The organism is Embleya sp. NPDC059237, assembly GCF_042754105.1.
Classification (GTDB): domain Bacteria; phylum Actinomycetota; class Actinomycetes; order Streptomycetales; family Streptomycetaceae; genus Embleya.
In genome coordinates, this window is record NZ_JBHZAE010000011.1 from 171,495 (window position 1) to 227,682 (window position 56,188).

The 56,188-nt window shown below is 70.7% G+C and carries 49 protein-coding genes and 3 pseudogenes (1 of these 52 running past the window's edge); 26 read left to right on the forward strand and 26 right to left on the reverse strand.

Features of this window, described 5'->3' with window-relative positions; translation table 11 throughout:
- Window positions 1–1,330: 1,330 nt before the first annotated feature.
- Window positions 1,331–2,062 carry a hypothetical protein gene (locus ACFXKZ_RS31340; protein ID WP_380004706.1) on the reverse strand — a complete coding sequence of 244 codons (732 nt, stop codon included), beginning with the start codon at window positions 2,060–2,062 and terminating at the stop codon, window positions 1,331–1,333.
- 145 nt (window positions 2,063–2,207) lie between these two features.
- On the opposite strand from ACFXKZ_RS31340, the gene ACFXKZ_RS31345 reads away from it, so the two are divergent.
- From ACFXKZ_RS31345 to ACFXKZ_RS31365, 5 genes are all read left to right on the forward strand, one after another.
- Window positions 2,208–2,405 (forward strand): hypothetical protein, encoded by a 198-nt coding sequence (locus tag ACFXKZ_RS31345; RefSeq protein ID WP_380004709.1) that lies wholly within the window; start codon window positions 2,208–2,210, stop codon window positions 2,403–2,405.
- Window positions 2,406–3,315: 910 nt separating this feature from the next.
- Entirely contained in the window at window positions 3,316–3,924 is a 609-nt protein-coding gene (locus tag ACFXKZ_RS31350; RefSeq protein ID WP_380004711.1) for a MauE/DoxX family redox-associated membrane protein, read from the forward strand.
- A gap of 14 nt (window positions 3,925–3,938) precedes the next feature.
- A complete protein-coding gene (locus ACFXKZ_RS31355) occupies window positions 3,939–4,481 on the forward strand; it encodes a TlpA family protein disulfide reductase (RefSeq protein ID WP_380004713.1) in 543 nt (180 codons plus the stop codon).
- Window positions 4,478–6,391: an ABC transporter ATP-binding protein gene (locus tag ACFXKZ_RS31360; protein WP_380004715.1), complete on the forward strand. Its 1,914-nt coding sequence runs from the start codon at window positions 4,478–4,480 to the stop codon at window positions 6,389–6,391. Before ACFXKZ_RS31355 ends, ACFXKZ_RS31360 begins: the two co-directional genes overlap by 4 nt.
- On the forward strand, window positions 6,391–6,987 hold the full coding sequence (locus ACFXKZ_RS31365; RefSeq protein ID WP_380005014.1) for a S26 family signal peptidase: 597 nt from the start codon (window positions 6,391–6,393) through the stop codon (window positions 6,985–6,987). The genes ACFXKZ_RS31360 and ACFXKZ_RS31365 overlap by 1 nt, the downstream gene beginning before the upstream one ends.
- Before the next feature lie 618 nt (window positions 6,988–7,605).
- On the opposite strand, the gene ACFXKZ_RS31370 is transcribed toward ACFXKZ_RS31365, so the two are convergent.
- Both ACFXKZ_RS31370 and ACFXKZ_RS31375 read right to left on the reverse strand, forming a co-directional pair.
- Entirely contained in the window at window positions 7,606–8,091 is a 486-nt protein-coding gene (locus tag ACFXKZ_RS31370) for a carboxymuconolactone decarboxylase family protein (RefSeq protein ID WP_380004717.1), read from the reverse strand.
- Between the two features lie 81 nt (window positions 8,092–8,172).
- Window positions 8,173–8,655 carry a carboxymuconolactone decarboxylase family protein gene (locus ACFXKZ_RS31375; RefSeq protein WP_380004719.1) on the reverse strand — a complete coding sequence of 161 codons (483 nt, stop codon included), beginning with the start codon at window positions 8,653–8,655 and terminating at the stop codon, window positions 8,173–8,175.
- A gap of 169 nt (window positions 8,656–8,824) precedes the next feature.
- Here ACFXKZ_RS31375 and ACFXKZ_RS31380 point away from each other — a divergent pair, with 169 nt between their 5' ends.
- Window positions 8,825–9,763, forward strand: a complete 939-nt coding sequence (locus tag ACFXKZ_RS31380; RefSeq protein ID WP_380004721.1) for an RNA polymerase sigma-70 factor — start codon at window positions 8,825–8,827, stop codon at window positions 9,761–9,763.
- Between the two features lie 252 nt (window positions 9,764–10,015).
- Here ACFXKZ_RS31380 and ACFXKZ_RS31385 read toward each other — a convergent pair whose 3' ends face one another.
- The 3 genes from ACFXKZ_RS31385 to ACFXKZ_RS31395 all read right to left on the reverse strand — a co-directional run bounded on the left by ACFXKZ_RS31385 (window position 10,016) and on the right by ACFXKZ_RS31395 (window position 11,804).
- Window positions 10,016–10,372 (reverse strand): hypothetical protein, encoded by a 357-nt coding sequence (locus tag ACFXKZ_RS31385; RefSeq protein WP_380004723.1) that lies wholly within the window; start codon window positions 10,370–10,372, stop codon window positions 10,016–10,018.
- Window positions 10,369–10,491, reverse strand: coding sequence for a hypothetical protein (locus ACFXKZ_RS31390; protein ID WP_380004725.1), 123 nt, complete (start codon window positions 10,489–10,491; stop codon window positions 10,369–10,371). Before ACFXKZ_RS31390 ends, ACFXKZ_RS31385 begins: the two co-directional genes overlap by 4 nt.
- A 128-nt stretch (window positions 10,492–10,619) precedes the next feature.
- Window positions 10,620–11,804: a restriction endonuclease gene (locus ACFXKZ_RS31395; RefSeq protein ID WP_380004727.1), complete on the reverse strand. Its 1,185-nt coding sequence runs from the start codon at window positions 11,802–11,804 to the stop codon at window positions 10,620–10,622.
- 767 nt (window positions 11,805–12,571) lie between these two features.
- On the opposite strand from ACFXKZ_RS31395, the gene ACFXKZ_RS31400 reads away from it, so the two are divergent.
- Together ACFXKZ_RS31400 and ACFXKZ_RS31405 are read left to right on the forward strand one after the other, a co-directional pair.
- The gene (locus tag ACFXKZ_RS31400) at window positions 12,572–13,069 is read left to right on the forward strand and encodes a hypothetical protein (RefSeq protein WP_380004730.1); all 498 of its coding nucleotides are present in this window, start codon (window positions 12,572–12,574) and stop codon (window positions 13,067–13,069) included.
- Between the two features lie 253 nt (window positions 13,070–13,322).
- Entirely contained in the window at window positions 13,323–13,451 is a 129-nt protein-coding gene (locus tag ACFXKZ_RS31405; RefSeq protein WP_380004732.1) for a hypothetical protein, read from the forward strand.
- Window positions 13,452–13,743: 292 nt separating this feature from the next.
- On the opposite strand, the gene ACFXKZ_RS31410 is transcribed toward ACFXKZ_RS31405, so the two are convergent.
- Window positions 13,744–14,346 carry a GPP34 family phosphoprotein gene (locus ACFXKZ_RS31410; protein ID WP_380004734.1) on the reverse strand — a complete coding sequence of 201 codons (603 nt, stop codon included), beginning with the start codon at window positions 14,344–14,346 and terminating at the stop codon, window positions 13,744–13,746.
- A 937-nt stretch (window positions 14,347–15,283) separates the two neighbouring features.
- Between ACFXKZ_RS31410 and ACFXKZ_RS31415 the strand changes: the two genes are divergently transcribed.
- Genes ACFXKZ_RS31415 through ACFXKZ_RS31425 form a run of 3 tightly spaced genes read left to right on the forward strand, consistent with a single transcriptional unit; the run spans window position 15,284 to window position 18,040 of the window.
- Complete coding sequence (locus tag ACFXKZ_RS31415) at window positions 15,284–16,375, forward strand: MBL fold metallo-hydrolase (protein ID WP_380004736.1); 1,092 nt, start codon at window positions 15,284–15,286, stop codon at window positions 16,373–16,375.
- Window positions 16,376–16,424: 49 nt separating this feature from the next.
- Window positions 16,425–17,222, forward strand: a complete 798-nt coding sequence (locus ACFXKZ_RS31420; protein ID WP_380004738.1) for an alpha/beta hydrolase — start codon at window positions 16,425–16,427, stop codon at window positions 17,220–17,222.
- A gap of 29 nt (window positions 17,223–17,251) precedes the next feature.
- Window positions 17,252–18,040 carry an SDR family NAD(P)-dependent oxidoreductase gene (locus ACFXKZ_RS31425; protein WP_380004741.1) on the forward strand — a complete coding sequence of 263 codons (789 nt, stop codon included), beginning with the start codon at window positions 17,252–17,254 and terminating at the stop codon, window positions 18,038–18,040.
- Window positions 18,041–18,197: 157 nt separating this feature from the next.
- Here ACFXKZ_RS31425 and ACFXKZ_RS31430 read toward each other — a convergent pair whose 3' ends face one another.
- On the reverse strand, window positions 18,198–20,297 hold the full coding sequence (locus ACFXKZ_RS31430; protein ID WP_380005016.1) for a LuxR C-terminal-related transcriptional regulator: 2,100 nt from the start codon (window positions 20,295–20,297) through the stop codon (window positions 18,198–18,200).
- Between the two features lie 134 nt (window positions 20,298–20,431).
- Complete coding sequence (locus ACFXKZ_RS31435; protein ID WP_380004743.1) at window positions 20,432–22,612, reverse strand: hypothetical protein; 2,181 nt, start codon at window positions 22,610–22,612, stop codon at window positions 20,432–20,434.
- A 519-nt stretch (window positions 22,613–23,131) separates the two neighbouring features.
- Between ACFXKZ_RS31435 and ACFXKZ_RS31440 the strand changes: the two genes are divergently transcribed.
- The gene (locus ACFXKZ_RS31440; RefSeq protein WP_380004746.1) at window positions 23,132–24,352 is read left to right on the forward strand and encodes a hypothetical protein; all 1,221 of its coding nucleotides are present in this window, start codon (window positions 23,132–23,134) and stop codon (window positions 24,350–24,352) included.
- A 476-nt stretch (window positions 24,353–24,828) separates the two neighbouring features.
- Here the strand turns inward: ACFXKZ_RS31440 and ACFXKZ_RS31445 are convergent, their stop codons facing one another.
- Window positions 24,829–25,923 (reverse strand): hypothetical protein, encoded by a 1,095-nt coding sequence (locus tag ACFXKZ_RS31445; protein ID WP_380004748.1) that lies wholly within the window; start codon window positions 25,921–25,923, stop codon window positions 24,829–24,831.
- A gap of 335 nt (window positions 25,924–26,258) precedes the next feature.
- On the opposite strand from ACFXKZ_RS31445, the gene ACFXKZ_RS31450 reads away from it, so the two are divergent.
- The 3 genes from ACFXKZ_RS31450 to ACFXKZ_RS31460 all read left to right on the forward strand — a co-directional run bounded on the left by ACFXKZ_RS31450 (window position 26,259) and on the right by ACFXKZ_RS31460 (window position 30,182).
- A complete protein-coding gene (locus ACFXKZ_RS31450) occupies window positions 26,259–27,866 on the forward strand; it encodes a serine/threonine-protein kinase (RefSeq protein ID WP_380004750.1) in 1,608 nt (535 codons plus the stop codon).
- 433 nt (window positions 27,867–28,299) lie between these two features.
- Window positions 28,300–29,301, forward strand: a complete 1,002-nt coding sequence (locus ACFXKZ_RS31455) for an AraC family transcriptional regulator (protein ID WP_380004752.1) — start codon at window positions 28,300–28,302, stop codon at window positions 29,299–29,301.
- Window positions 29,302–29,768: 467 nt separating this feature from the next.
- Window positions 29,769–30,182, forward strand: a complete 414-nt coding sequence (locus ACFXKZ_RS31460) for a hypothetical protein (protein ID WP_380004755.1) — start codon at window positions 29,769–29,771, stop codon at window positions 30,180–30,182.
- Window positions 30,183–30,721: 539 nt separating this feature from the next.
- Here the strand turns inward: ACFXKZ_RS31460 and ACFXKZ_RS31465 are convergent.
- Together ACFXKZ_RS31465 and ACFXKZ_RS31470 are read right to left on the reverse strand one after the other, a co-directional pair.
- Window positions 30,722–31,559: pseudogene (locus tag ACFXKZ_RS31465) on the reverse strand (OB-fold nucleic acid binding domain-containing protein); the annotation flags it as partial.
- Window positions 31,544–32,503: an alkaline phosphatase family protein gene (locus tag ACFXKZ_RS31470; protein WP_380004757.1), complete on the reverse strand. Its 960-nt coding sequence runs from the start codon at window positions 32,501–32,503 to the stop codon at window positions 31,544–31,546. The gene ACFXKZ_RS31470 and the pseudogene ACFXKZ_RS31465, both read right to left, overlap by 16 nt.
- Window positions 32,504–32,685: 182 nt before the next feature.
- On the opposite strand from ACFXKZ_RS31470, the gene ACFXKZ_RS31475 reads away from it, so the two are divergent.
- Window positions 32,686–32,889 (forward strand): hypothetical protein, encoded by a 204-nt coding sequence (locus ACFXKZ_RS31475; RefSeq protein ID WP_380004759.1) that lies wholly within the window; start codon window positions 32,686–32,688, stop codon window positions 32,887–32,889.
- Window positions 32,890–32,976: 87 nt separating this feature from the next.
- Window positions 32,977–33,819: a hypothetical protein gene (locus ACFXKZ_RS31480; RefSeq protein ID WP_380004761.1), complete on the forward strand. Its 843-nt coding sequence runs from the start codon at window positions 32,977–32,979 to the stop codon at window positions 33,817–33,819.
- Between the two features lie 60 nt (window positions 33,820–33,879).
- On the opposite strand, the gene ACFXKZ_RS31485 is transcribed toward ACFXKZ_RS31480, so the two are convergent.
- On the reverse strand, window positions 33,880–34,206 hold the full coding sequence (locus tag ACFXKZ_RS31485; protein WP_380004763.1) for a hypothetical protein: 327 nt from the start codon (window positions 34,204–34,206) through the stop codon (window positions 33,880–33,882).
- Window positions 34,207–34,748: 542 nt separating this feature from the next.
- Here ACFXKZ_RS31485 and ACFXKZ_RS31490 point away from each other — a divergent pair.
- The 3 genes from ACFXKZ_RS31490 (at window position 34,749) to ACFXKZ_RS31500 (ending at window position 37,690) form a co-directional block, all read left to right on the forward strand.
- The gene (locus ACFXKZ_RS31490) at window positions 34,749–36,197 is read left to right on the forward strand and encodes a HEAT repeat domain-containing protein (RefSeq protein WP_380004765.1); all 1,449 of its coding nucleotides are present in this window, start codon (window positions 34,749–34,751) and stop codon (window positions 36,195–36,197) included.
- A 61-nt stretch (window positions 36,198–36,258) separates the two neighbouring features.
- On the forward strand, window positions 36,259–36,981 hold the full coding sequence (locus tag ACFXKZ_RS31495; RefSeq protein ID WP_380004767.1) for a GNAT family N-acetyltransferase: 723 nt from the start codon (window positions 36,259–36,261) through the stop codon (window positions 36,979–36,981).
- A gap of 508 nt (window positions 36,982–37,489) precedes the next feature.
- Complete coding sequence (locus ACFXKZ_RS31500; RefSeq protein ID WP_380004769.1) at window positions 37,490–37,690, forward strand: hypothetical protein; 201 nt, start codon at window positions 37,490–37,492, stop codon at window positions 37,688–37,690.
- 156 nt (window positions 37,691–37,846) lie between these two features.
- Here ACFXKZ_RS31500 and ACFXKZ_RS31505 read toward each other — a convergent pair whose 3' ends face one another.
- Complete coding sequence (locus tag ACFXKZ_RS31505; RefSeq protein WP_380004771.1) at window positions 37,847–38,029, reverse strand: hypothetical protein; 183 nt, start codon at window positions 38,027–38,029, stop codon at window positions 37,847–37,849.
- Window positions 38,030–39,081: 1,052 nt separating this feature from the next.
- Here ACFXKZ_RS31505 and ACFXKZ_RS31510 point away from each other — a divergent pair.
- Window positions 39,082–39,348: a hypothetical protein gene (locus tag ACFXKZ_RS31510; protein ID WP_380004773.1), complete on the forward strand. Its 267-nt coding sequence runs from the start codon at window positions 39,082–39,084 to the stop codon at window positions 39,346–39,348.
- Between the two features lie 231 nt (window positions 39,349–39,579).
- Here the strand turns inward: ACFXKZ_RS31510 and ACFXKZ_RS31515 are convergent, their stop codons facing one another.
- On the reverse strand, window positions 39,580–40,023 hold the full coding sequence (locus tag ACFXKZ_RS31515; protein ID WP_380004775.1) for a nuclear transport factor 2 family protein: 444 nt from the start codon (window positions 40,021–40,023) through the stop codon (window positions 39,580–39,582).
- Window positions 40,020–40,208 (reverse strand): NUDIX domain-containing protein, encoded by a 189-nt coding sequence (locus tag ACFXKZ_RS31520; RefSeq protein ID WP_380005018.1) that lies wholly within the window; start codon window positions 40,206–40,208, stop codon window positions 40,020–40,022. Before ACFXKZ_RS31520 ends, ACFXKZ_RS31515 begins: the two co-directional genes overlap by 4 nt.
- A 1,233-nt stretch (window positions 40,209–41,441) precedes the next feature.
- Here ACFXKZ_RS31520 and ACFXKZ_RS31525 point away from each other — a divergent pair.
- The 3 genes from ACFXKZ_RS31525 to ACFXKZ_RS31535 all read left to right on the forward strand — a co-directional run bounded on the left by ACFXKZ_RS31525 (window position 41,442) and on the right by ACFXKZ_RS31535 (window position 44,546).
- Complete coding sequence (locus ACFXKZ_RS31525; protein WP_380004777.1) at window positions 41,442–42,407, forward strand: alpha/beta hydrolase; 966 nt, start codon at window positions 41,442–41,444, stop codon at window positions 42,405–42,407.
- Between the two features lie 620 nt (window positions 42,408–43,027).
- Entirely contained in the window at window positions 43,028–43,546 is a 519-nt protein-coding gene (locus ACFXKZ_RS31530) for a TetR-like C-terminal domain-containing protein (protein WP_380005020.1), read from the forward strand.
- 601 nt (window positions 43,547–44,147) lie between these two features.
- Window positions 44,148–44,546: a nuclear transport factor 2 family protein gene (locus ACFXKZ_RS31535; protein WP_380004779.1), complete on the forward strand. Its 399-nt coding sequence runs from the start codon at window positions 44,148–44,150 to the stop codon at window positions 44,544–44,546.
- 705 nt (window positions 44,547–45,251) lie between these two features.
- Here the strand turns inward: ACFXKZ_RS31535 and ACFXKZ_RS31540 are convergent.
- From ACFXKZ_RS31540 to ACFXKZ_RS31560, 5 genes and pseudogenes are all read right to left on the reverse strand, one after another.
- Entirely contained in the window at window positions 45,252–45,653 is a 402-nt protein-coding gene (locus ACFXKZ_RS31540; protein ID WP_380004781.1) for an ATP-binding protein, read from the reverse strand.
- Window positions 45,654–46,072: 419 nt separating this feature from the next.
- On the reverse strand, window positions 46,073–47,716 hold the full coding sequence (locus tag ACFXKZ_RS31545; protein ID WP_380005022.1) for a GMC oxidoreductase: 1,644 nt from the start codon (window positions 47,714–47,716) through the stop codon (window positions 46,073–46,075).
- A 162-nt stretch (window positions 47,717–47,878) separates the two neighbouring features.
- Window positions 47,879–48,114, reverse strand: a pseudogene (locus ACFXKZ_RS31550) (hypothetical protein); the annotation flags it as partial.
- Between the two features lie 443 nt (window positions 48,115–48,557).
- A complete protein-coding gene (locus tag ACFXKZ_RS31555; protein WP_380004783.1) occupies window positions 48,558–49,268 on the reverse strand; it encodes a response regulator in 711 nt (236 codons plus the stop codon).
- On the reverse strand, window positions 49,265–50,539 hold the full coding sequence (locus tag ACFXKZ_RS31560) for a sensor histidine kinase (RefSeq protein ID WP_380004785.1): 1,275 nt from the start codon (window positions 50,537–50,539) through the stop codon (window positions 49,265–49,267). Before ACFXKZ_RS31560 ends, ACFXKZ_RS31555 begins: the two co-directional genes overlap by 4 nt.
- Window positions 50,540–50,671: 132 nt before the next feature.
- Here ACFXKZ_RS31560 and ACFXKZ_RS31565 point away from each other — a divergent pair, with 132 nt between their 5' ends.
- Together ACFXKZ_RS31565 and ACFXKZ_RS31570 are read left to right on the forward strand one after the other, a co-directional pair.
- Window positions 50,672–51,238, forward strand: coding sequence for a class I SAM-dependent methyltransferase (locus tag ACFXKZ_RS31565; RefSeq protein WP_380004787.1), 567 nt, complete (start codon window positions 50,672–50,674; stop codon window positions 51,236–51,238).
- Between the two features lie 150 nt (window positions 51,239–51,388).
- A pseudogene (locus ACFXKZ_RS31570) lies at window positions 51,389–51,523 on the forward strand (IS481 family transposase); the annotation flags it as partial.
- A gap of 266 nt (window positions 51,524–51,789) precedes the next feature.
- Here the strand turns inward: ACFXKZ_RS31570 and ACFXKZ_RS31575 are convergent.
- The 5 genes from ACFXKZ_RS31575 to hisC form a co-directional block, all read right to left on the reverse strand.
- On the reverse strand, window positions 51,790–52,212 hold the full coding sequence (locus ACFXKZ_RS31575) for a 4a-hydroxytetrahydrobiopterin dehydratase (RefSeq protein ID WP_380004789.1): 423 nt from the start codon (window positions 52,210–52,212) through the stop codon (window positions 51,790–51,792).
- Window positions 52,169–53,056 carry a phenylalanine 4-monooxygenase gene (locus ACFXKZ_RS31580; RefSeq protein WP_380004791.1) on the reverse strand — a complete coding sequence of 296 codons (888 nt, stop codon included), beginning with the start codon at window positions 53,054–53,056 and terminating at the stop codon, window positions 52,169–52,171. Before ACFXKZ_RS31580 ends, ACFXKZ_RS31575 begins: the two co-directional genes overlap by 44 nt.
- A 328-nt stretch (window positions 53,057–53,384) precedes the next feature.
- Window positions 53,385–53,579: a hypothetical protein gene (locus ACFXKZ_RS31585; RefSeq protein WP_380004794.1), complete on the reverse strand. Its 195-nt coding sequence runs from the start codon at window positions 53,577–53,579 to the stop codon at window positions 53,385–53,387.
- 71 nt (window positions 53,580–53,650) lie between these two features.
- A complete protein-coding gene (locus ACFXKZ_RS31590; RefSeq protein WP_380004796.1) occupies window positions 53,651–54,919 on the reverse strand; it encodes a helix-turn-helix domain-containing protein in 1,269 nt (422 codons plus the stop codon).
- 360 nt (window positions 54,920–55,279) lie between these two features.
- Window positions 55,280–56,188, reverse strand: partial view of a histidinol-phosphate transaminase gene (hisC, locus tag ACFXKZ_RS31595; RefSeq protein WP_380004798.1) — the 3' portion only. The gene runs 192 nt beyond the window's last position; 909 of the gene's 1,101 nt are visible here — the last part of the coding sequence; its start codon lies beyond the right edge, outside the window — the gene reads right to left on this strand; the stop codon is at window positions 55,280–55,282.

The following is a 56,188-nucleotide window of genomic DNA, read 5'->3' on the forward strand; positions in this document are numbered from 1 at the left end:
ACGCCTCGCCGGCGCGCAACGGTCCTCGCCGGCCGGGCGGACACAACAGACACGGGACACGCGGGACCCGGACGACGGCGAGACAACGGGCACGCCGCCGGATCAGGACACGAGAGGCCGACGCCGGGCCCGCCGAGACACACCCGGCACCCGCACCCACACGAGACCGACGTGCGCGGTGGAGCGTCCGCCAGGAGACGCAGGTAGTCCAAATCGGTTGCGACACAGCCGAGTTCGGGAGCAGCGATACGGTCGAGTCCAAGAGCAGCGACACGTGGAGCGCCCTCGAACACAAGCACACCCGAACCCGCGAAGGCATCCAGGCGGGGCACCCGATGCCAGGTCGACATCCATAAAACCGGCGCAGGAGTCGGATGAGGGTGCACTGGGCGCCCGCGCCGCACAACACCCACGACGACCGGGTGGCGGGCGCGTCGACCAGCAGGCGCAGGTGGTCCGGCTCGGGAACGGCAATGCGCCGAACATCAACGACGCCCAGCTCCTTGAGCGCGTCGAGGAGCACGCTGTTGGCGGCGTCCGTCCGGTTCACCAGGGACGGAGCGGACAGGCCGAAAACCGTGAGCAGCACAGCCCGCAGTCGGGGCGGCGCGGGTTCGACCGCCACCTGCGCTCGATGGACCGGGACACGCCTGGGCAGCAGACGCAACGCCTGGTCGACGGCGACCGACTTGCCGCGCCGGTGTCGCCGCACACGCACACGACCCCGCCGGCGACAACGGTGTGGGCGAGGGCTTCGACCACCGCGCCGAATCGGCGCGTCGACACCAGGTGCTCGGCGGGCGCGTACAACCGCACACCATCACCCGGAGGTGTCGACCGCGTGATCGGATCGGTTTCCCGGTCGGCTTCGGCGGCCGGAACCGGCGGCGTGGGCCGGCCCTGTTCGTCCACCGTCCCCGGCAGGGCCGGGTCGGCCAACGCGCGGTCGTAGCCGTCCACGGCCGACCCGTGGATCGGACGCGCGATCCGAAGCACACGTGGCGAGCGAAGGTCACGACGTACCGCGTGATACAGCGTCGCCCGCGACACCACCGGGGCCACCGGAACATCGTCGTTCTCGTCGTTGTTCTCGGTGTCCTGACCAGCGGCCGCAACACCGCCGTATCCGAGGAACCGGCAGCAGGACGTGCCGAAACCGAAGAACTATTCCTCCGCGCGGTCCATCAACCGCTCCACGACCTCGTCCACCATCGCGTCCGTGTCCGCGGGCGGGTTGCTGGTCTGTGGGTTCTCGATCTCGGTCATGACTGTCCGTTCCGGGAGGCCGGAATCCGGGAAGGTACCCCGGCCAACCATTCACATCACGGACTTACACGAACTTCAGACATATCCCGCGGGTGAGGAAGCACTGGGTGTCGGTGGTGTTGGTGTCGCGCCTGGTGCTGACCGAGGTGACGTCGCCGGACGGTTTGTAGGTGTACGTGGTGGCGTCGACGCTGGTGGTGGTCGCGGTCTGCTTGTCCCAGTTCGTGGACAGCAGGCGGCCCGTGGCGGGGTCGTACATGCTGGTGAACGCGGCCTGGCGAGGGCTGTCGCCGAGCGTGGCGCGGATATTGCGGCCGAAGGCGTCGTAGTCCGCCCAGTTCATGTAACCGGCCGCACCACCGAGCCCGGTCGGCTGGCCACCCACGTTGTAGGCGTGAGTGAGTGTTTCCGCGGGCAGGCCGCCGTGGGCGGGCAGTACTCCGGTGAGAGGCAGGCCCAGGACCGGTTCGTACGTGGTGGCGGTCTCGTAGGAGCTCCAGCCGGTGGAGCCGGTGACGTTCACCGTGGTGGGCAGGGCTCCGGCGGGGGGGGTGTAGGTGGTCGTGGTGACCTTGTTCTCGGCGTCGGTGGCCTTGGTGACGCGGCCGTAGGCGTCGAACTCCGACTTGGCGGTGGTGACCCGGTTCGGAGTGCCGTCGGCCTTGTAGTCGATGACGGCGTCGGTGGAGGTGGCGTCGCCGATCGTGCCGATCTCGCCCTGGGGCTTGTCGTCGTACCGGGTGCGGGCCCAGGCGTAGACGGTGTCCTTGGTGGCGGTGGTGTCGCAGTCGCCCACGAGTGATTGGACTTCGACGGGTTTGCCGATGATCCAGGCCGCGGTGTTGTGGGCGTAGGTGGTTTTGACGCAGTACTCGGGCAGACCGTCGGCCCTGTCCGAGACGGTCTCCGGGAGACCGTGACTGGGTTCGAAGGTGGTGGTCTTGGAGGTTTGGCGCCAGGTGGTGTTGTCGGCGAGGAGGCTGCGGGTGCGGGTCTTCTCGGTGGCGGTGCGGCGGGCTTGGAGTGGGGGCAGGCCGCGGGCGCGGGTGTGGGTGGCGGTGACGGGCGAGGAGAACGGGGTGTTGAGGGTGGTGGTGGCGATGGTGCCGCCGTCTCCGGTGAACGTCTGGGATTCGTAGGCGAGTCCGGCGTGTTCGTTGGCGTCGACGATGGGGGGTGTCGGTGGAGTCGGTGAGGGTGACGGCGCGTATGGTGCCGTCCTTCTTCATGTCGCCGTCCATGCCGCGCAGTTCCGGTCCGCGTACGGGGTCTCTCCCCACGACTTCCGTCGACGGGCGACGCTGCACGAATCGACAACCGACGTGCACGCGGGGACAACGACGGCCGCGTAGCCGGCCGGCACTGTCGTGTACGGGGGCGGCTCACGGTGAGCGACCGGGAACCCGAACCCCGCCGTCCTCCGGTCGTGGCCGCGTCGCCTTGCGTGCAGGGCGGTCGTGTACAGCCGCCGGGGGGACGGTCCATCCCAGCGATCATCCAGACGATCACCAAGGAGTACGACATGCGCACAAGGCTCGAAAGGCTGGGCGGCAGGATGTTGGACCGCGTGGTGCCGCGAGTGGATGCGTCCGCCGCCGCGGCCGCCTGCACGTGTTATGAGTGCGTACAAGGCGGCAGCACCTCCGGTTGCGCGGGAACCGGGCACCGGTGGTACCGGAAGCAGCCGTGTGGTGGCGGTACCTGGACCTTCGACCGATGCGCGAACTGCTCCCCGGGTTCCGGCTACTGCATCTGACGGGTGTTCGTCCCGTCGCGATACCGCCGTGGGGGGGGGGGGGGGGGGCCCCGGGGGGGGGGGCCCGCCCCCCCCGGGGGGGGGGGGGGGGGGGGGGGGGGGGGCCCGGGGGGGGGGGGGGGCGCGGGGGGGGGGGGGTCCGGGGCCATGCGACGCTGGCGCGACCGGCCCCCGGGGTCCCGGCTACTGCTTCGGCGGGGGGGTGGGCCGGGCGCCCACCCGCGGGGGGGGGGGCGTTGCCCCGCCCCACGGCTTCGTCCCGATACCCCGTGTGTCCGTCCGGAGGCGGTTCGATGGTCTACCTGGTGGTGGGAGCTCGTGCACTGCTGGGGGTGGTGTTCCTGGTGTCGCTCGCCGGCAAAATCAGCGGACGCGCTGCGTTCGTCGCCTTCGTCGCCTCCGTCCGGTCCCTGGGAGTGCTGTCCGCCCGCCTCGCCGACCCGGTGGCCCGAACGGTGGTCGCCGGCGAAGCGGCCGTGTGTGTTCTGTTGGTCCTCCCTTCGCGCAACGCCTCGACCGGCGGCTTCCTGGTCGCCGGTGCCTTACTGGCGGCCTTCACCGCGGGCATCGCGGCGGCGCTGCGCCGGGGAAACACCGCCCCTTGCCGTTGCTTCGGCGCCGGCACCTCGCCACTGGGCACCGCGCACATCGTGCGCAACGTCGTGCTCTGCGCCGTCGCGGGCGCCGCGGTGCCCGCCGTACCGGCCGTACCGGCAGGCCGGCCCGGCGGCGTGGCGGTCGCCGTGTTCGCCGGGCTGTGCGCCGGGGTCGTGGTCACCCGACTCGACCATCTTCTCGACCTCTTCCGTCCGTTGCCCGCCTCCGCACGGGCCGCCGCGACCGCGCGCCGCGGGTCGCCGGCCCGACCGGGACGCGCGGTCGATCCGCGCGATCACTCATGAGCCAAGGAGCCGTCATGTCCGTCCTGATCGCCGTGGTGACCCTCGTCGGCGCCCTGTGCGCGCTGAACCTGGTCTTCACCCTCGGAGTCGTCAAACGCCTGCGCGAACACACGGAAATCCTCGCTACCGTGCAGGGAGACCCGGTCCGCCTCGAAGTGGGCGCGGAGGTCGGAGAGTTCGACACCTCGACCACAGCCGGGAAGCCGTTGATCCGCGACCTGCTGCCGGGGCCGATCCTGTTCGGGTTCTTCTCCCCGACCTGCGAGCCCTGTCGGGACAAACTCCCTCGCTTCGTCGAGTACGCGCGCCGCGAACCCGGCGGTCGCTCCTCGGTGATCGCGACCGTGGTCGGCGACGCGGAGGCGGCGGCGAGGTTCGCGGCCGAACTGGGTCCGGTGGCCCAGGTGGTCGTCGAGGACTCCGGCGGCGCGTTGGGCACCGCGCTCGGGATCCGGGCCTTCCCGAGCGTGCTGCGGGCCGAACGCGACGCCGCCGGGCGGCTCGTCGTCGTGGACGACGACGTTGAGCTCGTCCGGCTGACCAGCCTGACCGGGTGACCGGGACCCCGTTCCGCTCTCCCGAACCGGGACGGGCGGGCAAGCCCGTCACGAGGAAGCCGAGGGCCTCCCGCCTGGCGGGTGCCGCGCGCCTGCCTCGCCACGCGGCGGCGGCGCTCGCGCTGGCGGCCCGGGCGGCGCCGGCCGTCTTCGCCGGCCATGTGCTGCTGACGCTCGCGATGGGCGCGCTCCCGGTGGCGGCGGCCTGGCTGACCAAGCTCGCCTTGGACGGTCTGACCGACGGCGCCACCTCGAAGGCCGCGCTCGTCGGCCTGTCGGCCGGACTCGCGGGCGTCGGGGTGACGATCGCGGTGACCACGCACACGAACCAATACCTGCGCGCGCAACTGGAGCGCGCGGTGGGCCAGGCGACGCAGGATCGGTTGTTCACCGCGGTCAACGCGTTCGTGGGCCTGGGCCGGTTCGAGAGCCCCGCCTTCCTCGACCGGCTGCGGTTGGCGCAGCAGGCGAGCGCCGTCGGCCCCGGCCAGGTACTCAGCGGAATGCTGGGACTGGCCCAGGCCGCACTCACCGTCACCGGGTTCCTGGGTTCCCTATTCGTGCTCAGTGCGACCATGACCGGGTTGGTGCTGGTGGCCGGGGTACCTGCGCTGGTCGCCGAACTGATCCTGTCCCGCCGGCGGGCCCGCCTGCAATGGGACCTCGGGCCCACGGAACGACGGGAGATCTTCTACAGCCAACTGTTGTCGACCGTCGAAGCCGCCAAGGAGGTGCGGCTGTTCGGCATCGGTACCCTCCTGCGGGGTCGGATGCTCGCCGACCGCCGCACCGCCGACGCGGCCCGGGCGAAGCTGGAGCGACGGGACACGGTTGTCCAGTCGGGGTTGGCGTTGCTCGCCGCGGTGGTGTCCGGCGGCGGGGTGATGTGGGCCGTCGTTGCGGCGCAGTCCGGTCGGCTCTCGGTGGGCGACATCGCGATCTTCATCGCGGCGGTGTCGGGTGTCCAGGCCGCACTGGCCACCGTCGCGGGCTGTGTCGCGGGTTCGCACGAGGCGCTGATGTTGTTCGAGCACTACCTGGACGTGGTCCACTGCGAGCCGGACCTCCCGGTCGCCACGCCCGCTGTCGCACTCCCCGAACTGCGCGAAGGCATCGAGTTCCGGGACGTGTGGTTCCGCTACTCGGACGAACACCCGTGGGTGCTGCGTGGGGTCAGCTTCCGGCTGCGGCACGGAACGGAACTGGCGCTCGTGGGCCTGAACGGTTCGGGCAAGTCCTCCCTGGTCAAGCTGCTGTGCCGGTTCTACGACCCGACCCGCGGTGCGATCCTCTGGGACGGCGTCGACCTGCGCGACGTCGACCCGGTCCGGCTGCGCGACCGGATCGGGGCGGCGTTCCAGGACTACATGGCGTACGACATGACCGCGGCCGAGAACGTCGGACTGGGCGATGTGGCCGGCTTCGACGACGTCGATCGTATCCGCAGGGCGGCGCGGCGCGCAGGCATCCACGACCGACTGTCGACGCTGCCCGGGGGATACGACACGCTTCTGTCCCGCCGATTCGCCGGTACGTCCACGGACGGCGACCCGGCCGCCGGCGTCGTGCTCTCCGGCGGCCAGTGGCAACGGCTGGCGCTGGCCCGCGCGTTCATGCGCGACGAGCGGGACCTGATGATCCTCGACGAGCCGGCCTCCGGGCTCGACGCCGAGGCCGAGGCGGAGATCCACGAGGCACTGCGCACCCACCGGCGCGGCCGGACCAGCCTGCTGATCTCGCACCGGCTCGGTTCGGTCCGGGATGCCGCGACGATCGTGGTGCTGGCGGCGGGACGGGTCGTCGAACGCGGCGACCACGCGACCCTGTTGGCGGCGGACGGCGAGTACGCGCGCCTGTTCGCGCTTCAGGCGTCCGGCTACGCGCCGATCGAAGAGGCGGGCCGGCGGTGATGCGCCTTCGGTATCGGCTCGCGGCGTGCGGCGGCGTGCTCGGGCTGGCGGCCGTGGCCGCGGTGCGGTACGCGGTGGTCCGGGTCACCGTGCGCGGCGACAGCATGGCGCCGGTGTACCGGGACGGCGCCCGCGTACTCGTCCACCGCGGCGGACGGGTCGCGGTGGGGCGGGTGGTGGTGCTGGAGCGCCCCGTGCCGGGCGTGCTCTGGCCGCTGCCTCCGGTGACCCGTACCGCGTCCGCCCGCACGGTGGGGGCGCGGCGGTGGATCATCAAGCGCGTGGCGGCGGTCCCGGGTGACCCGGCCCCGTTCGACCGCGTCCCCATGCTGGATCACACGCCGGGCTGTCGAGTTCCGGCCGGCCGGCTCGTGCTTCTCGGTGACAACCCACTGAACAGCTACGACTCCCGCCAGGCGGGCTACTTCCCGATGGAACGTGTGCTGGGCACGGTGGTCGCGCAGCGATCGCTCACGGCCCTGCGGACCGGGTGGCGAGGCGGACGAGGAGGGCCGACCGATGCGGCGGACGGAGGGGCGCCGTCCGCCGGAGGGTCGGACGGCCACGGCGCGGACGAGCCGGTCGACATCCCCTGAGAACGACCGGGCCGCCCTGCCCACTTCGCGGATCCCAGGGCAGCCCTCAAGTCCCTCGGGAGGGTCTTCATCGCTCGCCGGGTAGGTCGGACGTCCGAGGGCCCCGGGCCGAATCGGGTCGGGGCTCACGCATGCAACACGCCGACTGTGCCGAAGTTGAGGTCGCTTTGTTCACGAACGTGAATGTCGGTGAGCTTTTGAAGGAACACTCCTCGGTGAGATTTCCCTGATCGGGCAGGGTGGCGGTCAGCCTTCGGGCCGGCCGAGGGTCGCACACCGGCCGCGCCGCCGACGGCGCGATGTACCGGGTGAAATCCGGCGAGGCCGCCTTTCCGTACCCGGCACGGAGGCCGACGCGGCTACGGCCTCCGTCGACGGTCGCCGCCCGGGCGAGCAGGCATGCCCTGGTGGCCGTTTCGCACCCGCGTAGCCCCGGCCCACCGACGCCGGGGACGACGGCTCGACGTCGGATTCCTCGAGTCCTGGCCGGTCGAGCGACGTTTCGAGCCGGCGCCCCGCATCCGGCGGTGGACGGAGGGCCTGCGCTTGTTCGGGCCACGGCCCGCCCAGCGCCGGCGGCAGCGACGTGCGGGCGCCGGGCGGCAGTGGACGCGCCGGTCAGTTGGCCATGTCGGCGAACTGACCGGGCCGGTAGGAACCTCCGGGGTTGCGGATGATCACGTTGAGCCGGTTGTTGGCGTTGATCATGGCGATCAGGGAGACGAGTGCGGCGATCTGGTCGTCGGTGTAGTGCTCGCGTACGCGGCTCCAGGTCTCGTCCGACACGCCGGGGTGGGCGTCGGCGATCCGGGTGCCCTGCTCGGTCAGTTCCAGCGCCGCGCGTTCGGCGTCGGTGAAGACCGTGGACTCGCGCCAGACGGCAACCAGGTTGACGCGGACCGCGGTCTCGCCGGCGACCGCGGCGTCCTTGGTGTGGTAGTCGACGCAGAAGCCGCAGCCGTTGATCTGGCTGGCGCGCAGCATCACCAGATCCTGGGTGGTCCGGGGAAGCGGCGAGTCGACGATCGCCAGGGCGACGTTGTAGATCCGCTTGGCGATCTTGGCGCCGAGGTCGTTGGCCATCAGGTCGAATCGGGGTTCCATCGTCGTGTCCTCACTTGTGGGTTCGGGTCTCGCGCGGGGCCTGCGCGCGAGGTATTGCGGATCGGGGACGCCGACCGTCGGCTAACCGAGGCCGACAGGCTCGTAGTCTCCGCCGGGCCGGCGGACGATGACCGACATGCGGTTGGTCGCGTTCATGAGGGCGACGAGCATCACCAGATCGGCCGATTGATCGTCGTCGTAGTGCTCGCGTACTCGGTTCCAGACCTCGTCGTCGACGCCGCCGGCCGCGTCGGCGATCCGGGTGCCCTGCTCGGTGAGTTCCAGCGCCGCGCGTTCGGCGTCGGTGAAGACCGTGGACTCGCGCCAGGCGGCGACCAGGTTGACGCGGAGCGCGCTCTCTCCGGCGACCGCGGCGTTCTTGGTCCACACGTCGGTCGCGTAGGCGTCACCGTTGATCTGGCTGGCGCGCAGCAGCACCAGCGTCCGGGTCGGGGCGGGCAGACTCGAATCCTGCAGGATCGTCCTGCTCGCCGCACCGAAGTGGGCGGCGGCCCTGGCCGCGGTCGCGGTCGGGTTCCCGAACAGATTCAGTCGAGCGGTCATGGTGTGCTCCTTGCACGTCGTCGGGCGAAGTCGTACAGGAGATGCCGGCCACCCGCGCCGCGTGACGCCGCGGCGATGTGGCGTACGTCACCGAGATCGGATGTCACGCCGAGGGCACGACCGGCATCTCGTGCGTGGCACCACGAAGAGGAACGGACAGGAGCCGGTGATGAGCGAGCGCAGTGACCGCACCGAAGAGACCACCCGGCCGGGCGCCGAAGGGGACGGCGTGGATCGCGCCACCGAGATTTTCGTCGCCCACCGCAACCTCCTTTTCACGGTGGCCTACGAGATGCTCGGCTCGGCTGCCGATGCCGAGGACGTCCTGCAGGAGACCTGGATGCGGTGGGTGGACGTCGACCCGGGGATCGTGCGGGAACCCCGCGCGTATCTGGTCCGGATCGCCACCCGCCAGGCGCTGGGCCGGCTGCGTTCGCTGCGCCGGCGCAGGGAGACCTACGTCGGCCCCTGGCTGCCGGAGCCGCTGCTGACCGCTCCCGACGTCGCCGAGGACATCGAACTGGCCGAGGGCGTCTCGATGGCGATGCTGCTGGTGCTGGAGACGCTGACGCCGACCGAGCGCGCGGTGTTCGTGCTGCGGGAGGTGTTCGACCTGGACTACGACGAGATCGCCGAGGCTGTCGGCAAGAACCGGGTCACCGTCCGGCAGATCGCCCACCGGGCACGGAACCACGTCGCCGCGCGCCGACCGCGCGCGGCCGTTTCCCCGGCCGAGAACCGCGTGGCCCTGCTCGCCTTCCAACAGGCCGTCGAAACGGGAAATCTGCAGAGTTTGCTCGACCTGCTCGCCCCCGACGTCGTCTTCCTGAGCGACGGCGGCGGGGTCGTTCCGGCCGCGCTGTCACCCGTCGTGGGTATCGACCCGGTCTCCGAGCTGCTCACGGTGGGGCTGGGAAGGATCGCAGGCTCCGCGTCGGCGCAGTCGGTCCAGGTCAACGGCCACCCGGCGCTGATCATCCGGACCGGCGAGGCGATGGACGGTGTCGTGACCGTGCGGACCGAGGACGGCCTGATCACCGGCCTGTACTTCGTGCGAAACCCCGAAAAGCTGTCGCGCGTCGGGCGGGAGACCACCCTGCGCCGCTGAACACAGTCGTGCTCGCCGGACTCGGCGGACTCGGCGGACTCGGCGGACAGAGCCCGGTGGCGACGAACATGCCGTTCGCGACCAGGGCCGTGCCGCCCTGGGGTGATATTCCCTCGTAGGTCTCGCCGCGGAGGTGGAGCGCTTCGGCGGCACGGACGAGTTCGGCGGCCTTGGCCTCGACCTGGACGACCAGGACCGGTGGGGCGTCGGCGGACACGTACGCCTCGTCGGGTTCGTATTCCCAGGCCCAGGTCACGCGGTGGCCTCGCGGGCCTCGGTGAGGACGGCGAGGAGTTCCGCGCGGGCGGACTGCCAGGCGGGGTCGTGGCGTTCGAGGGTTTGCAGGGTTTGCTCGGCCGTGTGGCGGCGGGTGAGGAGGTCGGGGCGGCGTTCGATCTCGACCTCGCCGGCCCACACCGTCAGCCAACCTTGGATCGGGCCCAAGTGCGCGGTTTGGGCGGCGAGTTGGAAGGCTTCGTTCTTCTGGCGTTCCATCTCGGGCAGGCGGTGCGGGGCGACGCGTGCGAGGGCCACGCGCAGGGCGTCGGGAGTGCGCTCGGGGCGGGGCAGGAGTTCGCCGTTCGGCAGCGGTGTGGTGGGCTCGCTCATGCCGCGTCGCCCTCTCGGTGGGCGGGGGGTACGTGGCCGGTCGCGGTCAACGCGGTGGTGAGATGTCCGTCGACGTAGCCGCCGAGGAGCAGTTCGCACAGGACCGGCATGGACTTCACGCCCGCCGCCGCGCGCCGGTGGTCGGCACGCGACTACACCCGGTGGGACAGCGGGCCCGTAAACGCGAGGCCGGCGTCGAGCGGGGGTGCACGGAGTGTGGGCCGGGTTCTCCGTTTCGTCGTGGCCGTCAGCCCAGCGTTCGGGTCAACCAGGCACGCACCTTCTCGCGTGTGGTGTGACCGTGGGCACGCAGGAGAAAGTCGATGTCCTTCCCGCAGATCAGGACCATCGGGTACCCGTTTTCGCGAATCCGGCTGTGGATCGGGGGTTCGAAGAACGATGTGGTGACGAAGACACCGAACGACCGCCGGTCGCGCACGGTCACGAGCAGACGGAGCACGTCGCTCTCTCGAACCGGATCGTCGGCCGCGAGGCATCGGGCCTCGAGGCCGAACTCGAGGGCTATGGGGTCGTCGACGGGGCCGAGGAGATAGCGACCGGTCCAGTCGCCGGTCGTGGCGGGTTCCCCGATGGGCGGCACGAGACAGTGCGTCGCGGGTGCGGTCATGCGCCAGAGCGCGGCGGCGCAGCGTTCGAAGGCCGAGGGGTCGCCGGCGCAGAACGCAACGATCTCCTCGACCAGGTCGCGCTCCGGCGCATCCGGGCGCTGCTCGTCGGGCGTGCGCACCTTCGCCACGGATCGCGGAGCGTAGGTGTTCGTCTCGACCCATAGGCGCCAGGCCGTCGGGGCGGCGGGGCCGTGGAAGTCACCGGTGACGAACTCCCGGATCCATCGGCGTTCGACCACGGGCACGTCAAGGATCGTGAATGTCGCCGCGTAGTTCAGGAACGTTCCCGATGAGGCGGCCTGCTTGACGGTCTTCAGTGCTCGCGGAGCGGGCTCGGCGACTGTGCCCGGGACGAGAAGGCCGCGAAAGCGGACGTCCAGCCGGGTTTCCGCTTTCTCGAACAGAAGGATGGGGGGCACGCGTTCACGACCCTGTCGGCCGCCGGCGGCGTCGCGAAACACGTCGCCAAGGAAAACGTTGCCCTTGTGCGGCGTGTCGTGCAGGTCTCGTCCCGGTCGGTTGTTGTCCCCGTGATAGACCGCCGTGCCACGAAAGGTGTCGACGGCGTCGGGCCACTCCGGTCGGCTCCGGTTGGCGTAAAGCACGGCAAACAGGGTGCTACCCCGCAGGACCCCTCGGGTGGCGGGATGGACCCCTCGCCGGAACCCCCCGCGGTTCTGTGTCGGCAGGATCTTGTGGATCGGGTCGTCGCCGAACCCGGTGCCGGGGCCGCCTTCGTATACGGCGTCAACGGTCAGGTCGGTGCTCGACAGATCGGCGTACGGGACCGAGAGGCTGGGCATGACCGGCATCGTAGCCGCGACTCCCTTGTCCGCATCAAGCGGTTTCCCGTCGGCCGAACACGAGCGAACAAGGCGACGCCGGCCACGACTTCGGTGCATCCGCACCGGTGGACCGGGCGAGAACCGTCGCTGTATGAGGCACGGCTGTGGGTCGAACGGCCCACCCCGGTCCCGCCGTGCGTGAACGCGCACGACGGACCAGACGCAAGCAGGCCCGCAAGGGCCGTTCGAGACCGGGTACGACGCGGGAGAAGACGAAGGCACGCGCGCGAAGCGATCGCGCCGCCGGCGGTGACCCCAAGGTCGGAGAACGAACAGGACTTCGCGACGGCACCGCTCCCGAGGCCACCCGGGCCCGGCACACCGCAGCGCAGTCGGGAAGAACGTCCGGCCTATCACTCCGCGTTCGCGGGCGTCCGCACCCCGGCCAGCGACGCCCTCGCCACGAACGTGCGCACGCTGATGGTCCCGGGCCGCCACCAACGGACCACAGCCCGGCCGTCCCTGATCGTCGGCGGGCCCGCCGCGGCAGGGAAGACCACCGCCCTGCACCCGCGTCGGACGCACCTGTCACCTCTCCCCCACCCGCCGTGTCCCGGTGCTGCCCGGGCAGGCCCACACCAATCGGGCCGGCCCCGGTGAGCCCAGGTGTCGGTCCGGGATGTTCGTGTCCGGTCGATGCGAATCCGCTGTTGAATCCGGCGCGGATGCGCATCTCGGGTCGGGCGTTGTTTCGGGTGAATCTCCGCAGCGCCAGGATGAGGGTCATGATGAACGACGAGGTGGCTGTGATCGCGCTCCTGCGTCGACTCGACGACGCGGATCACCTGACGGGCCCGCGAGAGTACGACGAGGGGAGGATCTCGGTCATGCTCGACCGGCTGGTGTCCCGGTTGGAGGGCGAGTTCGCGACCCGTTGCCCGGCGGAGCGCTACGGACGGAACACCGTCGAGTACGCCTGTGTCGTCGTCCCGGGCGAGGCGACGGTGTGTGGTGAGCGGATCGTCGTGTCCGTGAGCAACTTCGGCTCGCTTGCCATGGTGGCGGCGGAGAACCCCGGCGCGTATCCGGGGACGGACGACGCGCGCGAGGAAGGCGCGCTGGACGTCGGGGACCTCTCCACCGTGGAACGCGCCCTGAGCGACATCGGGTATGTGGTGGTGTCGGAAAAACTGCTGCACACCCGCTACGACGGACCCGCGCCGTTGCGGACGGACGAGCGGTGGCCGGCCACCTGGTGGGATCGCTACTTCGGTCATCCATAGACCCGAAAGTTCCGGGCGGTGGTACGGGGACACCGCAGGCCGACCCACCCCCTCCGTGACAGGCTCGCCGAACACCGCCCACCGAAACCGCAGGGCCGCGCCTCGGATCCATCGGTCTGTCGGCCTCCCTGGGTGTCGGAGTCCGTCGGGCTGCGGTGTTCGCCGGGCGCCCACGGTCTTCTCGCGTGGGCGGCCCCAACACTCGCGCCGACATCGCCGAGGGCACGGCCGCCCAGGGACGAGGACTCGGTCGGTGGTGTCCCAGGATTTCAGGATCGTCGCGACGCTCGCCGCGGTGGAGGAGGCGCGGGTCAACTCGTCGGCGAGCGCGATGACACCGGCCTGGGTGAGGTCGGCCGACGCCCCGCACGCCGAGAGGTAACCGTGGGCCACCCGTGACGGCCACCCCCAGGTTCGAGTGCTCCAGCCGGCGCACGCGGCCCGGACTGTGCGCGAGCGCCGCGACCCTGGCGTAGGGGCCGTGGTAGACGTCCCGTCCGGCGATCACCGCCCGATGCCGCTCCACCGCCGCGACCGGCAGGGCGTAGTCGTCCGGGGCAGGATCGTCGCGTCCGGCGCGGCGGGCCGACCTCGAGGATGCACGCCGGACGACGCTCACGCTCACCTACGCGACGCCTCTGACGCGCGAACCGATCGGCTGACCGGTTGTCGGCTCAGAAGCCCCGCCAGATGTTGTCGAACGCCGCCTGCTCGATGCCGCGGCGCTGGCGCACCGCCTCCAGCTCCACGGTCGCGTCGTCGACCGCGGCGAGTACGGTCACCACCGCGGGGTCGGCTGACTGTCCGTTTCCGGGGGCCTCGTGGCGGATCCCGGCAGCGGCGCCGAGGGTGGCGAGGACGGGCTCGTCCGCCGCCCAGCGCGCGGCGGCCGCGCTGCGTTCCGGGGAGTCGGCCAGTTCCGGCGCCCCGCCATGCCCGAAGAGCATCCGTTTCCCCTCCGGAGCCAGCAGCCCTTCGTCGGTGATGGCCGCCGCGTACGTGGCGGCCAGGTCGCGTCCGCGGCGCCACAGCCACTCCTCAACCGATTCGTACGGCGCCTCGCGTACCAGTGCCTCGTCGGCCTGGTCGAGGAGCGGGTCGGACAAGATGCTCCTCGGCCCGGGCCTGATGCGGTCCTCGTCCAGCTTGATCGCCTCGGCGGCCAGGAGGTCGATCAGCTCGGCCCCGGCCAGCGCGAGCGACAACCCGCCACGCTCGACAGGGCGGCTGGGCTGCACGTCCAATGCCGTGATCAGCAGGTCCCTGGCGGTCGACATGGCGCACTCCCCATCCGGGCTCGGGGCCCGAGGCGAACCCCTCATTTTGTCCTGCCACGAGCCTAGGGTCCCGCCTGCCCTGCCACACCTCGGCGCATGGCGCCCGGCCTGGAGATGGAGGTAGACGGCCGAGCCGGTGGCTGCGGCGCCCGCGCCGGTGAGGATTGCCTGGGGATGCCGACACCGGATCGGTGGGCGAGCAGGCCGGCGGCGACGTCGATCTCGCCGTCGGAGGCCACGACGGTGGGGGCCTCGCCGGGCCTCAGCCAGAAATCCTCAACTCGTCGTCCACGTCGTGTATCAACACCTGCACGCTTCTCGGAAACGCCACGCCAACGACTCGAGATGCCGCGACAATCCGGTCCGGTTGCCCACACGCGGGAACTCCGCCGCCCACCCGCAGGCACCCCCGACTCGAACGACCCCGGGGCCGGAGCCCCGGATCGCGCTCCCGGGAGGCGGGAGCCTTTCGATCGGGCACGGACCTGCCCCTGGCGACCAAGACCATCTGTCCACCGGAACTTGTCGTTCTTGATGTAGTGGTCGGCTCCTCCGGTGCCGTCGGCGTTGACGTACGGCACCAGGTTGAGCGCGGTGCCCGGTTCGGGGCCGGGGAACCTGTTGCTCGGCTCGTCCGGCACCTCGCCCTTGTCGGGCATGAACGCAGCGATGTAGACGAGTGCCTTGACGTTGGGGTTGGCGGCGGCCCGGCTGATGACCGCGCGTCCGTAGGAGTGTCCGACCAGGACGAACTGTGCCGTCCGCGCGCAGCCGCCCTGTCGGCTCCCGCCCGGGGGAAAACCCCAGCCCTGCGGCGGCCCCGTCGGGCAACGGGACTGGGGTCTTTCCACGGTGCGAGCGCGGCCGGCCGGATGGTGTCCTGGGCCCGATCCACCCGACCGACCCCTGTGCCGGACCGATCCCGAAAGGCCAGACCATGACCGCGAAACCCGGGTCGCCCCTGGCGAACCGACGGACCTTCCTGCGCGCGGCGACCGCCGCGGGGGCGATCCCCGCCGCGGCTCTCGCCACCGGCGCGCTCGCGGGCACGGCGCAGGCCGCGTCCGGGCCCGACCTCCCCGACTTCGCACCGGTGCCGGCCGCCGCGCAGGGTCCGGCGCTGAACGGCGCGGGCTACTTCGTCGGCCGTATCGACGGACACCTGTACTGGGTCACGGACGGCAACTACCAGGCCATGTTCCTCAGCACGCGGGAAGGCGTCGTCCTGGTCGACGCGCCGCCGACCATCGGCCACAACCTGCTGCGGGCGATCGCCGAGGTCACCCGGGCCAACGGCCGTCCGGCCAAGGTCACCCACCTGGTCTACTCACACTCCCACGCCGACCACGCCGACCACGCCGGAGCCTCGTCGATCCTCGGCAAGGACGTGGTCCGCATCGGGCACAGCGAATGCCGGCGCTTCCTGCTCCGCGCGAACGACCCCAACCGCCCCGCCCCGACCATCACGTTCGAGGACCGCTACACGCTCCAGGTGGGCGGCGAGCACCTGGAACTGGCCCACCACGGCCCGAACCACTCACCGGACAACATCTTCATCCACGCCCCGGGCCACCGGACGCTGATGGTGGTCGACGTCCTGTATCCGGGCTGGGTGCCGTTCAAGCAGCTCGCCGTCTCCCAGGACATCCCGGCCTGGCTGCGCGCGCAGCACATCGCGATGGCCTACCCGTGGCGGACGCTGGTCGGCGGCCACCTCGGCCGGCTCGGGCAACGCGCCGACGGAGAACTCCAACTGGCCTACATGGCCGACCTGGAAGCCTCCACACGGGCGGCGATGAGCCTGGACCCGGCCCCGTACTTCGCGAAGTACGGCCCGGCCGGCAACTCCTGGGCGGTCTTGAAGACCTACCTGGACGCGGTCGCGGCGGCAGCGGCCGCGCCGGTCGTCGCGAAGTACACCGGAGTCCTGGCCGCCGCAGACGTATTCACGCTGGACAACGCCGGCACCTTGGTCGAGTCCTTCCGGATCGACGCGGGCATACTCGGCCCGTTCGGCACCCACCCGTGACCCGGCCGTCCGCCCCGCCCCTCCCACACCCGAAAACGGAGAACCCGCGATGCTGACCCCCACACCGGTCCTGTTCATCCACGGCCTGTGGCTGCACGCCTCGTCCTGGGACCCCTGGACCGAGTTGTTCCGCGCCGAGGGCTACGCGCCGGCCGCGCCCGGCTGGCCCGGCGACCCCGACACCGTGGCCGAGGCGCGCGCGAACCCGGAGAGCATCGCCGACCACGGCATCGACGACGTCGTCGAGCACTACGCCGGCATCATCCGCGGACTGGACCGGCCGCCGATCCTGGTCGGCCACTCCTTCGGCGGCATGATCGCCCAGAAACTCCTCGGGCAGGACCTGGCCGCCGCGGCCGTCGCCATCGACGCCGCCCAGATCAAGGGAGTCCTGCCGCTGCCGCTGTCGGCGCTACGGTCCACCCTGCCGGTGTTCAAGAACCCGGCGAACCGTCACCGCGCGGTGTCCCTCACCGCCGCACAGTTCCGCTTCGCGTTCGGCAACGCCGTGTCCGCGGAGGAATCCGACGCGTTGTTCGAGCGCTGGGCCATTCCGGCGCCCGGCAAGCCCCTGTTCGAAGCCGCAGCCGCCAACTTCAACCCCCACTCGCCGGCCAAGGTAGCCACCGGCAACGCCCACCGCGGACCCCTGCTGCTGATGACCGGCGGCAAGGACCACACCGTCCCGGAGTCCGTCACCCGCGCGACGCTCAAGCAGTATCGGCACTCGGAAGCCGTCACCGACATCACCGACTTCCCCGACAAGGGCCACTCCCTGACCATCGACAGCGGCTGGCGCGAAGTCGCCGACACGGCGTTGGCCTGGCTACGCTCGCACTCCCTGTAACCGGGCGTCCCCCGTCGAAGGAGCACGACATGGAACTCGGAATCGCCGGCAGGACGGCGGTCGTGACCGGAGCCGGCCGCGGCATCGGGCTGGCCATCACCCGCGCCTTGGTCGACGAAGGCGCTCGGGTGGTGGCCGGATCCCGCGAAGTCACCGCCGAACTCGGGGAGCTCACCGCCGACGGCCGGGTCGTCGCAGTGGCGGTCGACCTCGCCGAACCCACGGGACCGGCCGAACTGATCGCCGCAGCCACCGCCACGTTCGGCGGACTGGACATCCTGGTCAACAACGTCGGCGCGGTCCGGCCGCGCACCGGGGGCTTCCTCACCGTGACCGACGACGACTGGGACGCGACGCTGAGCGTCAACTTCCTGGCGGCGGTCCGCACGACGCGAGCGGCCCTGCCGATCCTCCTCGACCGGGGCGCCGGAAGCATCGTCACCGTCAGCTCCGTCAACGCCTTCCTGCCCGACCCCCTGGTCATCGACTACGGCGCGGCCAAGGCGGCACTGTCCAACTTCTGCAAAGCGCTGTCGAAGGAAATCGGCCCGCGCGGTATTCGCGTGAACACCGTCAGCCCCGGCCCTGTCGCCACCGCGCTGTGGATCGGCCGGTCCGGCGTCGCGGCCACGGTGGCCCGGGCAGCGGGCGGCACCGCCGACGACGTGGCCAGGCAGGCCGCTGCCGACGCCGCCACCGGCCGCTTCACCCGGCCGGAGGAAGTCGCCGACCTGGTCGTGTACTTGGCCGGTGACCGTGCCGCGAACATCACCGGGTCCGACTTCACCATCGACGGCGGTCTCGTCACCACTTTGTGACGCATCCGTATCACTATCCACGAGGAACACCCCGCCGAGCTCACCGGCATCCTGCCGGCCTTCCTGAACTGCGGCCGGTGACCTCACGGACGTTCCGGGTCCCGCGGCGGCATCTCCCGGCCCGCCACAGTGCCGGGAGATGCCGCGCCCGGGCCCCTCATGCGTCCGTGGCCCCGTCGTCGAGGACGGACTTGAGCTGTCGTCGCGAGGTGATGCCGGGCCTTCGGAAGACCTTGTTGAGGTGGTACTCGACGGTCGACGTCGTGATGAACAACCGGGCGGCGATCTCGGTGTTGATGGCCCCGCCGGCCGCCGGCTCCGCGACCCGGCGCTCCTGCGGGGTCAGGCCGAGCCCGCCCTGGGCATCCCGCTTCCTGGCGTGCTCACCGGTGGCCACCAGTTCAACGCGGGCACGCTCGGCGAATCCCGCCGCACCCATCCCCGCGAACATCTCGTACGCCGTGCGCAGTTCGGCACGCGCCGCGCCGCGCCGCCTGCGCCGACGCAGCCACTCGCCGTACAGCAGACGCGACCGCGCCAGTTCGGTCGCCACCCTCGTCCGGCCGAGCAACTCCACGGATTCGAGGTACAGCGCCTCGGCGTGGTCGTCGTCGGCCATCAGCGCGCGGCAGCGGGCCGGCAGGCCCAGCGCCCAGGGGGTGCCCGCCGCCGGTGCGCGCTCCTCCAGACGGGCCAACGCGTCCTTCGCGGCGCGGTGGTCGCCGCAGCGCACGCCGGCCTCGACGACGTCGTGTGCCACCCGGGCCGCCGTGCTGCAGTTGTCCTTCCCGAAGGTGATCCGCGCCAACGCCAGCGCCTCGGCGTACCGTCCATGACCGATCTCCAGCACCGTGAGGCAGTTGCGGGCCCAGTCGCCGAACGCGTCGTGGCCCTTGTCGGCCACCCAATGCCGCGTGATCACGTCGGCGGCGGCCCTGGTCTCCGCCTCACGGCCGCTCCAGGCCAGCAGGTCGATCCGGTGGGCGGGGCCTACCTGCGGCAGCCCGACGAGCGCGGCAAGCTCCTCGGATTCGTCGATACAGGCCGCCGCGGCGGCGAAGCGGCCGGCACGTTGCTCCCACACGGACCGCACCAGCAGCGTCGTCCACAACGCACTGAGCGCGCCGCTGCCGCGTTCGTGTTCTTCGAGCCGGCTGTTCGCCGCGTAGCCGGCGAGCGCGGCGAGCGGCAGCCCGTCCTCGACGATGTCGGGGCCCTCGCACAGGACCTCCAACGCTCGGCGCAGGATCGGCACCGACGCCGGGTGGCCGACATGCACGCGTACGGCGAACCCCTTGAGCAGGAGGTCTTCGGCGGTCGAGGGCTCCGGCCGCATCGCGGGTGAGCCCAGCACGGCGCCACCGAACTCCCGGGGTGCGAGGGTGCTGTGGTTGCCGAGCAGTATCGCGTGCATGCCTTCGAACAACATCCCTCGGGCCAGCGCCGGCTCGGCGTCGGCAATCGAGCGGGCCGCGTCCAAGAGGAGGCGTGGGACGCCGGCAATGCGCGCGAAGCACAGATCGATGGTTGCTTTGGCCCGCACCGAGCGCGCGTGCAGGACCGGGTCGCCGGGACCGAGGAGCGGCATGGCCCGGTCGAGAATGGCCTGCGCCACGTCCGGATCCCCGGCAGCGAGATACGCGCGCGCCGCCTCGATCAGGCGCGCGGGCCGGCCGGTCGCGGACAGTTGCGCGGCCCGCGCGAGGAGCGCCGCCTGCTCCGCGCACCCGCCGCGGACCCGGACTCGCTCCGCGGCGGCCGCCAACTCCGCGGCCACCTCGTCGTCCAGCCCGATCGTCGCCTCTGCCCGGTGCCAGGCCCTGCGGACCGGGTCGCGGGCGGGATCGCTGAGCGCGGCGAGCGTCTCGTGCACCCGGCGCCGATCCGCGGCGTCCGCGCCCCGATAGACCGCGGAGCGGATCAGGGGGTGCCGAAACCCGGCGTGGTCGTCGGGAGCGAGGATGCCGGCGGAGACCGCGGCGTCCGCGGCCTTGGCGGGGATGCCGAGGACACCGGCCGCGCGCCACAGCAGCAGCGGGTCCTCGGTCGGCGCGGCGGAGAGGAGGAGCAGGAGCGCCCGGGTCTCGGCGGGCAGGGCGCCGATACGGTGCGAGAAGTGCGATTCGAGGCGTGCGCCCACCGGGAGCGGCGCGTGCAGCGGCGTCGTGCCCGCCAGATGATCGGGTGCCAGGGTGCCGGCGATCTCGATCAGGGCCAGCGGGTTGCCGCCGGTTTCGGCGACGATCCGGGCAGCCATCCCCGGGGCGAGGCGCCCTGGAACGGCCGCCCTGAGCAGGGTCCCGGCGTCGGCTCCCGGCAGTCCGTCGAGCCGGAGGGCGGCGATGCCGTCGAACGGTCCGGGGCCCGCGGGCTCGTCGCGGCCGGCCAGGATCAGGCCGATGGCGTCGGCGTGCAGGCGGCGTGCGACGAACGCGAGCGCGTCGGACGACTCGCGGTCCAGCCACTGCAGGTCGTCGACCAGGCACAGCAGCGGCTGCTCCAACGCCGCCTCGGCCGGCAGCGTGAGGCAGGCCATGCCGACGAGGTACCGGTCGGCGGGCGGACCGGCGAACATGCCGAACGCCGAGCCGAGCGCCTCGCGTTGCGGAGCCGGGAGCGCGTCGAGGCCGGTCGGCACAGGACGAAGCAGCCGGTACAGGGACGCGAAGCCGAGGCGGGTCTCCGACTCGACTCCGGCGGTCCTGACGACGCGGAGGTCCCCGGCGGTCTCGGCCACCCGGTCCAGCAGCCGCGTGTCGCGACAGCGGCGAGTTCGCCGTGCCGCCCGGTGAACGGGGCGGCACGGGCACGGGAACCTACCCACAGCGGTATCGTCACCGCTCCAGCGTCGTAGCCCTCGTGGAGGTCGCGGAGCGCCCGCGCCGCGACTGCGAGCTGTCCGGTGCCGGTCAACGCCTCGCCCAGCACGGACTGTTGCCACAGCCAAAAGGGCTTGAACCGGAGCCGAATTCCGTCGCCTTCGGTGCGGGTCGCCCGGTCGAGCAGCGGTTCGAGCGCGCGCAGCATGGCCGGGCGGTCGGCTCGCGCCTGGGCCGGCGTTGCCGCCGCCGGCGACGAGTACACGATCTCCACGGGGGAGCCGAGGGCCTGGGTGAGCTGGGACAGGAGCTCGACGTGTTCGTCGGCCGCGTCCCACTGCCCGCGGCCGGCCTGCACGCACACTGCGGCGAACCGCGCCGCCGAGTCGCCGATCCGCTGGTCCTGGGCGGCCGCAATCGCCAGCGCGCGGTCCGTGGCGGACTCGCTGCCGTTCCAGTCGCCGTCGAGATAGTCCACCACCGACATGAGCGAGAGCGTCAGGGAACCGAGCTTCGACCCGGCACCTTGCCGGTCGCGCCTTGCGACCGTCGCCAGATCGGCTCGGGCCGAGGCGAGTTCCCCCAGAAACAGGCGCAGGACACCGCGCGTGGCCAGCGTGTCGAGCTGGTGCGCGACATCCCGCAGGGCCGCGCGCGGCCCGCGGTCCCAGAGCCGGCCCGTCGCCAGGACGGCGCGGGTGAAGTCCGTCGTGGCGGGGTCGAGATCGCCGATCGCCAGGGTCCGCCGGGCGATCTTCACCGTCTCGGCGCCGCGGCCGTTGCGGAGCATGATGTTGGCCAGGAACGTGCCGGCGAGCACCGCCACCCAATCGGCCCCCGGCTCGGCGAGCGCCGACCGCCAGGCCTCGTTCAGCAGGGCCTCGCCGGACGGGAACCGACCGGCCGTCATGTCCATGACGCCCAGCACGCAACTGCGCAGCGGCCCCGGCGTGCAGTCCTCGACCTGGGGCCGCAGTTTGGCGGCGGTGACCGGCTGCATGGTGAGGAGCGACTGGGCGCAGGCGGTCAACAGCCGCCGTTCGCGGTCGTCTCGATGCTCGGACAGGGCGGACGCCCACAGCAGGCGCGTCGCCGCCAAGGCGTTCCGGCCGTTCGACGCTTCGTACGTCCCGGACTGCTCGAGTTCGTCGGCAAGCTGCGGATCCGCGCCGGTCGCCGCCGCGACCCGGTGCGTCCACGCCGCAGCCGTACCGACCAGGGCCGCGGCACTCGCGTGCAGCGTGCGGCGACGCTCGGGGCCTATCGCGTCGTACACGGCATCGCGCTGCAGGGCGTGGACCAGCTCGACGGGGCTCTGCGGTTCGGCCGGCCACCACTGCGCGAGTCCGACCGCCAGCGCGGGGCCGAGTGCGCGGGCCGGATCCTCGAGTGCGGCGAGTCGGGCGGCTGTCGCGAGCGGAACCCGCGTGCCCAGCACCGCCATCGCCTCCTGGAGTTCCACGGATTCGCGGGGGAGGCGGTCGACTTGGGCGCGGATCCCGACCTGGAGCGAGCGGGGCACCGGCCACCGCTCGAACGCCTCGTCGCGGAGCGTGTCGACGGGAACCTCGGCCAACACCGTGCGGAGGTAGAGGGGGTGCCCGCGGGTGTAGGCGTGCAGCCGCCGGACCAGGGCCGGAGCCAACCGCGCCTCGATCAACCCACGTGCGAGCTGGGCCACATCGCCGTCGTCGAGCCCGTCCAACGCGATCCGGACAGCGCGGTCCGAGGACCGCACCAGCCGGTCCGGCACACCGGCTGAGCCCTCCTCGTCGGGGCGGGTGGCCAGGACCGTCAGGCCCCGGTCCGCCCACAGCCGCCGACCGCGGCCGAGGGCCGGGCGGTCGCGGCGCGACGGCCCGATCGGGTGCGCGGCGCGGCCGGTGCGCGCCGGGGGTGGATCCCGCGCGGGGTCGACCCGTACGACGCGCCGGACGACGGGCCCGAGTTCGACGTGGGGCCGACGCTGGACGCGTACGGGACACCGATCCCCGCAGCTGAGCCATTCGTCCCGGAACCGGCCCCCCGACGGAGCCGTCCGACTTCGACCACCGGCACCGTCCCGTTCGTCACTGACATTTGGTCGTGGCGAGAAGTGCTGTCACTTTCGCGGCGGTCGACAGGGCCCGTGGTGCCGGTGGTAGCGCCGTTGTCGAAGGCAGAGACAACGTCAGTGAGAACGGCGAGGTTCTGCCAGTGCTTCGGCGGAGTTGGTGTCAGCGGGTCGGGTCGGGCTGGACAGGTCGAGGCGTGGTCTGCTTGCGTTGCGTGTGTGATCCCTTCGGGTGCGGTCCTCCTGCTCGGGCAGCTGTCACCGGCCGTCGCGGCGGACGTCCTGTCCCGGCTCGCCCCGGACGCCATGGATACGCTGCTCGGCGGGTCACCGCTCACGGCCCCGTTCGTCGCCCGCGTCGTCGCGCACGGGACGCACCGGCAACACCTGCGGATCGTCGCCTGTCCCTCGGTCGGCACGGACGTCCGCGAGCGGCTCCTCGACCAAGGCGATCCCGAAGTCACGGCCGCCGTCTACCGGTCCCCTTCCACAACGCGCGGCCTCCAGCGCCGCGTACGGACGATGCTGCCTCCCGCAAGCCTGCTCCCCGGCCCGCAGGAGCGCGCCGGTTGGCAGGCCGGGCACATCGAGTACCGGCTCTACCCGTTGGTCGAGTCCGACGACCGGGGGACGGTCGTGGCCGCGCTGACGTACCTGGCGCCCTACACCCGGTCGCCGGGCGCGCTCGCGGCGATCCTCCGCGGCTACCAGCAGTTGCTGCGGCTGTCCGGCCCGGATGCGGTACGCGACATCGTCGGCATCCTCACCGACCTGCGACGGCGGCCGCCGCGCGAGGACGTCCCGCTCGAAGTGCGCTCGGCGTTCGAGAATCCCACCGATCCGGGGTGCCTCGCCCACGCGCTCGCCCGGCTGGGCAGCACCGAGTACCTGGCGGACCAACTGGCGAACGCGAACCTCTCCAATGCGGGCGCGCACTCACTCCTGATCGCTCCCCGCGACGACGAACTCGACTGGGACGTCCTGTCCGAGAGGCTTCCTCTGTCCGCCCGACGGAACTTCACGTTCCTCCTCGCCCGAGAACCCGGGTGTCCACCGCGGTTGCTCCCCGTGGATTGGCGCGACCGGAAGCTGACCTCCGGCCGTGCCGAGCCCGCGGACCCCGCCGACCGGTCAGGGCCGGACGAACTGCTGCGCACCTCCTCGGCGTCCGCACCACGCGTGCTCGACGCGCTCAGAGCCGGCCGCCTGCCGGCCGCAGACTACGTCGCCCACGGCGCCCCCGCCACGTACGCCCTGGCCGTGCTGCTAACCGGCGGACCGGTCCTGTGCGCGGAAGCGTCCGCCGCGCTCACCGAGCCGACCACCCGGCACCTCGGCGAACACACCGACGCGTGGGTCGCCGCAGTGAACCTGCTGCCGGACTTCCCCGGCACGACGCACGAACTCCTCGAAACCGCAGCCGCCATGACCGCCCCATGAAGCCCATCGACCGGCGTCGACCGCCTTCCTCCAGGGATACGGCGGTCGTCCCGACATCCGTGGTGATCTTGAGCGCACCACTCCGAGGCGTTCGGAGGAACCACTCTGCCCCTCCACCTCGTTCGAAGGAAACCCTGTGTCGATCCCACCCACGCGCCTGCCCACACCGACGATTTTCGACTCCCGCGACGCGCACCCGGCCCCGAACGCGCGATTTTCCCAACGGAACCGAGCATCCGTCCCAGGTTCTGCAAACCCACAGGCCACAGGCCAGACCACGTCGAGCAAGAGAGCGAAACCCAGGCCACACGGTCGGGATCCAAAATCTCGGATTCTGCAAACCCGATGGTCAACACATGATGGATCGACAAGACCTTTCAAAACAGCCGGGACGGAGCAACCGAAACGGGCGACGGAACGCTCCTCCAGAGGCCGCACGAGCGGCTACGACCCGCTCGTCCCGAGACTCCGCAGACTCAGGGGATCGGTCCGGTGAGGTGGTGGGCCAGGTCCGGGACCAAGGGAGGGAGTACGGCGGCGGCGCCGGTGATGCGGAACTCGGTGATCGTGGCGGGACATCCGTCGCCGACGAGCCGTGCCACCGCGGCGAGACGGTGGTTGCCGTCCAGGACGAGGATGCGATCGGGGGCGACGGCCCAGGTCGCGAGCGTGAGGTGGATGGGGCCGCTGATGGCCCGGGCGGAATACCAGTCCTCGACCGCGGTGATGCGGGCATCGCGTCCGGGCGCCACGAGTGTGCGGTCGTGGGCCGCCTGCTCATGCCGGATCGGGTGGGCGCCGGGATCGTCGTGGTCGACCTCTCCCCGCGCCGGAAACGCCGGGTCGTGGTACCAGGGCGAGCGGTAGGGAGTCAGGGCGGCCAGGTCGCGAGGCTCGATCACCGTCTGCACGCGCTCGATCCGTACCCCTCCGCCGGGTGCGCCGACGAGGCGGGCGAATCGATCCCAGTCGAGCCGGACACGGATCCGATCCCGACCGCGCGTGTAGTGATGGCGAAACACCTCGAAGGGCACCCGGGTACCCGTGAAGGCGGCCAGGCGGCGGGTCACGGGGTCGATCGTGGCGGTCCGGTGCGCGCGCACTGTCGCGGATCGCCGCGCGGCCACCCGCGCGGCTTCGGCCAGACGCGATACGACGTCGTGGAAGCGGTCCCATTCGTCCGCGGTCCACGTGGCGTGGAGGTCCAGCGACGTGGCGAGGCGGCTCTCGATCTCGTCGAGGACGGCGCCGACGGTTTCCAGGTACTCCGTTTGCATAGTGCTCCGGGCCAGCGGCAGCAGGGCCATGCCCGCCCGGGCGTCGTAGCAGACGCGCACGATCTCGCCCGAGGACGAGCGGCTGCGCAGGTGCGGGATCCGCGCGGACAACACGGCAACCTTCTCGACGAGTTCGAGGTCGGCCAGTGCTTCCTGGATCAGGCTCTGGCGGCGGGCGAGCAGAATGCCGACGGTGACGGTGACCAGGGCGCCGAGCACCACGCTCGACGCCCAGTCCGCGAGACTCCATGCCTGACCGCGCCAGGCGAGGACCGCGTCGAGCGCCACCGCCACGACAGGAACGATTGCGAGCGGCCAGTAACCGCTCACGAAAGAACGCACGTTCGCCACCCATCCCCCTCGGCACCCACTCCGCGCACGTGCGTCAAGAATGGCAAGCGAACCTGCCCCGGGGAACCCGTTCGACCTCCCGGCCCCGCTCGGGGCCACGTCACCTCGACAGGACCGGCCCGTACAGGCCCGGTGTGTGGTCGGCGACCACCCGCTCCACGGCAGCCTGATCCCACGGCCCCAAGCCTGCGGCATCGAACCGGGACGCCGCACCCGAATACGCGTCCCATGCCCTACCGGGCCGCCCGCGCCGCCTCCGTCCTGGCCTGCACGAGGGCATGAGCGTCGGGGACCGCTACCGGGTGGAACATCTGCTGGGCCAGGGGGGTTTGGGGGAGGTCTGGGAAGCGGTGGACCTCAGGCTCGACCGGCGGGTGGCGATCAAGTTCGTCACCGGCGTCGTGCAATACCCGGAGGCGGCCCGGCGGTTCGCCCGCGAGGCCCGCACCCTGGCCGCGCTCCACCACGGCGGCGTCGTCACCGTCCACGACGCCGGCACGATCGACCACCAGGGCCGGCCACTGCCCTACCTCGTGATGGAGAAACTCCACGGCGCCACCTGGGAGAGCGCGCCCGTGGACTCGATCGTCGACACCGGCGCCCGCCTGGCGGACGCGCTCGCGCACGTCCACGACGCCAGGATCCTGCACCGCGACGTCAAACCTGCCAACATCATGATCTGCACGGACGGGCGCATCGCGCTGATGGACTTCGGGATCGCCCACGACGACGCGTCCACCACCCGCACCTTCACCGCCCCGGGCATGGGCTTCGGCACCCCCGCCTACATGGCCCCCGAACAGATCCAGGGCCAACCCGCGACACCCGCCTCCGACGTGTACTCCCTCGGCCTGGTCCTCGTCGAGAAACTCACCGGCCACCGCCTGCCCGCCGACCACCTCACCGCACAGGCAGCCGTCGCCATACCCCCACACACGCGGGCCACACTCACGCGCATGACCGCCACCCGCCCCGAACAACGACCCGCCGCGGCCGAATGCGCCGAACTCCCGCGCACACCGGCGAAGTCCGTGAGAACAGCCGACCCCACTCTCGACACCACCCTGAAGAGACTCGCCCCGCCGGCGGTGCTCCTCGCGCTGTTCGCCCTCAGCCTGTTTCTGCCCGCCTACCCCAGCTGGTCCGTCCGGGAAAGCCTGGTGGAGCAAGGTGGCGGGTTGGGCCTGGGGGTGTTCGTCGGACTGGCGACAACCCTGGTGATGACGGCGGCCCTCACCGCCGGCGACAGGGCCGCGCCGCGGCTGACGGGCTACGCGGGCGCGGCCCTCGCCCTGGGCTGCCTGCTGTGGCTGGGCTCGACCAGCCCGCCCTTCTACCACTACAACTACGCGAGCGCCTACACGCAGATCCGCTTCGGCATGTGGTTCTTCTACCCGATCACGGCCCTGACCATCGCCGTGTACGTCCACCGGGAGTTCCGCACGCGCGGCACGACCGCACCAACACCGGAACGCCTCGTCGTGCCGGCGATGCTCCTCACCCTGTTCGCGATCACCCTGCTCCAGCCCGCGTACCTGGGATATGACGACCGCCATCGCAGCGTGGGGCGGATCGTCGTCGGCAACGGCCTCACCGGCATCCTCCTGCTCGTCGGACTGGCCACGACGCTCGTGGCGACGGCGATCCTCGTCCGGGACTCCGGCATGCCCACCCGACTGACGGGCTACATCGGGGCGGCACTCGCCACGGAAAGTCACCTCGCCCTCGACACGTCCTACGACGTATACGTCGAAGAGGGCGCCACCCACCACTACTTCGTACCGACCCGTCTCGCGATGTGGCTCTTCCGCCTGACGGCCATCGCCGCCGTCGCCGTGTACGTCCACCGGGACATCCGTGTCCACCGGACGACGCCACCGCCGTAGGCCCTCTCCCGGTCAACCCCTCCTCCGCAACGCCCGCAAAACGTGCTCGTCCCGCTCTCGCGCCCCGAACGGGATCGTCCCGTTGCTGCCGAAGCCATCAACGAGACACCCGAAGAAACACAATCCCCCGCCTTATGCACTGTCCCGGCGGAGCGCGTCGCCCGAGGTATGGGTCGGGTGGTTGTCAGTCGTTCGCAGTCCATTGTCGAGTCGGGCGATCTTCTCCTCGGCGGCGAGACTCACGGACAGCCCTTCGGCCCCGTCGAGCCGAGGGCCGGGCACCGTCGTCGGTTGCGGCGGGTCGGTGGCGCAGGCGCGCGGGCCGGTCGCGAGAGGACGCGCTGCAGCGCATGTGGCCGAAGCGCTGCTGGTCCGAGCACGCCTTCCCATGCCATGTTCGACGTTTCGGTACGACCGGCTACGGGAGTTGAGAATGCTCGTGACGGAGTTCAGCACGGGGGTCGTGGAAGCGCCGGAACGGTTCGCGCTGTGGCAGGAGGTGACGGAACGGTCGCATATGCGCAATGGGCTGCGCAGCGACGACCACGACGACTTTCGTGCCAGGATGCGCGGCTTGGATCTGGGGGAGGTACAGGTGTCCGCGCTGGCCTTCCCGCATCTGGAGGTCGTGCGGACAGCGAAGTTGATACGGCAGTCCGACCCGGAGGTCTATCAGATCAACTGCTTTCTCGGTGGGCGGGGGATCGTCTCCGTGGGCAAATACGACACCACGCTCCATACCGGTGACCTCGTGGTGATGGACAGCAGCCTTGCCTATCGAGGTGATGTCCGGGGCGATTCGGGCAGGTGGTCGCACGTGACCGTGCAGTGTCCGCGAGGGCTGTTGCCGTTACCGGCGAAGGCGGTTCGACCCCTGCTCGCCGTCCCGATCAGCGGGCGCAGCGGCATGGGCGGGGTGTTCGCCCGTTGGTTGTCCGACCTCAACGCGCGTGCCGACGAGTTCAGCCCGGCCGATGTCCCTACCCTGGCCTCGGTCACCATGGACCTCCTGGCATCCGTACTGGCGCGCTGCCTGGACTCGGAGGAGGCGCTGAGCCCGGAGGCCCGAAGGACCGCTCTGCGTGCCCGGGTCGTCGCGTTCGTCGAACGGCACCTGGCCGACCCGGATCTCACGCCCCGGGCGGTCGCGGAGGCCCACCACATCTCCCTGCGCCTGCTCCAGCAGCTCTTCGCCGAGGTTGACACTTCACCGGCGGCCTGGATGCGCCGGCGCCGTCTCGAGCGTTGCCACCTCGATCTGGCCGACCCCCGCTTGAGCGCCCACCCGATCCAGGCCGTCGCCGAACGCTGGGGCTTCACCAACGCGACCCACTTCAGCCGCCTGTTCCGGGCCACCTACGGAATGCCGCCGCGAGACTTCCGCAACCTGATGCTCGCGGGATGCGCGAATCGGCAAGGACCGTGCGCGGAATGACTGGTCCGAGTGCTGTGGCCCTCGACATCCTGGATTCCTCGACGGAGTTGGCCGCGCGAAGATCAACTCCGCAGAAAGGATCGGTGTCCTCACCGGCCACAACCCCAGGACCCGCGATCACCGGGATCGGAGAGCGATGGGTTCCACAAGGGATGGCCTCACGCCCACCCGCGGTTTCGGGCAGCTTCGCGTCTTCACGGCCTCCTCGGCGGTCGCGGGCGCACTGCTTGTCAGTCTCCCCGACAGCGATCCGGCGGCGCCGGTGGCGGTCCGGTCAGCGGTGCCTTCCTAGTCGAAGCCTCCCCGAGCCGCGGTTTCCTTGTTCGGGGCATGTTCCGGACAGGGTGGACCTTGCTCACCACGCGATGGCAGGTCGTAAATCGGACAAGGATGGTCGATCACTTCGGTCGAGTCGTTCCGCACAAAACGACGCATACATACCCTCGACACGAATCTTGGGAGAATCGATGTACAGACGTGGACGCACGTTGTTCGCCGGGCTGTTCGTGAGTGTCGTATCCCTCGTCCTCCTCACGGCGGCTCCCGCCACAGCCGATACGTTCTACCTGAACAGCGGCAAGTCACAGAAAGGCGGCTACAATCACGGCTACGCCGCCGTCGGCGGTTCCACCGCCATATTGCAGGCATGCGACTCGGGACCGGGCGACAGCCGGCGGGCGGTCACCTCCATCTCGACCGACGCTGGCGGCTACTTCGAGGTACAGGACGCGAACGGCAGCAACAACGGCTGTGAAGAGGACTTCTTCGCGGAACCCGACCTCATCTACAGCGGCCTCGGATACATCATGTTCTCGTGTATCCAGAACGGCCCCGGCGGAACCCCCTACAACTGCACGCAGAGAAGGGGGGTCGTCGACTGATCCCGGCCTCGGGTGACGGACTGCCGAGAGAATCCCGAACCACCGGTAGTCATGGCAACACTCCGCCACAAACGCCGCGACGGACCTCGGGACCCCGCCGGTGCGAGACATCGCCCCCTTGAGTCACCGATCCGCGAACGACGGACGTAGGCGGCGGCATCGAGGAATTGCGCAAGCGGGGGGATCACCGTGCTGCTCGGCCCGCGCGTCTACGAGAGCCCGGCACCGGCGGCGACCGCGTCGACGCCTACCCGTGGCCCCCATCGAAGCCGTACCTCAGGACAGAGATCGGGCTGTGGATCCGGTGTTCCGGCGCCGCTTGGTGATCGCTCGACGCGGTGCTCGATGAAGCGGAGTGGGAACGGACGTGATGCGGTGTGCTCGGTTTCCCGAGTACACCGCATCATCGAGTTCACGGCGGGGCCTATCGCGCGCCCTGGGATGGTGCACTTTACGGTCGGGAGCGCCCCGCCCCGCAAACTCACGATGTCCCGCCCTTGTCGACGCCGGCGCCGGTCGGCCCGATCCTCGTCCCCTCGAGCCGCAGGATCACTGCGTTGGCGACTTCTCTTCACGCCACCGGCCCTTGTGTTCATCCACGCCACCCGATCGGGCACGGCACGATCGAAGTAGGGGTGCCGGCGGGCGCCGGTGCCGTGGACCAGGACGCCACGGGGTTGGGCGGGTGTGGGGTGTGGGGCGGGCGCGCCGAGGAGGTCGAGGGCGGCGCGGGGTCCGTGGTCGCGGCGGGCAGCGGCGGTTTCGTCGAGGTCCCAGGCCATGGCGGCGACGATGGTGCGTCGGCGGCCGCGGACCTGGACCTTGCCGCGGATCAGCAGGAGGCCGGAATGGAAGACGGTGTGGGCGCAGGCGGGGTGGGAGTCCTCGAAGAAGGCGATGTCGACGAGTCCGGAGCCGTCGTCGAGGGTGACGAAGATGATGCGTTTGCCGGAGGCGATGGGTGGGGTCTGGGTGGAGGCGCGGACGCCGGCGGCCAGGACGGTGCGGCCGGGGGTGTGTCGGCGAGGTGGCGGGCGTCGACGGTGCCGATCTCGTGGAGCAGTCGGTGGTGGTGGTCCATGAGGTGGCGGGTGACGTCGATGCCCGGGATGTGCAGTTCGGCGCCGAGGGCTTCGCGGGTGGTCATTTCGGGGAGTCCGCTGGGGTGGGTGGCGTCGAGGAGGGTGTCGGGGAGGGGGATTTGGCCGTCGCCGACGTTGCGGTGCGGCGGTGGAGTTCGGGGAGTTGCGGGAGCATGTCGCGGCGGGTGAGGCGCCCGTCGTGAACGGTGTCGAGGGCGCCGATGCGGGCGAGGTGTTCGGCGGTGGGCAGGGTGGGGCGGGCGCGTTGCCGCAGGTCCGTCAGGGAGGTGTAGGGGCAGGCGGTCGTCCGAGGAGGCCTCGATCGATGAGGCTCCGGACGTACGGCGGCCAGTCCGCGGCCAGTTGCCCGGCGATCGTGTCGTGGACGTCGCAACGGATTCGGGGGGTGACCCCCTGCGAGTCGCCTTTGGCGTAATGGATCCGGACCCCGGTGCGGGTCGGTCGCACAGCACGGGGTGCGCGGCCGGCAACGCCGGCGACGTCGACCAGGGCGGTGGCGATCACCCAGTCGTCGCCATGCAGCACAAGCAGGTTGAACGCCTCCTCGGCGCGGCCGTGCCGGGCGAGCGGCCTCGTGTAGGCGTCCAGGGCTTTGGGGTGCCCGGCCTCCATGCGCTTTCGGGTGATGTCGATCGCCTCGTCGACGCGGCCCCAGCCCTCCGGCAACCCGGCCGCGCCAACGACGGCCGCCCACCAGTCCGTTGCCACGTACGGAGCGAGCACCTCCCACGCATCGCCCTGCCGGCCCCGATCACCCAGTGCTCTTGCCCACGCCAACGCGCAGAACCACTGGCCGCGTCCGGCCTGCGCCTCCACCGCGTCGGCACCGGCCTCGTTCGAGCAGCCGCGAGGCCGGCTCCGGCGGGCCTTCTGCTCGGCCGCCGCCTCGAAGAGGACGCCCGCCGGGGGGTGCATGTCGTTGTGCGCGTGCCCGATGATCTGCGGCTCGATGAACGAGTACGCCGGTAGCCGTCCGGTCCGGGCGTCCTCGAAGAACCGGGCCGTCGACAGGAAGTGGGTGGCGAACTCCGGGCGAAGCCGCGCGGCGTGGATCACCCCGGTCAGCGCCGCGTGGCGCGGCGGGTCGCAGTACACCCGCCGGCTCGGTCCGGCCGCGTCGAGGCGGTCGAACAGTTCGAGGAACACGCCGACCTCGAAGCCGAAGTCGCACGTTCGACCCATGTGGAAGCGAACGCATTGGCGATGCAAGGAGCGCATTCGGCGGAAGCGGAACCGGAGTCCGATGTGTGCGGTCCGCTCCCCCACGTGTGCGCGTCGACCGCCCGGGACTTCTCCCCCGGTGCTGGGGCCTCTGGGAAGCCGAGTCCCGAGGGGCGCTCGCGTTCACATCGAACGCGAAGACCACATGGTCCGACAACGGGTACCGAGAGCCCGCTCGGATGCACGACATCCTCAGCACCATGGCGCGCGCGGCGGCATCGTGGAAGGACGTCGACCAGCAGCTCGGGCGGCGACTGGAGGACTGGCTGCTCACCGACTCCGGACTGACGATGGCAGCGACCGATTCGTCCCTCGAAAAGAAGACTCGGTCAATTTCGGTCGAATTTGCTCCAATCTCGCCCGTTCCGATCCGGTCGGCCTGATCCGGTCGCCGGCCCGCGCCGGCCGCGCTTTCCGGGGCCGTCGGTTGCGTGGTACACCTCGGTGCACGCCACGCAGAAAGACCGCCCATGCGCCTGTACTGCCTGCTCCGCCTGCTCCCCGCGACCGTCGTCGCCATCGTGACCTGCTGCGCGTGGATCGTCGGGACACCGGTGGCCTCGGCCGAACCGGAACGGGTGTGCGCGTTCCCCCCGACCTCCGAAGTCGTCGGGCTTCCGGACGAGTTCACCGCCGGCGGCGAGGCCCGGACCTTCAAGGTGTCGATCACCAACGACACGCCGCGCGAACTCCCCTTCGTGCACTATGTCGAGGTCACGGACTGGGCCTCCGGCAAGGAGCCGGCCCGCCACGCGACGCTGGAATACCGCAGCCCGGAGACCGGGGACTGGCTCCCGATGCCCTTGGTATCCGCAGGCTTCGAGGTCCTGATCCCGAAACCGGACGACATTCCTCCCGGCCCCGGCACGCGGTCCACCCCGTGGCACCTGGCGAGCGGCGCGACGCTCACCATCGACGTACGCCTGGCGTTCGACGCGGAGGCGAAGTTCCCGCCGGGTGGCGTCCTGGTGGTTTACTGGGCGCATATCGTCGCCGGCGAGTGGACCTGGCAAACGAGGACCCCGCCCTGCGACCTGACGGTCGTCCCCGTCGACGGATCGACGCCGAACCCGGAAACCGACACCGGCCCCGATCCGTCGGCGGCCACCGGTCCGGGCGCGGCGCCGCGCACCCCGTCCTCGGCACCGCCCGCCGGATCCACCCGACCGTCCGGGGCCTCACCCTCCCCGGGCAGCACGGCCGACGGCGCAGGCGACACCGCGAAGATCGCCGCCAGGGTCGGCATCGCGGCCCTGGCCATCGGCGCCATCGCAGCGGTCGTGGTCCTACGCCGACGCCGCGCCTCGCGCTGACCCCCACCGCACCAGCACACCACCGCCGGCGAGCCCGAGCCCGACAGCAACGACCGCCTCCTACCCCTCCACCAGCGTCAACGCCGACAGCGGCTGCCCCGCCCAGATCCGGCGGGACGCCTCCTCCGGATGGCGGTCCACCGTCGGTCGGGCGGCGAAGATCCGCGTCCGGCGCCGCTCCGGCTCGTACGCCGGCCATCCCGGGTCGCCGCGTGTGGCGAACACCGTCCAGGCGGCGCGCATGTGGGCGGACAGCGCCGCCGCCCCCTCCTCGGCCGGGCCCGCGGTGTCATACGCGAGTTCGAGTGCCTTCTCCAGCTCGGGGCGGACCTTGACCCGGGTGCTGATCTTCTCGGAGAAGACACTCTTACAGTGGGCGGCCCCCAAGGCGTCGAGCCGGCTTTGGGGTATTCGCCGGGCGGTCGAGCAGCGCGCGTAGCCAATCCGGATCGGCCGTGCGGCGGCAACCGCAGGACTCGCGTCTACGGGAGCGCGGGGCGCCCAGACCCGGCCGGGGCCGCGGTCGTCCGGGACCGAAATCTCCAGTTCCTCGCGCATTGCGGGGACGAGGATGAACCGGGCGGTGTAATGCTTCGTCGCGGTCTTTCCCCCGCAGGTGCGGCAGGCGTTGCCCGCGGGGGCGTCGCACTTGGAGCATCCGTTGCGTTCTACCGTGTCTGCGGCTTGATCGGGCGTCAGGTCCACCTCGGCGGTGTGTCGGAACGGCTTCGCAGAACAGCGGAGTTCTGAGAGGAGTTCTGCGAACGGTGACCTGGGTAAACGCGACCCGCTCCGGGGGCGTCGCAGAACTCTCGCATCTGGTCGTTCGTGAGAAGCCGAGGCATGGTTCGGAGCCGATCGATCTGTCGGCAAGGTGCGACATCATGTCGCCTGGATGAGGGCCGGACACATCGGATCGAAGACTGAGAATGGTAGTTGACCGTGCGGGCGGGCTCATACGTGACCTGGGGGATCCGGAACGCCGTGATGCGGCCGGGGACGCGCTGGTCGCCCTGGGCAGCGATGCCGTGTCCGCACTCCTGCGGGAGCTCGCGCATGAGGCATCACCGCCCGCGTGGTACTTGTGCGACAAGGTCCTCGACGAGATCGGCATGACCGGGTTCGACCATGTCTTCGAGGCATTGGTCGCGACGCGCACTCCGGAGGCCCAGCGCCGAATCGGCGGGGTCTTCGGCGGCTATGGAAAGCCCGCGCTCGCGCAGTACACCACAGCGCTGGGCCACTCGGATCCCGGCGTGCGAAGCCGTTCCGCCCATGCCATCGGGCGCTGTGGCGAGAACGCGTTGCCGGCTGCCGAGAAGCTGCTTCCGTTGCTGGGCGACGCGGACGAGGAAGTCGCCTCGTCCGCAGGGGCCGCACTGGTTCTCCTGGGGGACGGGGTCGTACGGCCGCTTCAGCGGGTCCGCCGTGACGGCCCGGGCCGACTGCGGCCGCGGGCGCTGTCGGTCCTGGCCGACATCGGCGGCGAGTCCGCGCTGTCGGACCGCGACCGGGCGGCGGTCGAACGGCTGCTCAGGATCAACCTGACCGTCGACCGGTCGGTCGCCCCGAACGCGTGCTGGATGCACTGGCCGGCCATACCGAGCGGCGACCAGGCGGGCATCATCGCCGCGCTGGGACTGGCCGCACCGACGCAGGTGACGTTCGCCCTGGCCAACGACGTCGTCGACAGCGACGCACACGGCCGCCTCGGCGAGGACCACGACTGCTTCGACCGGGTGTTCGTCACCCCCGAGCTCGACGGTTGGACGTTCGCGATGGACCGCAGCGACGAGGTCCTGCGTCTGTGCGAGCTGCTCAGCTCCCGCTACGGCCAGGCACAGGCGTACTACTACGGGGCCCAGGGCGACGGTTCCGCCTGGCTTGTCGCCGAGGACGGCGTCGCCGTGCGCCGGTACTGCGAGACCGGCGAGGGCGACGACGAGCTGCTGATCCTCGGCGAACCTCTGCCGCTGGAACGCCTCCACCGCGAGGAACCGGGACTCGCGCCCTACTGGGACGCGGCCGAAGAAGAGCAAGACGCCGAGAACGAATGGAAGTCGGCCGCCTTCGACCTGGCACCGCGAATCGCCGCCGCCCACGGCGTCAGCTCGCTCACCATCGGACTCGACACACTCATGCGTGGTGTGGGCGTCCTGGCACTGACCCCCTACGCCACCAGCCGCACGCTGCCGGCGGGCACCTACCGATTCCGACCGCGGACATCGAGGAGACTGCTGCCCGCCGTACAGCTCACAACCATGTGTCGGCGCCGCACCGCCGGCCCGGGACGGCCGGTACACCTGCGGTCAGGTCCGGGTCGAGAGAGACTGGCCTCGGGGAGCGATGGGGCGTTTTGCACGGTTTTGGTGTCTTGATAGAGGTCGTCCGCTTTATTTTGTGGGACCGTCGGATACTCGGGCCGGCAGGATCGGGGCCGTGTCGATGGATCCCTTGCCGGCCAGAGCCCGTGGGCTGTGGGAGGAACTCGCGTCGGTGCCCGTGTCGTTCGCGTCGACGGGAGGGGTGCGCGTGGTGGTGTCACCCGAGTCGAGGATGTGCCCCTCGGGTTGGGTGGGCGTGGTGGTGCTGGGCAATTCGGCGATCGTGACCGCGCCCGGCGAGGACACCGCCAAGACGGTGCGCGACGCACTGGTGAAGCTTCCGGTGGGTGCCCTCGCCGGCGCTCATTCGGTGCGCGGGGTGCTGCCGGTGGCCCGGGTCCTCGGCCCCGCAGCGCTGGCATACGCGTCCGACAACGGGTTCCGGCCTGTGGCGGACTGCGGGCCGACGGTGGAACGGGTGCCGGCAGAGCATCCTGATCTGCGGGAGCTGGAGAACCTGGCGGGTGCAGACGACTCGGACGAGGCCGGGCTGAACGAGATCACCTCACCCGCGTTCGTGATCCGTGAGAGGGGCCGGGTCGTCGCCGCCGCCGGATACCGGTCCTGGCCGAGCCGGACCGCCCACGTCAGCGTACTGACCGCCCCTGCGTGGCAGGGGCGGGGCCTTGCCCGCGCGACGGGTTCCGGGGCGGTGGCGCACGCGTTGGCGGCCGGATTGCTTCCGCAGTGGCGGGCCCGGGTGCCGGCCTCCCGGCGCGTCGCGCTCGCGCTGGGTTTCCGCGAATTGGGCGCCCAGCTCAGCGTGGAGCTCGCATAGCGGACCGGCACTCGGCGGGCCCTCCTTGATTCACGGCGACGATCGGCAGGCGCATCGCCGTTGCCGGAGCGCCGATGTGACAGGGGTCCCATCCCAGCGGGCGTGGGAACGTCGACCAGCCGTTCCGGCAGCTGGTCGAGCGCGGCCCGGCCATCGTCGACGGCGGCGCGTTCCTCGTCGCTGAGCGGGACACTCGCCGGCATGCGCTGGAGATTGTCCTTCGCCTCCGGGAGTCGGCCCTTGCCGGAGGCCTTGGGCGTATGGAAGTCGCAGCGGGCGCAGGCAAACCCGGTCCGCGAACCCGATCGACGTTCGAACATCCTCGGCTGGAGCACACGACGGCGCATCGTGCGAGGGCAGACCTTGACCTGTCACGGTCGCGAGGGGCCAACCGATACTCGGCTGTGCCGAATGCGCCGGCGGTTCGACACCATTCCGTCGGCCGGCGGCTCCCGACCGCGCCGACGTGGCACGACCGAAGTCGGCGATTTCCGAAAGAGGTTGCCGCATGTTCCGTTCCGCTCACCGTTCCCGCGCCCGCTGGGCGACCTCCGTGGGCGCGGTGGTGATCGCAGTCGGTGCGATGACCACCGTCGCGGCCTCGCCTGCCATGGCCACGTACCCGCCGAAGGCGAAGTGTCCCAACGAGCGGGTTCCCGAACCCGGCCACGAGGGCGTCCCGAACCCCGGCGGCGCCATCTGCCTCTGACCTGAGCGTTGTTGTGCACCCGTCACCATTCGGATGCCCGCGTGCATCGCAAAGCGCGTGCGCGGAATGCGGCCGAATGGCAACTGGACACGGCTTCCGCGCGGATCGGCCGATGGGCAGGGGTACGCGCCTACGGCGGCCACCGTGCCGTATCGCCTACGGCCACGATCCCCGGCGGGTCCTGAAGAGCGCCGGGTCGCCGGGGCCGCGTGTCCTGAGGGCGATCGCCTTCGCGTTGTTCTTCTCCAGGGTGGGCGTTGCTCCCCACAGGAACGCGGTGCCGTCGGGGAAGAGCGGACGGAAGGTGGCCGTGTCGGGTCCGAGGGCCTGCCGGATCATCGGGTCCGAGAGGCTCCTCCCATTTGGATCCACCTGACGAAGTTCTCTCGTCCCTTCTTGTCGGCACCGCGCGGGATCAGGACGACCGCGGGGTGAGTCGTGATGGAGGCTGCCGTCGGCGGGTGGAGCATGGTCACGATGGTGTGCCTTTCGTGGAACGGTGGCCGCGTCGGCGAGACGGACCGCGCGTTCCTCCTGTCGCTGCCTGGGACTTCTCCGGGGCAACGGCCTCGTGAACTCGGGACGGTTCCCGCCGGCTTCGTACCGCCGTTGCGCCGCCGATCGTTCGTGGACGACCGTGCGCCCCGAAGGCGAGGGTGGGCGTCGGGGGATTCTGGTCCCAGGGTGGGCCGGTGCGGCCGACTCCACGCTGAAGCCCGGGCGGCCCGCGGCGGTCGCCGCCGAACCGACGCCGTGTAGGGCCATCGGCCCTGGCCCGTCGAGCAGCCATCGGTGACGCCCTGCCCCGGCTCGCACTCGCCGACGTGCGGCTCGGCGACGTCGACGTCGACGTCGACGTCGACATCGACATCGACGTCAAGCAGGGCGAGTTGGTTCTGGTGCTGGTCGAGGGCGCGAACTTCGACCCGGAGGCATTCCCGGCCCCCACCGCTTCGACCTGGACCGCACCAACGCCACCGACCACGTCTCTTTCGGCGCCGGTTCGCACTACTGTCCCGCGACCGCACTTGGACGCGCCCACGCCCGGATCGCCTTGGAGGTGCTGCCGGACCGACTGCCGGACCTCGAACTCGCCATTTCGGTCGCTCAGTTGGTGTGGCGCACAGGCTTCATGAAGCGGATTCCGGAACCGCTTCCGGTGATGTGGTAGGTCACCGACACGAACGCCCGGCCCTCGCCTACCGGGAGCCGGCCGACCGCACGGGCACTGGTGCCACCGAACGTCCTTGCGGGCTGTTCGCGTCCCGGTGAGAGTGCGTGTCGCGGGTGCCCGTCGGATGCGTCACGTCAGGACAAAGAGCCCGGGGTCGGCGGCCAACACCTGGTGGCGCGTCAAGCACCGCTTGCTCTGTTGCGGATACGTTGGGTCCGTGAGTAGTGATCGCCGGCCGGACATGGACGAAATCGAGGCGTGCCTTGCTGCCGTGGTCGAGGGACGCGTGAGCCGGGACGCAGCCGACCGGTGGGCCGAACGCCGGGTTGTGGACGACAGGCTTGCTGGGGACGAACTGTCCCGGTGGGCGCTGGGGCTCCTGTTCGGGATCGATCTGCGACAGGGCGCCGAGGAGCCGTACCTGCACGACGACGAGCAGGTACGGGGGTGGCTGGAGGAACTACGGCAACGCCGCGCCGGGTGACGGACCGCGAAGGTCGTTTCCCCCAACCGCGCGTTGACCTTGCCGTGTGCCCGTGGCAGCGCGAGTGCGTGTACGCGTGATCGGCCTCTCCTGCTTCGCCCTCGTCGTCGCCCGCGTTACCGCCCGCGACGACCGGGAACCGCACGACACCCGGCCCCAGGCACGGGAACGCGCTCCCGCACGGAAATCGGGTGTCACCGACCGCAAGGCCGGTCGTGTTGGAGCCGAGCTTCAGGAAGAGGGGTCTGCCCGGCCGTTCTCCCAGACGACCTCCAACTCGACGCGCGCGAACCGCCAGCCGTCGTCGGTGTGTTCGCACACGCAGTGATACACCGCGCCCACGTCCCAGTGCCCCCGGGGATCGGCGCCGTGGCGGTGGACCGCGAGCAGGTTGGCTCGCAGCCGGACACCGTCGTCCCCCGTCTCGAAGATGTGATTGCCGGTCATGTGGTGGGTGCGGTCGAAGCGCCCCAGATCCCGACGCACGAACTCCGCCACGTCGGGGGCGCGGACCTCGCCCGACGGCAACGACAACACACCCTCGGCAGTGAAGCAGCGGGCGTAACCCTCGAAATCCTTCGTATCCAGGCAATAATCGAACCACGTCAACAGATCGACGAGTGCCTGCCGCTCGCGCGGGGCGAGCGCGTGAAAACGTTCGACCAAGAGACTCACCTGACCGTGTGGGATCGTCCGAGCACCCAGCGTAGCGAATCGCCGTCGCTTTCCAGCCGGCCGAACACGGCCGAGGCCCGTGTCCCGGATACCCCCGCGCCGGTTTCGCGTACGGCGGCGGTGACGACGTCCTCGCCGGGTTCGACCTTGCCGGAGGGCAGGCACAGCAGGAGTGCGGTGGTGATGGTGACGGCGGTCTGCCCGGCGGGCCGGCGGGCACCCCTGGCTCATGCGTCATCGCGAGGGCGGGCCTGCGTTGGCATCGAACCTTGTTCGGTAAGCGCCGGCGACCCCAAGCAGGAGAGGCGCTGTCCTCACGAAGCGCTACAGGCTCGGCAGAGAAGCGACCATGGCTGCGATGCCGAGGACGACGAGGCTCCCGACGACGTTGACCGCGACTTCGCGCGCGAAATCCACGCCCGGCGCGGATGCCGGGGGCGGGCGGCCGGGGCGGCGTTGTTCAGGGCCGCTCTCCTGGGTCGGGTGCGGAGTCAGACGCGGCACCGGGCCCGAGGTGGGACACCGGCGCCTGTTGCGATCCTGCGCTGCCGAGGGTCGGTATCCCGTACGCAGCTGTATACAGCCTGCGTACGGCAATGCGCCTGGGCGTCTGCTACGGACGCCGGCAGCCGCATCGTCGGTCGGTCAGGCGGGTGGAAGTCCGAGGGATTCCCAGGGAGATGCGTCGTCCGGCGGGTGGTGGCCGGGTCCGGATTCGCCGGCGTCGGGTTGGCCGTCGGGGTGTTCGTTGATCCAGGTCAGGCCGCCGATGTCGAGGCGGTGGCGGGCGCGGGTGACGGCGATGTACGCAAGGCGGGTCTCGGTGTCGGGAATGTGGCCCGGGTGGGTCTGGCCGTCGGCAGTGGCGCTCCACGGTGGGCAGGGTCGCGGGTGCGGCGGTGCGGGCGGCGGTGATGGCCGCGCCGGGGTGGCCTGCGGCGTTCTCGGCGGAGATGCGGTGCAGCGCGACGGTGGCGGGTCCGAAGCCGCCGCCATGGTCGCGGTGGTCGGGAACCGCGGCGGACTACTAATACGAGAGAACTAGCGTTAGTGTAGGTGCCGGGCCGGAAGTGCGTGCCACGCCGTACCCCGAAACTTCGCGAACGCACACGTCTCGAGCGAGGTTGGGCCCTTCGACGCCCGGGATGATGGTGTTCACACCTGGCACACCGATGCACGACAAGACGCACGCGGGGCTCACGGGCGTGGACAGTGCGGCCTCATCCGGTGATTCTTCGCGGCTCCCGAGTTCTTCCGAGGGCTCGTCCACGGCTACGACGTGCGGCACGCGCCGTGGCTGGATCGACGCTCGAAGCACGCGGATATCCCGGCCCGAGGCGCGTACTGCCACCGACTTCCGGCGCCGTCCGACAATCGCACGTTTGATCACGGCCACAAACTGTCGAAAGGAAGCGCGGATGCGCCAGGACATCGAGTTCGACTCCGACGGCACGACGCTTCGGGGCTGGCTCTACATTCCCGACTCCGGAGCGGCTCCGCACCCCGCGGTCGTGGTGACGCACGGATTGGGCGCGGTAAAGGAGCAGTACACCGACAACATCGCCGAGCATCTGGCGAGCGCCGGCATCGCGGTGATTCTGTACGACCACCCGTCTTTCGGGGCCAGCGACGGACTGCCGCGCCAGGAGGCGGACCCGGCCGCGCAGATACAGGGATACCGAAACGCCATCACCTTCCTGCAGTCCCGGTCCGAGATCGACTCGGACCGGATCGGTGTGTTCGGTTCCAGCTTCGCCGGTGGCCATGTCCTGGTCGTCGGTGCCATCGACCGTCGGGTGAAGTGCGTGTACGCGCAGGTCCCGGTCATCAGCGGTGGGACGACCCTGTCCCGATTCGTCAACTCCGAGGCCATGCGCGAGATTCGGCGCATGTTCGACCAGGACCGCCTGGCACGCTTCCAAGGCGCGGAGCCCGGTGTCATCCCGCTGATCACCGAGGATCCGACCGCGATGGCCGCGATGGCGGACCGCGAAACCTGCGCGTGGTACCAGTCCATCGAACCCGAACGCCTCGCCACGTGGCGCAACGAGATCACCCTGCGCTCGATCGAACTGCTGTCGGGATACGAACCGGGGGACTATATCCGGCGCATCTCGCCCACGCCGCTGCTCATGGTCGTCGCACAGCACGACATTCTCACGCACAGCGACCTCGCGTTCGCGGCGTACGAACGCGCGTTGCACCCCAAGCGGCTCGCCATCCTGCCCGGTGGCCATTTCGTGGTCTACAACGAGCAGTTCGCGGAGTCGCTGAGACTCATGACGTCGTTCTTCGAGGAACACCTCGCGGCCGGACCGGCATCTGTTCCCGCGCAACGGATGGCCGAGAGCGGCAGTCACCCCCGGCAGGTTCGCACCGCCTGACGCCGGCGCCTCGGAGGAACCACGAAGGCCACACCTTGGAAGGGGCCCACCCGAGAGCGAACGTTTTCTCATGCCGCAGGAAGGGCCGGAAGCCGTACGTGGCGACCGGTATCGGGCCTCTTCCGACCTCGGTGTCCGGGTAGCCGGGACCGGGCGCCGCCCCGATCCCGCGTTCGGCCGACGCGCGAAGTCGGCCGGACGCGCGGGCCCTGCCGAAGTCGCCCGCAGTCGGGTCGCCGTGCCCCACCACTGCCGCGGACGCGTCGCGCCACGAGGCGGAGAGCAGACGTGCGATCCCCGTTTCGCCCGCGCGATCCGCCCTTTCGTCTTACCCCGGGCCGTCGACCATCCGGCCCGCCGACGATGGACCGCTTTCCGAGCGGCTAGGGTCACACGACCGAGTGGCCGGCGGCCTCGGGGGTGGCCACCGTCGAACGCGGGTATCCCGCCCGTGTTCTGCCGGCGAGACCGTTCGACCGTTGTGGGGTCCAGTGTCAGCGAATGAGTCGACGCGCACGCCCGGATCCGTGCGCCCCGGTGGACGCACGGCGCGTACCCGTGCCGAGGTATTGAGCGCTGTATTGGCGGAACTCGGTGAGCCCGACCAAGGCGGACTCACCATGGAGAACGTGGCTCGTCGCTCCGGTGTGCACGTGGCCACCATCTATCGGCGTTGGCGCACGGTCGAGGGCTTGATCGTGGATCTCCTGACGTGGATCAGTTTCAACGAGATCCCCTTCCCCGACACCGGATCACTGGAAGGAGACCTTCGGGCACTGTCGCGGTCGATCGTGGCCCTGTACCGGGACGACATCCGTTTCCGCACCATGATCGAGACCATCGTCGCCGGTGCCACCAGGGACTCGGCGGCGGAGCGTGCCTTGCACGACTTCTTCGCCGAGCGCAACGCCGGTGCCGCCGTGATCGTAGAGCGTGCGATCGCACGCGGCGAGTTGCCCCCCGAAACCGACGGCATCGAACTCATCGCCGCACTGGGGGCGCCGGTCTACTACCGGATGCTCGTCGTACGCCGATCACTCGACACCGCGCTCGCCGACCGCGCCGCGGCCGCCGCCCACGCCGCCGCCCTCGCCGGCGTCTTCGCAAGCACCGACCAGACCGGCGCCACGCGCCCCTAGGCCAGGGCGTCACCCGCACGGAGCCGAACGGCACAGTGAGGGTTGCGTGACGGATGCCCAGAACTTCGTCCGGGTTCGCGGCGGCGGGGACGACCGGCTCGACAACCGTGTGCACGACGGCGTCCATCGCCTGGAGCCCGTCCAGGCTCCTCGACGTCCTCGTGCCACGGCACGTGTTGTCCGCGCACGTGCCGTGCCCGTCGACGACCGGGCGCGACAGGCTGCCGGATCCGCACGGCAGGGAGAACGGCACCCCCGACACCGGCCCGGGCGCGATGTGTTCGGTCCGGGTGCGGGGCAGGCGTCGGGTGACGGCCGAGGTGATGTGGACACGCGATCGCGACCCACGTGCGGCACGATGCGTGGGACGCCGGGCGCGCGGGCGGTGTCGGTGAGGTGCGGGTCGATCTTCGACGGTCGCCCCGCGTCCGGTGGGGCCGACGCGGTGGGCTCACAGCGCGGCGTTCCGGCGGGAGCCGGTACTCCCCTCCCGATCGAGCGGTACATGTCGGGTGTGGGCCCGATTGTTTTGGACCAATCGATACAATAAGGTGTTCGAATACGTGCTCGCATGCGTGTGTTCGAAGAGAGAGATGTGGTCATGAGCGAAACTCGGGACGTCGTCGAGGAGTACTTCCGCCGGATCGGTGCCGGTGAGCACGAGCGGCTGCCGGAGATGTTCGCGGACGACGTCGACTGGGACGTCTACGGCGCCGAGGAGGTGCCCTGGATCGGTCGGCGGACCACCCGCGCGGATGTCGCCGCGTTCTTCCCGATCCTGACCCGCAACCTGAAGCCCGTGGACTTCGCCCTGCACCGGATCCTCGTGGACGGCGAACACGCCGTCGTCATAGGTCACATGCGGCAGACCGTGGTGCACAACGGCAACCTGTTCGACTCGCCGATCGTATTCCATCTCACCGTCGAGAACGGGTTGATCACCCGCTGCCGCACCTACGAGGACAGCCTGAACCTCGCCCGCGCGTACGGCGTCGTCTGAACCGATGGAACACGGCCCGGGGTGGGCGAACGGATCCGGAACCGGCCCACCAGACACGGCACAGGCCCGCATCAGCCCCTGGCGGGCCGGGAGTGTCGGGTACCGGGTACGGAGCCGTGCCGTCCCAGCCGGACCTCCACAACGCGCTGTCCACCCGACACCGTGGTGCCTCCGGAGGGGCAGGCGGGCGAGTTCGTCCAGTTGTTCGTGCGCGCGGGCGAAGTCGTCGAGGCGTACGTGGAGTTCGGCGAGGTACTCGTGTGCCTCGGCTCGGCCGGCGGGCGTCGCGGCGGGGTCGGCGCGGGATATGGCGCCGGCACGCGGCGCCGAACCGCCGGGACGTCGTCGGACGCCTGGTCAGCTTGTCCGTGCAGCGAACCGGAAACCAGGGGCCGCGAGTCCGTGCCCTGCTCGCAGCAGCCGAGACCACAGCGTCCGAAGGCTCCATCCGCAACTCTTGACTATTGCTCGTCGGCGTGAAGCGGGCGACACAGCAGAGCAGTGGTCGCGAGGCCCGGCACCGGCGCTCTCGCAACAAGCGTCCCGGATCGCCGTCGGACCCACGAGCAACCGGCTCGTCACCGCGCGGGCGTCCTGGTACACGCATGTCCGGCGGCGGGTTCGCGGTGCCGAACTCCACCACGAGCGCCGCGCTTCCCGCACACACATGCTTCCCTCCGGGAACCTTCGGCCGAGGCACGGGATTCAGCGTCGGATGTGGGCGTACACATGTTTACCCGAGGACTTCTCCTCGATGGTCCACCCGTCGGTGAGTCTGTCGAGGAGCAGCAGGCCGTAGCCACCGTGCGCGTTCGGGGGCCGCTGGAGCACGAGCAGGTGGCCGGCCCGGTCGCCGACTCCGATGAGAACTCCGTCGGCTGTGGGGGTAAGCGTCAGTTGTGCCTCGGCGGATGTGTGACGCAGGACGTTTCCCACCAACTCGGACACGACCTGGACCACGTCGTCGACCCGTTCGTCGGGCCAGGCCCACGCGGCGAGAGCCTCGCGAACCAGGGCCCGGGCGACGGCCAGGGTGCCGGGGGCTTTGGGCAGGGTCCAGTCGCGCGCACGGGTGTTGGGCGCGGCGTGTCGCGGATGGTCGGCCATGTCTGTCTCCGGGACGGGGGGTGCCGGATGGAGAGGGCGGCGCGGGCGACGTGCACTCCTACTCGGCGCAGGATCTCCTGCGGCCGGCAGGCCACCGGCCCGCTTGCCCGGTCCCCACACGACCTTCGGGTCGAATGACGGGACCCATCTCTGCCCCTTCTCTTGTGCCTCACACCCACCACCGCTCGCCACATGCCCCGGCCGCGGGGACGCTCCTACTGTCACCTTCAACTGACGGCGCGGAACTGCCGGGTCGGACTCAATGGTGATCACGCGCACATGATGCCGCGTGGCGGGGTGCGCCGCGATGTCGACGGCGCGGCGTGCGGTCCGGGGCCGGCCGGAGGGTCCGGACGGCCCCGGGATCGCGCTCGCACCGGGGGTGGTGAGGCTCACCGGGGCGCGCGGTCAGGGTGGTGTCACAGGTCGGTGGCGATGATCTTCTCGATGTTGCGTTCGGCGAGGGCGGTGATGGTGACGAACGGGTTGACGCTGGTGTTGCCGGGGATCAGCGCGCCGTCGATCACATACAGACCGGAATATCCGTACAGGCGGCCGTAGTTGTCGGTGGCCTTGGTCAACACCGCGCCGCCGAGCGGGTGATACGTGAGGTGGTCGCCCCAGATCTTGTAGGTGCCGAAGAGGTCGGTCCGGTAGATCGTCCCCTCCTTCGCGTTGATCTTGTCGAAGATGGTCTTGGCCATGTCGATGGACGGTTGTTTCCAGGAGGCCTGCCAGTTCAACTCGACCTTGCCCGTCGCGGCGTTCCAGGAGAACCGGGCGCGGTTCGGGTTCTTGGTGATCGACAGGTAGAACGACGCGTAGGTCTCGATGCCGGTGGGCAACGGGGCGACTTCGGCGAACGCGCCGCCGGCGTTCCAGTTGTCGATGCCGCCGGTGGGGATGGACGACTGGAGGGAACCGGTGGGATCCCACAGGTGGTTGGCCCGGCCGCACATCACGTTGCCGTTGTCGCCCCAGCCCTGGCCGATCTCGCCGTTCAGCGCGGGCAGTGCTCCGGTGGCCTTGAGCCGGACCAGCAGTTTGCTGGTGCCGACGCTGCCCGCAGCGAAGAAGACCTTGGCGGCGGTGACGGTCTTGGTGAGGGTGGTGGCACCGCCGGTGTCGGTCTGGTCGATCACCACGGTGTAGCCGCCGCCGGCTGCCGGCGTGACCGAAGTGACTTTGTGCAGCGAGGAGATGGTGACCCGACCGGTGTCCTTGATCCGGGCGAGGTAGGTCTTCTGCAGGGACTTCTTGCCGTAGTTGTTGCCGTAGAGGATCTCACCGGCCAGCGCGGACTTGGGCACGGCTCCGGCGGCCTCCTGCTTCATGTAGTCCCAGTCGTACACGGTGGGCACGAATACGAACGGGAAGCCGGAGCGCTGGGCGTGCTTGCGGCCGACCCGGGCGTACTGGTAGCAGGCGGTGGTGTCGAACCAGGCCGGGTCGATGGTGGCTACGCCCAGACCGGCGTTGGCGCGCGGGTAGTAGGTGTCGTACATCTCGTCGACGTTCACCGAGGGCAGGATGGCGCCGAAGTTCTCCCGCTTGGGGGTCACCGCCATGCCGCCGTTCACGAGCGAGCCGCCGCCGACGCCTCGGCCCTGGTAGACGGTGATGCCCGCGAACTCCTCGGCGTCCAGGATGCCGGTGTACTTGGGGATGTCCCGGTCGATGGGGTAGCCGAGGAAGTTGCTCAGCGGTTGCTTGGTCTTGGTGCGGAGCCAGAAGGAACGGGCGTCGGGGGAGGTGGTGTTGGCGAAGATCCTGCCGTCCGGGCCGGGGGTGTCCCAGGACATGCCCATCTCGATCATGTGCACGTCGACGCCCGCCTGGGCCAGACGCAGTGCGGCGACACAGCCGCCGTATCCGGTGCCGATCACCAGGGCCGGGACGTTTGCCCCGGAGGGAATCGAGGCGGCGGAGGCAGCCGCCGTCGGCCGGGCCGCGCCGGCGCGACCGGCGAGGGCCGCGACGCCGAGGATGGAACCGGTTCCAGTGATGAAAGCGCGGCGCGAGAAACCCTGGGAACTGTTTCTGTGCATGGCGGAATCGCTCATGTGACGTTCCTCACTCTGGGGGGAGTGAGAACAAGTTCTAGGCGTGATCGCGTGACAAGTCACGGCATACTCATGAGTAACATGTGGGCGATCCCGGGTACTTGCCCACGGGTCGCGCAGCGTCGTTCGGTGGTCACGCAAGCGGCTGTGCGGGCGGCCCCGGAGACGGTTGTTCGGACGGTCGGCGTCACGCGGGCGGGACAGCACGGCCCTCGCCCGGGGCACCGGCAGCGCCGTCTCACCTTCGGAGTATCGGCACTTTCAGCCTCTCGCCTCGACAAGATCCAGGACCGTCTGCCGGTTTCCACCGAGGCGTCGGGAACACGCATGTCCGGCAGGGATCCCATCAGGTCGGGATCGAAGAAACACTTCACGTCATCCCGCAACAGATCGGGCACACCGCCCTGTTGCCCCGCTCGCCACCCCGGATGCAGCCCGATTTCCCTTGACGAAACCCATAGGGGCACCCCATGCTCCTCGCCCGTTCCCGGCATGCCTCGGTGCGCTCCCCGGAGCGGTACGCACGGCCCGGCGTCGACGCCGTCGCCCGACACGTCGCCGAACGCCACCCGGCCGCCCCGACGCACCACCGGCCGCTGACGCCGCCGCTCGCTTGGGCTCATGACACGTTCGTTACCGGCAGGTCGCCAGTGGTGCCGTCCGAGGACGCGGCCAGGGAATCCACTGGCCTGTCGGCTGAGATTGCCGGCGTCCGAGACTCGGGCGCCTCGACCCGCCGTAGGTGGGTGCCCACGGCCGCTATCGGCTCCCTTCATCAGGGAAGCCAGGTATTGCTTTGCCCCACGGCGATGCGGGCAGTCGGCGCTGTGCCCATCGCTGGTCAGTCCCCGGCCCGTATCAGCCCGCTCTCGTAGGCGAAGATCACTGCGTGGATGCGGTCGCGGAGGCCGAGTTTGGTCAGGATGCGGCCGAGGTGGGTTTTGACGGTCGTCTCTCCCACGAAGAGGCGGTCGGCGATCTCGCCGTTGGCCAGTCCCCGGGCGATCAGGGCGAGGACTTCCCGTTCCCGGTCGGTGAGTGTGGCCAGGAGTTCGCGCTGGGCGGGCGCGGGCGCGGGGGCGTGCCGGACGAAGCGTTCGACCAGGCGCCGGGTGAGTGAGGGAGCCACCATGACCTCGCCCCGCAGCACCGCGCGAACGGTGACCAGGATCTCCTCGGCGGGGGCGTCCTTGACGAGGAAGCCGTTCGCGCCGGCGCGCAGAGCAGCGTAGGCGTACTCGTCGAGGTCGAAGGTGGTGACGACGAGGATCCGAGGTCCATGGGGCTGTGCGCAGAGGTGTTCGGTTGCGGCGAGCCCGTCCATGCCGGGCATGCGTACGTCCATCAGGACGAGGTCCGGCTTCAGGGCGGCCACGCCCGTGATTGCCGCGTGGCCGTCGGGGGCCTCGCCCACCACGGTGAGGTCGGGCTGGCTGTCGATGACCATGCGCAGGCCCATCCGGATCAACTCCTGGTCGTCGCAGATCAGCACTCGGGACAATGCCGGAGCAGGAGCCGGGGACGGGATCGGGGTCGGGGTCGGGTCGATCATGGGTTCGCCGTCACGGACTCGGGCTCGGTGGCGCGCAGGGTGGCGGTGACCCGGTAGCCGCCGTCGGGTGTGGGTCCGGCGTCGACGCTCCCGCCGTACAGGGCGGTGCGTTCGCGCATGCCGGTGAGCCCGTGACCGGAGAGGAGCAGCGGGGTGGGGTGCTTCGGGGCTGCTTCCCTTCCGGCTCCGGCCGAGTTCTCCACCCGGACGCGGACCAGCCGCTCGGGCCCCTCGGTACCGGTGTCGACCCGTACGTGGATCGTGGCGTCCGGCGGTGCGTGCTTGAAGACGTTGGTGAGTGCCTCCTGCACAATGCGGTACGTCTGCGCGGTGAGGTCCGCCGGAAGACCGCCACCCTCTCCACGAAGATCCAGCCGGGCGCGCGCGCCGCTTGTGTTGAGGCGCCCGACCAGCCGCCGCAGATCCGCCGAAAGGGACTCACCGGGCCCACCGTGATCCGGCCCGGGGCCTGGGCCGCCGGCCGGGGTGTCCGTGTCGGAGGTGCGCAGTACCTCCAGCAGTCGGCGCAGTTCGTCCAGTGCCTCGCGGCCGGTCGCGCTGATGACACCGAGGGTACGGTCGACGACCGTGGGGTCGGCGTGCCGCATCATCCTGCCGCCCTCCGCGCTCAGCACCATCACGCTCACACTGTGCGCGAGGACATCGTGGATCTCGCGGGCGATGCGCGCCCGTTCCTCGGCGACGGCGACCCGGGCCAGCGCGAGGCGCTCCGACTCGGCGAGCTCGGCCCGCCGCTCGAACTCGGCGATATAGGCGCGCCGGGCACGGACGTACTCGCCGAACATCCAGGCCCCGGCCAGCAGGAGCCCCACCGCGAGCGGGGTGAGCCAGGCCCCCCGGGTGCCCGGGCCCCCGTAGTCCCGCTGCCAGGCGGGAATCCACAGCACGACACAGCCGGCGGCGCAGAGCACCGTCGCCGCGGCGACCCGGCGCAGGCCGCGTACCGTGAGGGTGGCCAGGACCGCGGCCAGGGCGACGGCGCCGCGTCCCGGTTCCTGTCCCCACACGTGTCCGAGGTACTGCGCCCAGAACGCGGCTGTCACCAGGGCCGCGACGAGGACCGGCCGGCGGCGGCGCCAGAGCAGGGGCAGCACCAGGGCGACGTAGACGCCCGCCTGTACCCAGACCGGTTGCCAGCCCGGCTGCCGGTGGATCACCGGGGGCACGGCCACCAGCACGAGCAACAGGACGTCCGCGAGCCACGAATGTTCGCGCCGCAGGCGGGGCAGGGTCTCGATCAGCCGTTGCACCGCCTCACGCTATGGTCGGGGCCCGCTCACCGGCATCATCCTGGCGGGCGTCCCGGGGTCCTCCCGCAGTCGTACGGACACCGGCCGGGGATACGACGTGCGGCTACCCGGGGCGCTTCCAGCATGGCCGCCATGTCGATCACCACCGAGTTCCTCAGGCGTCCTCTCATGACCGGTGCCGTGGCGGCCAGTTCACGGCGGCTGGCGTACGCGATGACCGAGGGCATCGGCCTGGAGCGGGCCCGGCTCGTCGCCGAGCTCGGTCCCGGGACCGGGGTGTTCACCGACGCGATCCTCGCCCGACTTGCCCCCGACGCACGGCTCGTCGCGGTCGAGCTCAACCCGGTGCTCGCCGTCCGGTTGTCGGCCACCCGGCGCGACAGCCGGCTGACCGTGGTCCAGGGTTCGGCCGCCGGGCTGGCCGCCGCGGTGGGCGAACCGGTCGACGCGGTGGTCTCCGGGCTGCCGTGGACGGTCATGTCGCAGGACCGGCGCGGGCACATCCTGGATGCCGTGACCGAAGTCCTCGCGCCCGGCGGCCGGTTCACCACCTTCGCCTATGTGCACACGATCCGGACTCCGCCGGCCCGTCACTTCACCGCCGAACTGGCCCGTCGTTTCGACCGGTTGGAGCGCTCGAAGGCGGTGTGGGCGAACCTCCCGCCCGCTGTCGTGCACAGGGCCACCCGGAGGCCATGACCGCGAGCAGGCCCGCGAGAGCGAGGCCCGAGACCGGGAACCAGCGCGAGGGGGCGAGATCATTCGCGGGGACGGTGCGGAGGTTGCCGGTCCAACGCGCCGGCCGGGTTCCCTGGCAGTTCGTGCACCCGAGACGAGGAGAGCCCAACCGACGAGAAGAAGGAAACCGCCATCGCCTTCCGGGCCGGAGCGCACGCCTACTTCACGTCCTGCGGCGTCACCGTCCGACGTGTGATGACCGACAACGGGTCCTGCTACAAGTCGCACGACTGGCGCGACGCCCTTGCCGGCTGACCGGAACGCGAGCAACGGATCACCGTCACGCTGAGGTGCAACCACTTCGATCAGGTGCGGGCCCGGTTCGGCTACCGCACGCGAGAATTGGCCCGCCGGCTCCTCGGTCGTCCTCGCGCGGGTAGCCGGCACGCCCATTCCCTCGGCGATCATGGTGAAGTCGAGGTCGGGGCGGGTGGCTGCGCGGCACCGCCCCGGCGCTGTGCCGCACGGCACGGCAAGGGAAGCCGACGACCCTGCCGGGGCCGTCGTGGGCGTCAGTGCGAGCCGTGTTGCCGCGCCAGGAGCGAGATCTCGCGGGCGAGAGCGACGTCGCGAACCGTGACGCTGTTGTCCGCGTCATGGGTCTGCAGGGCCAGGGACACCTTGTCGTAGAGAAGGGTGATCACGGCGTGGTGGTTCGCGGCGTCCTCGGCCTTTGCCACGGCCTCGAGGAACGGTGTCACGGAAGGCCGCGGCAGTCGAAAGGTGCGCGTCAGCCGGCTGTGCTCGTACGTCCAGTCGGGCAAGCCGGCCACGGCCTCTGCGAGTTCGGCTTCGGTCAGGGGGTGTGGCGGCACTCTTCTCTCTCCGGATCGTCGTGTCGTGTCCCGCTGTGTGAAGCGAGGACCGCTGGGGTTGCCTACACGACGGCGATCACCCGACGGGTACGGCGAGGCGCGCGGTGGTGTCGTCGTCACAGGTGGCCCAGAAGGTGCCGACGACGTCCTCCAGGTGCTCCATCGACTCGGCGAGGAACAGAGTGTCCTGGTACTGGGTGATGTCGTAGGTCGTGGTGCCCATGGCCGCGAGGTCCAGGGGACGGATGGTCATGCCACGGAATTCGCGGGTCTCGCCGAACGACGACAGGATGCCCGCGCCGTAGGCCTTGGTTTCGCCGGCCTCGGTCATGACGCCGAACTCGAGGGTGAACCAGAAGACCTTGGACACGAACTCCAGTGCCTCGTGCGTCTCGACGCGTCGCGCGGCCTGCCCGGCGAGCCGGTAGAGGGCGGCGAACCGGTCGCTTGCGAGTGCGTTGGCGTGGCCGATCACTTCGTGGATGACGTCCGGTTCCGGGGTGTAGAGCGGCACGCTGTGGTGGCGCACGTACTGCGTGGAATGGAAGTACGAATCCGCCAGCGATCCGTAGAACTCGCGAAGTTCGACCAGTCCCGCGGCCGGGAGGTAGCGGAATCCGGTGAGCGGCTCCAAGGCGTCGCTGACTTCCTGGAGCTGGGGGATCCGGTCGGCGGGAAGCCCTAGGCGTTCGGTGCCGTGCAGGTACTCGGCTGTTGCGAACTGACGGTGAGCGCGGCCTAGTTCTTCGGATACGACACGCCAGACCTCGTGTTCTTCGTCGGTGTAGGCCACGTTGGCGATCGGTGCACCGACGGTGTGCCCCAGGGCCTGCTCGGCGATGCGGTTACGGCGCTGCCGGTAGGCGGGGTCGGCGAAGCCGGGGTGCCCGTGGGCGAGTTCGACTTCGACGCCGCCGTCAGCGCGCACGGTGACCGGCGCGAGATACTGGGCTTCTTCAAACATCGCGGCCTCCGGGTGGATGTACTGGGGGTTCCGACAGCGCCTGGCCGCGGTGCAGCGGCACGTGTTGTTCCGTTTTTGCCGGGCATCGAGTCGCGCCGCGGCACCGTGGAGTCGCAGGAGGGCCGCGAGCGGGCGGTGTCCGCCGCGCGGACGCGTCCTTGGCGCCCGTGTGGTGGAATCCATCCTTCCCCGGACCGGCAGGCAGGGGCATCAGCCGAGCGTTGCGAATCGCGCGCGGGAAATTCGACATCTGTCGCGGTCTGCCGCCATGCGGTGAGCCGGGTTCGACCCGGGGGACGGCATACCTCGCCCACCGGGCCTCCTGGGTCTACTGGACGGCGAAGGCGGGGCCGATGGCGAGGCGTTGCACGCGGGTGTTGCCCGCGATGACCTGCAAGACCTTGGCTTCGTGCATGTCGATGTGTTCGTGGTGCGCGACCTGGGCTGCAAGATGTTTGTCGGCGACGCCGCGCGCGATGAGGTGGTGGGCATTCGCCCGCGAGACACCCGCTTTGGCGTGCATCTTCGTGGGACGCCGTCGTCGGCGCTACCGCCGGTGTCGGGTGCGGTGGCCGGCAAGGTGTGCCTCGGGGCTCATGACGTGTCCGCGCCACGGTGTCGGGGCGAGGGATGCAACACCCCCGCCAATGCGCGGATTTTGACCGCGAGATGCAGGGCGAGTCGATCGTCTCCGTTTTGGAGGGAGCATCCGGTCACCGACTCGATCCTGCGCAGGCGGTGGTAGAGGGTGGCCCGGTGTACGCAGAGCGCTTCCGCGGTCCGTCGCACGTCCCCCGCGTTGTCGAGGTACGCCTCCAAAGTCTCGGCAAGCACCTGCCGGCTGTCCTCAGCGTCCAGTGCCCGCATCACCGGTAGCCGGGCCAGCGATTTAAGGTCTTCGGGTGGGATACGCAGCAACACTTCGTAGGGCCCGAGTTCCTCGCAACGGATGAAGCCGTCGCGCTCGGGCAGGACCGCGGCGGCGCGGGCGGCCAGCTGTGCGCGTTCGAACCCGTCGGCGATCGCGTCCACGCGATCCACCACGGGGCCGACGCCCACCGCCACGCCCGCAGCCTGCCCGGTCAGCGCTGCGAACCGGGCAGCGGCTGTGCGTGCAAACGCCGCCGCCCGCCCGGGAGGCGGCCCGCCCGGAGCGACCAGCACCCCCCAGGCGCAGCCTTCGTCGGCCACCGAGAGGAGGCGTTCACCGGGGACCGCGCGCAGTCCGTCGACCACGGCCGCCGCCAACGCGACGTCGCAGTCGGCGCGAGCGGTGGTCTTCCCGGATCCCGCCCGGTCACGCGTGACGACGGCGTGGACGACAACGACCTGGAACCCCATACCGGGTGCACCGAGGACCGTGTCGGCGCTCAGTTCGTCCACGGCTCGGCGATGGGCCGCCGGAGACCCGCCGACCAGGGCCCGCAGGGCATCCTCATGGCGAGGGCGCGCCACTGCCGGCCCGTGCGCGTCCTCGTACAACGCGATGCCGGCGCGTTTGGCGGCGTCGACTGCCATGTCGGCCTCCGGCTCGGACAGCCCCTCCCCCGCGTCGATGAGCCACAGGTACCCGAGCAGTTCACCGCGGCAGCGGATCGGCGCGCACCACCGCGGCAGGCACCCTGGAATGTCCAGAGCCACACGGCCCGGCCGGGTCCACGAGGCCACTCCTGCGGACACGATCCGCTCGACGACGTCCGTACGCACCTCGCGGTTCATGACGGTCGCGATCCGGACCGCGTCCTCGTCGCCGAAGTGCCGGCTCGCCGCCAGCAGCCGGAAGGACGAGTCGTCGATGACGACGGACCGGCGCAGGCGGTCGGCGAGGTTGTCGACCAGGGACTGGAGGACGTCGTTGGTCATGGAACCTCCCGGAAGCATGAGCAGGCGTGCGGACGCTCCTGCGGCAGCGACAACGGTCGATCCGTCGGAGCCCGCCGAGAGCCGCTACGGCCGGAGCCGGATCCATGAACTGTAGAACACTTCAACAATTGAAACGTCGCTCCTCACGCCCGGCCTCGCCGGCCGTTCCGGCGCACGTCACGCGGGTAGGCCCCTGCCCGAGCTCTGGCTGCCGCACAGCATTTCGGTCGTGTCGAACCCGTGGCCGCCGGGGCGCCCGCCCGGTGGCCGCCGACGCAGTTCAACGTTTCGTCGACCTACTACGAGCGCACAGACCGGGTTGGGTCTCCCTGCGGTGACTTCGGCGCGGCGGTCGATCGCTCAGAAGCCCTCGACGGCCAGGCGTGCGGTCACCTCCAGGAAGAGGTCATTGGCTTCCTTCTCGCCGATAGTGACGCGCGCGCCTTCGTCGCCGTAGGGGCGGACCGCCACACCCTCCGCAGTGCACGCGGCGGCGAAGGCCTGCGTGTGCGCTCCGAGGCGGAGCCAGACGAAGTTCGCCTGACTGTCCGGCACGGTCCAGCCCTGGGCACGCAACGCCTCGGTGACCCGGGCGCGTTCGTCGACCAGGGCGGCAACGCGTTCGAGCAATGCGGGCTCGGAGCGCAGTGAGGCGACCGCCGCGTCCTGGGCAATCCGGCTGACACCGAACGGCACGGCGACCTTGCGCAGCGCCTCGGCGACCGGCTCATGCGCGACGGCATGGCCCACCCGCAACCCGGCCAGGCCGTACGCCTTGGAAAACGTGCGCAGCACCACCACGTTCGGCCGGTCTCGGTACAGTTCGACGCCGTCGGGGATCGCCGGGTCCTGCACGAATTCTCTGTACGCCTCGTCCAGCACGACCAGCACCGAGGACGGCACCCGGTCGAGGAATTTCTCGAGTTCGGCCCGGCGGACCGCCGCGCCGGTCGGATTGTTCGGGTTGCAGACGAAGATGAGTCGGGTCCGGTCGGTGACCGCGTCGGCCATCGCGTCCAGGTCGTGGCACTCGTTCGGGAGCAGCGGGACGGTGACCGGCGTGGCACCGGCGATCCTGGTGATGATCGGGTACGCCTCGAAGGACCGCCAGGCGAAGATCACCTCGTCTCCGGGGCCCGAGGTCACCTGCACCAGCGACTGGGCCACGCCGACCGAACCGGTCCCGGTGGCCAGATGCGACTGCGGAACACCGAGCCGGTCGGCGAGTTCCGCAGTCAGCGCGGAACTCGCCATGTCCGGATACCGGTT

What these genes read in the sequence shown, in the direction of transcription:
- ACFXKZ_RS31535 (WP_380004779.1), top strand. Translation starts at nt 44,148, where the DNA reads ATGAGCGAAACTCGGGACGTCGTCGAGGAGTACTTCCGCCGGATCGGT.
- ACFXKZ_RS31455 (WP_380004752.1), top strand. Translation starts at nt 28,300, where the DNA reads ATGCTCGTGACGGAGTTCAGCACGGGGGTCGTGGAAGCGCCGGAACGG.
- ACFXKZ_RS31555 (WP_380004783.1), bottom strand. Translation starts at nt 49,268, where the DNA reads ATGATCGACCCGACCCCGACCCCGATCCCGTCCCCGGCTCCTGCTCCG.
- ACFXKZ_RS31585 (WP_380004794.1), bottom strand. Translation starts at nt 53,579, where the DNA reads ATGCACGCCAAAGCGGGTGTCTCGCGGGCGAATGCCCACCACCTCATC.
- ACFXKZ_RS31420 (WP_380004738.1), top strand. Translation starts at nt 16,425, where the DNA reads ATGCTGACCCCCACACCGGTCCTGTTCATCCACGGCCTGTGGCTGCAC.
- ACFXKZ_RS31540 (WP_380004781.1), bottom strand. Translation starts at nt 45,653, where the DNA reads ATGGCCGACCATCCGCGACACGCCGCGCCCAACACCCGTGCGCGCGAC.
- ACFXKZ_RS31415 (WP_380004736.1), top strand. Translation starts at nt 15,284, where the DNA reads ATGACCGCGAAACCCGGGTCGCCCCTGGCGAACCGACGGACCTTCCTG.
- ACFXKZ_RS31400 (WP_380004730.1), top strand. Translation starts at nt 12,572, where the DNA reads ATGATGAACGACGAGGTGGCTGTGATCGCGCTCCTGCGTCGACTCGAC.
- ACFXKZ_RS31425 (WP_380004741.1), top strand. Translation starts at nt 17,252, where the DNA reads ATGGAACTCGGAATCGCCGGCAGGACGGCGGTCGTGACCGGAGCCGGC.
- ACFXKZ_RS31370 (WP_380004717.1), bottom strand. Translation starts at nt 8,091, where the DNA reads ATGGAACCCCGATTCGACCTGATGGCCAACGACCTCGGCGCCAAGATC.
- ACFXKZ_RS31505 (WP_380004771.1), bottom strand. Translation starts at nt 38,029, where the DNA reads ATGATCCGGCAGGCCCTCGGACCCGACACGGCCACCTTCCGTCCGCTC.
- ACFXKZ_RS31590 (WP_380004796.1), bottom strand. Translation starts at nt 54,919, where the DNA reads ATGACCAACGACGTCCTCCAGTCCCTGGTCGACAACCTCGCCGACCGC.
- ACFXKZ_RS31385 (WP_380004723.1), bottom strand. Translation starts at nt 10,372, where the DNA reads ATGAGCGAGCCCACCACACCGCTGCCGAACGGCGAACTCCTGCCCCGC.
- ACFXKZ_RS31525 (WP_380004777.1), top strand. Translation starts at nt 41,442, where the DNA reads ATGCGCCAGGACATCGAGTTCGACTCCGACGGCACGACGCTTCGGGGC.
- ACFXKZ_RS31410 (WP_380004734.1), bottom strand. Translation starts at nt 14,346, where the DNA reads ATGTCGACCGCCAGGGACCTGCTGATCACGGCATTGGACGTGCAGCCC.
- ACFXKZ_RS31375 (WP_380004719.1), bottom strand. Translation starts at nt 8,655, where the DNA reads ATGACCGCTCGACTGAATCTGTTCGGGAACCCGACCGCGACCGCGGCC.
- ACFXKZ_RS31380 (WP_380004721.1), top strand. Translation starts at nt 8,825, where the DNA reads ATGAGCGAGCGCAGTGACCGCACCGAAGAGACCACCCGGCCGGGCGCC.
- ACFXKZ_RS31430 (WP_380005016.1), bottom strand. Translation starts at nt 20,297, where the DNA reads ATGGCTGCCCGGATCGTCGCCGAAACCGGCGGCAACCCGCTGGCCCTG.
- ACFXKZ_RS31395 (WP_380004727.1), bottom strand. Translation starts at nt 11,804, where the DNA reads ATGCCCAGCCTCTCGGTCCCGTACGCCGATCTGTCGAGCACCGACCTG.
- ACFXKZ_RS31490 (WP_380004765.1), top strand. Translation starts at nt 34,749, where the DNA reads ATGGTAGTTGACCGTGCGGGCGGGCTCATACGTGACCTGGGGGATCCG.
- ACFXKZ_RS31350 (WP_380004711.1), top strand. Translation starts at nt 3,316, where the DNA reads ATGGTCTACCTGGTGGTGGGAGCTCGTGCACTGCTGGGGGTGGTGTTC.
- ACFXKZ_RS31450 (WP_380004750.1), top strand. Translation starts at nt 26,259, where the DNA reads ATGAGCGTCGGGGACCGCTACCGGGTGGAACATCTGCTGGGCCAGGGG.
- ACFXKZ_RS31470 (WP_380004757.1), bottom strand. Translation starts at nt 32,503, where the DNA reads ATGCGCTCCTTGCATCGCCAATGCGTTCGCTTCCACATGGGTCGAACG.
- ACFXKZ_RS31355 (WP_380004713.1), top strand. Translation starts at nt 3,939, where the DNA reads ATGTCCGTCCTGATCGCCGTGGTGACCCTCGTCGGCGCCCTGTGCGCG.
- ACFXKZ_RS31480 (WP_380004761.1), top strand. Translation starts at nt 32,977, where the DNA reads ATGCGCCTGTACTGCCTGCTCCGCCTGCTCCCCGCGACCGTCGTCGCC.
- ACFXKZ_RS31565 (WP_380004787.1), top strand. Translation starts at nt 50,672, where the DNA reads ATGTCGATCACCACCGAGTTCCTCAGGCGTCCTCTCATGACCGGTGCC.
- ACFXKZ_RS31500 (WP_380004769.1), top strand. Translation starts at nt 37,490, where the DNA reads ATGTTCCGTTCCGCTCACCGTTCCCGCGCCCGCTGGGCGACCTCCGTG.
- ACFXKZ_RS31475 (WP_380004759.1), top strand. Translation starts at nt 32,686, where the DNA reads ATGCACGACATCCTCAGCACCATGGCGCGCGCGGCGGCATCGTGGAAG.
- ACFXKZ_RS31580 (WP_380004791.1), bottom strand. Translation starts at nt 53,056, where the DNA reads ATGTTTGAAGAAGCCCAGTATCTCGCGCCGGTCACCGTGCGCGCTGAC.
- ACFXKZ_RS31365 (WP_380005014.1), top strand. Translation starts at nt 6,391, where the DNA reads ATGCGCCTTCGGTATCGGCTCGCGGCGTGCGGCGGCGTGCTCGGGCTG.
- ACFXKZ_RS31530 (WP_380005020.1), top strand. Translation starts at nt 43,028, where the DNA reads ATGGAGAACGTGGCTCGTCGCTCCGGTGTGCACGTGGCCACCATCTAT.
- ACFXKZ_RS31545 (WP_380005022.1), bottom strand. Translation starts at nt 47,716, where the DNA reads ATGAGCGATTCCGCCATGCACAGAAACAGTTCCCAGGGTTTCTCGCGC.
- ACFXKZ_RS31460 (WP_380004755.1), top strand. Translation starts at nt 29,769, where the DNA reads ATGTACAGACGTGGACGCACGTTGTTCGCCGGGCTGTTCGTGAGTGTC.